The organism is Vibrio sp. ED002, from assembly GCF_023277445.1.
In the GTDB taxonomy this organism is placed as follows: Bacteria; Pseudomonadota; Gammaproteobacteria; order Enterobacterales; family Vibrionaceae; genus Vibrio; species Vibrio jasicida.
On sequence record NZ_CP080238.1, the window covers coordinates 1,960,829 to 2,018,499 of the forward strand.

Genomic DNA, 57,671 nt, shown 5'->3' on the forward strand with positions numbered 1-57,671 from the left:
GTACAGAAACCAACCGCCACAAAATACTCAGGTTTGATCGAGCGGTACTCGTTCTGAGCATAAACTGGTTGTTGTTCCATTTCTGATTGCGGGTCACGAAGCTGACCATCAATACTCTTAAGATTATCGACCACTTCTTGAGTTCGGCGTACTACCCATACAGGCTTACCCTGCCACTCAACACGGACCATTTGGCCTGGTTCAATTTTACTGATATCCACTTCCACCGGCGCGCCAGCAGCTTTCGCTTTGGCACTCGGGTTCCATGATTTGATAAAAGGAACGGCGACGGCAGCTGCCCCTAAGCCACCAACAACTGCCGTTGTAGCGGTTAGAAAACGCCTGCGACCGTTATTTAAAGGCGCGTTGCTCATCCAAACATTCTCCCATTTGCTCCCTTTGGATCGTTATTATTCCGCTTATAAGAGCATGGCTAACAAATTATGAATTTAGTTCTATTTATTGGGGGGAAATGATAAAGAAAACCCTACTTTTTGACAAGATAAAGCTACCTTTTTGTAACATTTGTGAGGCAAATCGCCCACGCCGTCACAAAAGCGGCAAAATTATAAAAAATAGATGTGATTTGTAACAAGAAAGCGAAACGAATAACGACTAAAAACAAGAGCTAACGCCTTTTATTTCGGTTGTTTTCAGCGGATTAAGCAGAAAGATATTTCAAGAATGTGAAGGTACTCTCCACTTTTATCATGTGCGATTTGTAGCACGAATAAATTACATAAAGCAGTACATAAGACAAACAAATGTTGCCAGGATATTAAGGAGAGATGCTGAAGCGACGGGAAACAAAAAACAGACGTTTAACTGAGGTTATAAAAACAGAAGGCTATAAAAACAAAAAGCTCGGCATATAGCCGAGCTTTGGTACACAGTATCCAGAGAAACTCTGGAAAAGCATAATTTCCAGTAAGAGGAAATTAACGCTTAGAGAACTGTGGACGACGACGTGCTTTACGTAGACCAACTTTCTTACGTTCAACGCAACGAGCGTCACGAGTAACGTAACCAGCTGCACGTAGAGCAGGACGGAAAGACTCATCGTATTCCATAAGAGCGCGAGTGATACCGTGACGGATAGCACCAGCTTGACCAGAAATACCGCCACCTTTAACAGTAACGTATAGGTCTAGCTTCTCAGTTAGTTCAACTAGCTCAAGAGGTTGTTTAACAACCATGCGAGAAGTTGGACGACCGAAGTACTCATCAAGGCTACGCTTGTTGATTACGATGTTGCCGCTGCCTGGTTTGATGAAAACACGCGCAGCTGAGCTTTTGCGACGGCCAGTGCCGTAGTATTGATTCTCTGCCATTTTCGAAATCCCCAATTAGATGTCTAGTACTTGTGGTTGTTGAGCAACATGGTTGTGCTCAGCGCCCGCGTAAACTTTAAGCTTACGGTACATAGCACGGCCTAGAGGACCACGTGGAAGCATGCCTTTAACTGCTAGCTCAAGAACCATCTCAGGTTTACGATCGATCAACTTTTCAAAAGTGATAGATTTTAGACCACCTGGGAATTCAGAGTGACGGTAGTACACTTTGCCTTTAGCTTTGTTGCCAGTTACAGCAACTTTCTCAGCGTTGATAACGATGATGTAATCACCAGTGTCAACGTGAGGAGTGTACTCAGCTTTATGTTTGCCACGTAGGCGAGATGCAATTTCACTTGCTAGACGGCCAAGAGTTTTACCCTCTGCGTCTACAACATACCAGTCGCGTTTTACAGTTTCTGGTTTAGCAACGAAAGTTTTCATGCTAATAATAACCCGTTAATTAAATTTTAAACTTTAAAGGAACACAGTATTGTGTTCCCACACTGTCTAAGAGCCCAGTCATCACCCCTTCGAGTCGTTGGTTCTCTCGACCTTCTATGCCGAAATAACTTCGATATTCAGGTCTGCAGTAACGGTGGGTCGCAGGATTATAGAGAAGAGCGAAGAAAAAATCACCTTTTTTTGCGCCAAATCACTAATTTTTTCTTCACTTTTTTAAGATGAGTTGCTGTTTTTTACGCCAGATGCTCTCTCGCTAGGTATTCGCGACTCTGCATCTCAGTTAATCGAGACAAACAACGCTTAAACTCAAATTCCAGTAGCCCATCGCTATAAAGCGCCTCCATCGCCACTTCGGCGGAAATGATTAATTTCACGTTTCTCTCGTAAAACTCATCGACTAACGCAATAAAGCGCCTTGCTGCATCATCGACTTTACGGTCCATCTGCATCACGTCCGCAAGCAATACGGTGTGGTAGATTCGAGACAGCTCAATGTAATCATTTTGGCTACGCGGAGTTTGGCACAACTGAGCAAAAGAAGCATGCAACACACCATCACTGGCCTCAATCACTGCAACCTCGCGATGATTCACTTCAATCGTATTCGTTGCGGCTTTTCTTTCCCCAATCAGCTGTTGGTAGTATTGATTAAGGTTAACGGACGCTTGCTCATCAAGTGGGTAATGGTAAATCTCAGCTTGCTCTAGGGTTCTTAAACGGTAGTCCACACCACTATCGACATTGAGCACATCACAACGCTCTACGATCATGGCAATTGCAGGCATGAAACGTGCTCGTTGCAAACCATTGCGATATAGATTTTGAGGTTCAATATTCGAGGTCGCGACCAAAATCATTTGACGTTTAAACATCTCTTGAAGCAACGTCGCTAAGATCATTGCATCGGTAATGTCTGAAACGAAAAACTCATCAAAACAAACAATATCTGATTCTTTCTTAAACAAGTCTGCCACTTTAGAAAGCGGATTTTCTACATCACCTAAACGCCTTAATTCATCATGTACTCGGTACATAAAGCGATGAAAATGCACCCTCATTTTCCTTTCTGTTGGTAAGGCGTCAAAAAAGGCATCCATAAGATAAGTTTTACCGCGCCCTACACCTCCCCAAAAGTACAGTCCTTTAGGAGGTTCTGGCATTTCGACTTTTTTACCTAGTAACTTTTGCCAAGTGCTAAGCTGAGGAATAGGTGTAGACTGAAAGTCGGCGATGGCATGGTAAAGTTCATCTAAAGCGACGACCGCGCTATATTGCGCTTCATCACGTTGGAATCCATGCTTGGCTATGTCTTGTTGGTATCGTTTTAATGGTGTCATGGCACTGGGTCGTATCAGAGGTACAGAGAAATTTTGTCACCTCGGGGTCAGTATTAGGAATAGAGAGATGTGGATATCAGTCCCCGAAGACATACCGCTATTTTTCTTTATCGGCTGTTCAAGCCATAGTAACATGGACAAGCACCGCGTGTAACTAAGTAGTAAAAGACTTGTTAAAACAACTATAAGGAGCAGTTATGCCTTGGATTTATGCCATTGTGGGTTTGCTGGTCGGTACAATCGTAGGCGTAGTCATTAGTAGACTAACCACCCCCGAATACAAAAAACAAAAGTCTGTGCAAAAAGAGCTAGAAGCAGCCAAATTTGAACTAGAGCAACAACGTCAAGAGCTGGTCGATCACTTTGCACAAACCGCAGAAATGTTGGATACGCTAGGTAAAGATTACACTAAGCTGTACCAACATATGGCAAAGACTTCATCAGAACTCTTGCCAAACTTGCCTGAGCAAGACAACCCATTCGACAAGAAAACGGCGATGTCTTCAGAGCAAATTGAAGAGCAACCATCTGAAGTCAATGAACAACCAAAAGACTATGCCAATGGCGCAACCGGCCTTTTGAAAGATAAAGAAAAAGAGATCATCGACGCACCTGAAGCCGTCACAGCAAAAGCCTCTTAATCTTCTCTCTTCTTCCTATTGGGTCAATACATATTCATTTCTTATCAATTTGTGTTGACCCTTTTTGAACTTTTCTTAAGCAACTCATCTCTAACTTGCAGTGACCTGCCACCCCGTTTCGATTATCCAGACCAATACTTAAACACATAATGGTTAGGATATTTCTTTTTGGCAGACTGGTTTCAAGAGGAGTTATTGGATGAAAAAACCGTTGCTTGCGTTAACCGTTCTATCTTTAAGCTTAAGTTCAATCATCACCCCAATCTCAGCTACGGCAGCACTTCCTTTAAGTGTTGATGGTGAGCAATTACCAAGCCTTGCACCTATGCTAGAAAAAGTGACCCCTGCGGTCGTCAGCATTGCGGTAGAGGGCAAACAGGTGCAAACCAGCCGTATTCCAGAACAGTTTCAGTTTTTCTTTGGCCCTGAATTTCCAACAGAACAAACTCGAGAACGTCCATTCCGAGGGTTGGGCTCAGGCGTGATCATTGACGCGAAGAAAGGTCAGATAGTAACAAACTACCACGTAATAAAAGGCGCAGATGATATTAGAGTTCGCCTTTACGATGGTAGAGAGTACGACGCAGAATTGGTTGGCGGTGACGAAATGTCGGACATTGCCTTGCTTAAATTAGAAAAGGCGAAAGACCTAACTCAAATTAAAGTGGCAGATTCAGACGCATTGCGTGTGGGTGATTTTACCGTGGCAATTGGTAACCCATTTGGTCTAGGACAAACGGTCACTTCTGGTATTGTTTCTGCACTTGGCCGAAGCGGCTTAAACGTGGAGAACTTTGAGAACTTCATTCAAACCGATGCGGCTATCAATAGCGGTAACTCTGGCGGCGCATTAGTGAACCTCAATGGCGAACTGATTGGTATTAATACCGCAATCCTAGGCCCAAATGGCGGTAATGTTGGTATCGGCTTTGCCATTCCATCCAACATGATGCAAAACCTAACGGATCAAATTCTAGAGTTTGGTGAAGTGAAACGCGGTATGTTGGGCGTTCAGGGTGGTGAAGTCACTTCAGAATTGGCAGAAGCACTAGGTTACGAGTCAAGCAAAGGCGCTTTTGTTAGTCAAGTGGTCCCAGACAGTGCCGCTGATAAAGCAGGCTTGAAAGCCGGAGACGTGATTGTTTCCGTCAATGGTAAATCGATTGATACCTTCTCTGAACTTCGCGCCAAAGTTGCAACACTAGGTGCTGGCAAAAAAATTGAACTTGGTGTGATTCGTGACGGTAAGAGCAAGAGTTTTGATGTCACTTTAGGCGAGTCTACCAATATCAAAGCGAAGGCTGAAACGTTGCATGAGGGCTTAAAAGGTGCCGAGTTAAGTAACACGACACCAAACGATAAGATTCAAGGGGTCAAGGTGACCAGCGTGGTCGAGAACTCACCTGCAGCACAGTACCAACTTGAGCAAGACGATATCATCATTGGTGTGAACCGCAAACGCGTGAAGAACTTAGCGGAGCTGCGCGCCATCGTTGAGAAGCACAAAGGCGTGTTAGCAATCAATGTTCAACGTGGAGACCGCACGGTTTACTTAGTTATTCGATAATCCATCAACAAGAGCGATGAGTGCTTCTCCGTTTTATTCGAGAACACTCCTATACTTTACCTTGTATGTCATGGTTTTTTAAAAGGGCAAGGCAATCACGTCTTGCCCTTTTGTTATTTTTCAATGTAGTGCTATCCTTCTCTTTTCTATCCCAATCGGGCGCCCAATCATGGAGAGGTTATGCTTAGCTTTTTGTTACGTTCTGTCTTTTTAGGCTTAGCAACTGCCGTCATAGTGTTACTCGCTGTCCCTTCTTTGCGTAGCAATGTCATTCCTGACGCCCTTGTTGATACACAACCGAGTAATATCGCCTCACTTGAAGTGTCTTTTAATCAAGCCGTGAGAAAAGCCGCACCTGCCGTAGTAAATATCTACAGCCGAAAATACGTTGAAAACGACCGCAGCAAGCTTTCTACACAAGGCTTGGGTTCCGGCGTGATCGTAAGTGAGAAAGGCTACATCATCACGAACTATCATGTAGTGGCGCAAGCAGACCAAATTGTTGTCGCACTTCAAGATGGTCGAGTGGCAGCCGCACAGTTGGTGGGGACTGACAAACGCACAGATATCGCGATTTTGCGTGTCGAAGGCTCTAACCTACCGGTTATCCCTCTGAACTCTGAATATAAGCCTCAGGTGGGCGATGTTGTACTGGCTATTGGTAACCCTTACAACTTGGGACAAACCACAACATTCGGCATTATCTCTGCGACAGGTCGTTCATCAATCAGTGATGGTCGACAAGCCTTTATTCAGACCGATGCAGCAATCAACGAGGGTAACTCCGGAGGTGCATTGGTGAACACTCAAGGTGAACTGGTCGGTATCAATACCGCGTCATTCCAACAAGCGACAGACCTTGAAACCTACGGTATCTCGTTTGCCATTCCGGCACCGCTCGCCAACAAGATCATGCAGAAGATCATCGCAGATGGCCGAGTAATCCGTGGCTATATCGGTATTGATGGACAAGATATTAACGCCGTGACCGCTCGTCTATTGGGCAATGAACACATTGGTGGCATTGTCGTACTTGGCATTGATCCAAATGGCCCTGCAAGTGCTGCTGGCTTTGAGAAACAAGACATCATCATCAGTATCAATGGCACCAAAGTTCAAGGGCGACAAAGCGTGATGGACATTGTCACTGACTTACGACCAGGAACGTCAGTCGACGTTGGGATTATCCGCAAGGGTAAAGAGATGAACGTAAAAGTCACCATCGCCGAAGACAAACAAGAAGCATAAAAAAATCCCAGCCATTGGCTGGGATTTTTGTTTGTGTGTTACTCGCTATCACTTGGCTCTTCTGAAGTGTCTGAGGCTCCCCCCATATCCACTTCAATACGCGTTACGCGCTGCAAGCCTCTCGGCAATAAGCTACCTCGGCGGCCACGTTCACCACGGAAGTTTTCTAAGTCCGCTGGTTTCAATCCCAACTTGCGCTTACCGGCATACAACGTCAGAGAAGCACCTTGTGGCAATGCCATCAAGTGAGACAGAACCTCTTCGCGCTCTTTAGCTTTCGCCGCTGGAATATTGATGATCTTGTTGCCTTTACCTTTCGCCAATTGCGGCAGGTCTTTAATCGGGAACAACAGCATACGACCTTGGTTGGTGATTGCTAAGATCTCATCCGAATCCAGATCCGCAATCGTCTTCGGCGTCATCACCTCAGAGTTAGCAGGAAGTGTCACGAGTGCCTTACCACTGCGGTTCTTAGACAGTAGCTCAGAGCCTTTACATACAAAGCCGTAACCCGCGTCAGAGCCCACCAGCCATAGCTGCTCATCTTCACCCATGATCACTTGGCGAATACTGCTACCAGCCGTGATGTTCAGGCGGCCAGTAATCGGCTCACCTTGGCTTCGCGCTGATGGTAGTGAGTGTGACTCTAATGAGTAGCTTCGGCCATCGCTACCGAAGAACACCGCTTGTTGGTTGCTCTTACCGCGAGCATGCGCAAGGTAGTTATCACCAGATTTATAGCTTAAGCCTTCTGCATCAACATCGTGGCCTTTCGCATGGCGAATCCAGCCTTTCTCTGAAAGCACCACTGTGATTGGCTCACTTGGTACTAGGTCACGCTCAGTCAACGCTTTTGCTTCTGCACGCTCAACCAATGGAGAGCGACGGTCATCACCGTATTTCTCTGCGTCCGCTTTAATCTCTTTCTTCAGTAGTGTGTTCAGACGACGCTCAGAACCAAGCAGCTGTTCTAGCTTCTCGCGTTCTTTTTCTAGCTCGTCTTGTTCACCACGGATCTTCATCTCTTCTAGTTTTGCTAGATGACGAAGTTTAGTATCTAGAATCGCATCCGCTTGGATATCAGTAATACCAAAGCGTTCCATCAAGACCGCTTTTGGGTCGTCTTCAGTACGAATGATCTCAATCACTTCATCTAGATTTAGGTAAGCAACCAACAAACCTTCCAAGATGTGTAAACGAGCCATCACTTTGTCTAGGCGATATTGTAGACGACGACGAACAGTAGTACGACGGAACTCAATCCACTCAGACAGAATTTGTACCAGACCTTTCACTTGAGGACGGTTATCGAGACCGATCATGTTCAAGTTAACACGGAAGCTGCGCTCAAGATCCGTTGAAGCGAATAAGTGATTCATCAACAAATCACAGTCAACGCGGTTTGACTTAGGCACCACTACAATACGTGTTGGGTTCTCGTGATCCGATTCGTCACGAAGGTCGTCTACCATTGGTAGTTTCTTCGCGCGCATTTGGTTCGCGATTTGTTCTAGTAACTTCGCACCCGATACTTGGTGTGGCAGAGAGGTAATGACGATGTCGGAACCTTCTTTGTGCCATACCGCACGCATCTTGATACTACCGCGACCGTTACGGTAAATCTTCTCGATATCCGCTTGTGGTGAAGTAATTTCTGCTTCCGTTGGGTAATCTGGACCTTTCACAAACTGCATCACATCCGGCAGTTCTGCTTTCGGGTTGTCGATTAAGTGGATGGTTGCATCTGCCACTTCACGAACATTGTGAGGCGGAATATCCGTCGCCATACCAACCGCGATACCAGTTACACCGTTTAGCAGGATATGAGGCAGACGCGCAGGCAACATTTGTGGCTCTTTCATCGTGCCATCAAAGTTTGGTTGCCATTCAACCGTGCCTTGACCTAACTCGCCTAGTAGAACTTCAGCAAACTTGGACAGTTTTGCTTCGGTATAACGCATTGCAGCGAATGATTTCGGGTCATCTGGCGCACCCCAGTTACCCTGACCATCTACCAATGGGTAACGGTAAGAGAATGGCTGAGCCATGAGTACCATCGCTTCGTAACACGCTGAGTCACCATGCGGATGGTATTTACCCAGTACGTCACCAACGGTACGTGCTGATTTTTTATATTTCGCTGATGCCGAAAGACCAAGCTCTGACATTGCGTAAATGATGCGTCGTTGAACCGGTTTTAGACCATCACCAATGTATGGCAATGCGCGATCCATGATTACGTACATCGAGTAGTTCAGATAAGCGTCTTCAGTGAACTTGCGCATTGGCAACTGTTCAACGCCATCATAAGTAATTTCTGTAGACATCCGTTAAACCTCTGCCATATCGCCATTGCTTTGTAGCCAAGTGCGACGGTCATCTGCTCGTTTTTTACCAAGCAACATGTCCATCATTTCCATGGTCGCCGCAGAATCATCGATGGTTAACTGAACCAGACGTCGCGTATTTGGATCCATGGTTGTTTCGCGCAACTGAAGTGGGTTCATCTCACCCAGACCTTTGAATCGTTGCACGTTGATTTTGGCTTTCTTCTTCGACAAGCGCTCTAATACGCCATCTTTTTCGTCATCATCGAGGGCATAGAATACTTCTTTACCACAGTCGATACGGTACAGAGGCGGCATCGCTACGTAGATATGACCAGCTTCAACCAGCGCACGGAAGTGACGTGTGAACAGTGCACACAATAGCGTTGCGATGTGCAGACCATCCGAGTCCGCATCGGCAAGGATACAGATCTTACCGTAGCGAAGGCTGTCTAGGTTGTCGCTGTCTGGGTCGATACCCAAAGCAACTGAGATATCGTGCACTTCTTGAGAAGCCAAAACTTGGTCTGCAGAGACTTCCCACGTGTTTAGGATCTTACCGCGCAGTGGCATCACCGCTTGGAACTCACGATCACGAGCTTGTTTGGCAGAACCGCCCGCCGAGTCACCCTCTACAAAGAAGATTTCTGTGCGGTTTAAGTCTTGTACTGAACAATCCGTTAGCTTACCAGGCAGTGCAGGACCAGATGCTACCTTCTTACGTACAACCTTTTTGCTCGCACGCATACGACGATGCGCGTTAGCGATACAAACTTCAGCAAGTTGCTCTGCAAGTTGTGGTTTTTCGTTCAACCAAAGGCTGAATGAGTCTTTCACTACACCAGATACAAACGCAGCGGTTTGACGAGAAGACAAACGCTCTTTAGTCTGACCGGCAAACTGTGGATCTTGAATCTTAACCGACAGGACGTATGAACAACGGTCGAAGACATCATCGCCAGTTAGTTTTACGCCACGAGGCAACAAGTTACGGAATTCACAGAACTCACGCATTGCATCAAGCAAACCTTGGCGAAGGCCGTTTACGTGTGTACCACCTTGCGCCGTCGGGATAAGGTTCACGTAACTCTCGGTGATCATCTCGCCGCCTTCTGGCTGCCAGATCACGGCCCAATTTGCTGCTTCTGTTTCGGCTGAGAATTCACCAGTAAATGGCTCTTCTGGCAGAACGGTATAACCTTTCACACCTTCCGCTAGATAGTCTTTCAAACCATCTTCATAGAACCACTTGTAGTCTTTGTTGTTTACTTTATCTGTGAAAGTAATTTCTAGGCCAGGACAAAGTACTGCTTTCGCACGCAGGTTATTCACCAGACGAGTTACTGAGAAGTTTGCAGAATCAAAGTACTTAGCATCTGGCCAAAAATGCACACTGGTACCACGGTTACGACGACCACATGTGCCGACTACCGTTAGGTCAGAAACTTTATCGCCGTGCTCAAAAGCAATCTCATACACTTGACCATCACGACGTACGGTCACTTCCACACGCTTGGACAGTGCGTTTACTACTGAGATACCTACACCGTGCAAACCACCAGAGAATTGATAGTTCTTGTTAGAGAATTTACCACCCGCGTGAAGCTTACATAGGATCAGTTCAACACCTGAAACCTTCTCTTCTGGGTGGATATCAACAGGCATGCCTCGACCATCATCGATCACTTCTAGTGATTGGTCAGCATGTAGGATGACTTGTACTTTTGAGGCATGTCCGGCTAGCGCTTCATCGACACTGTTATCGATAACTTCTTGGCCCAAGTGGTTTGGGCGCGCTGTATCCGTATACATCCCTGGTCGGCGACGTACTGGCTCTAAGCCATTCAGTACTTCAATGGCACCAGCATTATATTGTTCAGTCATAATACGGAATTGTTCTCAAAGTTTACTTGTAACCCGAGCCTCACCGATGGGTGAGCGATACTCGAGAAACGAAAAAGCTACCCCGTCAGCACCCTTCTCATTGAGCGGTCATGCATAACAAAGTAGTCAGGGCTTTACACCCCTCAGATCTTTTCGGCAAAACATAGTCGGAAAGCATACCCGCTATGTCAAGAAACGGTTGGATATATCAATAAAAACTATGAGCCTATTCCAATCGCTCTAGAAATCACAAATTTAAGAATTTAATGATTTGAGCAGGATAACGCTCAAAGCCAATAAAACTGTGATCACCGCCTTCTTCTACGGTTTTCTTAGCATCGGTAAATTTCTCTACCGCTTGACGATAATCCAGAACCTCATCTTCTATTTGCTGTAACAGCCAGAAGGATTGAGGCGACGCGATGCTTTTTACATCAAGAGCTTTCAGCTCGTCAATATGACAAGCTTCAAGTGTATAGGTTTCGTGCGTGTATGGGTTAGTTTGCTCCCCCAAATAGTCAACCAACAGCTCATAAGGCTTCACCGCGGGGTTAACCACGACCGCACGAAAACCAAATTGCGCGTTCAACCACGTAGACATGTAGCCCCCCAGAGAGCTGCCCACTAAACCAATGTTATAGTCACCTTTATATTGCTCAACAATGTCTAATAGACATTGAGCGGCAAGCTGTGGAAAGCATGGCAATTGAGGCACAACAACTTTAATGTCTGGGCGCTGCTGTTCACAGTACTCTTTCATCAAATTCGCCTTCATTGAAAGTGGCGAACTGTTAAAACCATGGATATACAGTAGTAGCGCCGGTTTGCTCATAAAAGCCTCACAGAAGAAAAAGTAAGCCCGAACATAAAGTTCGGGCGTGATATTTGGTTAGTAGCCGTTTGAGGTAAAGTCTGGCTGAAACTGCCCATCCGTCAGGCGATTAACCTCAGTAGAAATGTCACCACTCGGGTGAAGTTCTAATTCTCGCCACCCTGGGCACTCTGTGTCTAACGCAAAGTCATCGGAGTTCGGCTTAAACTGCACACAGGTTGAAGGCGTTGCCATCACTCGAATACCATTATAAAGAACATTCATGTCTTGGTGCACATGACCACATAAAATGCCCTTTACGTTCTCAAAACGGTCTACAACTTGCCAAAATGCCTCAGCATCCTTCAGTGTATGCTGGTCAAGCCAAGCACTACCGACTAACAACGGGTGATGGTGCAATAACACAAGTGTGTGTCGGTCTGGGTAGTCAGACAACTTTTCTTCTAATAGGGAAAGTTGCTGATCACTTAAACGCCCATGAGGCACGCCCACAACTTGTGAATCTAGCAAGATCAACTGCCAATGTTCACCTAGCAAAAGGTGCTCAACAGATTGAATTTGAGGTGATGGTAGAACCGTCCCCATGTTTGGTTTGAAGTCGTGATTGCCAGGCAACCAAAAACACACTTTCTCCAGCGGCGCAATACCCTCGGCAAAACGCTGGTAAGACTCGGCACTGTGATCTTGTGAAATATCACCCGTCGCCAAGATGTATTCAAACTGCACTTGACGATGAAGAACTTCTTTCACCACGGCTTCAAAGCTGTCGGCGGTTCTTACGCTCAGCAAACTGCCCTCATCTGCGGCAAACAGATGAGTATCCGTGATTTGTATAAGCTTTATGCTGTCACTAGATGATTGCAAAATGAAAACCTGATTCGTCCACTATTTAATTTTTTGTTATTTTCCCTTAGTGACGTGACAATCAATTGAAGGCAAGTGGCGATCGACTAATGCCACTTCGTAAACAGAACGTCAGCCATTCACCAAGGAACGTATTAAGTTGATGTTTTTCATCTTTCTGCATCAACTGGTCGTTGGGATAATCATATTTAGCTTTGATGCGAGAGAACTCTCCGCTTGAGCATACTTCAGCAACTCTTGCATCGTGATAAAGCCTGACAGACATCGTCGGTAAAGGAAACACCGGCATCTCATCACTCTGACATATCTCAACAACTGTGGTGTATTTTGTGATTTCATTCACGGTCAGTTGGTAAACCATGTTCGCTGCTTGATAACAACGAATATCACCAACTTCGGCAGAAGCAGGCAGCAAAGCATTGAGCTTAGCGTAGTTGGTCTCATAAGTTCTCATCAGACCCGCTAAGTCGACATGGTATCGCTGTTTTACCGCTACTTGTGCCATTACTTATTCTCCACCGATTGGGGAAACTCCCCATTGTGATTTCAATTCTTGATGGTTAAGTTGTAACCATTGCAATGCAATGATAGAAGCACCATTTTCGAATTTTCCATCCTTCACCCATTGATACGCCATTTCGCGGCTCAGTACATGAACACGAATATCTTCATTCTCATAGTCTAAACCATGAATGCCATGCGCTTTAGTTGCATCCACTTCTCCAATGAACACATCTAATTTTTCCGAGCAACCACCAGAAGAAGGGTAATAAGAAGTAACCGAGGTGACGCGTCCCACTTGGATCCCTGCTTCCTCTTCTGCTTCTCGACGAATCACTTCTTCAGCGGACTCATCACGGTCTATCATTCCTGCAACAATTTCGAATTGCCAAGGAGATGAATGTTCCAATGCCCCAACTCGGATCTGTTCAATGATCACAACTTGATCAGTCACAGGATCATACGGGAGCATGGCCGCAGCATGACCACGTTCGAACATTTCTCGTTCGACAATCCCACTCCAACCACCAGCAAATAACCTATGCTTAAAACGGTATTTCACCATTTTAAAGAAACCTTTAAACACGGTTTCCTTTGAGATTATTTCCACATCTTGGGGAGTAAAATCATTTTGTTGCTTGTCACACTGTTGCATTCAACACCTCTCTGAGTGAATCTTGTAGTTTACTCATTGTTATTCGCTTGCTCAAAGGACTTGGCTCAACTTTTTGTACAATAGTTATAAATTATTTTAAGCCTTTCTCAAAAATTTATTGCACAGGTGGATAATTACGTGTAAAAAAGTGCAAAGTTTAGAGTAAATATCGTCCAAATTGAGTTAAACTACTGAGAATTAACCAATCTATTGACCGCGGGAATGGAAAATGAAAAAACTGCTTCCACTATTTATCAGTGCAGCGCTAGGCAGTATGAGCACAGCAGCATGGGCAGACTCCCTTGCTGAAATTTATGACTTAGCAAAACAAAATGACCCACAATTGCTCAGCGTAGCAGCGCAGCGTGATCAAGCTTTTGAAGCAATCAACTCTAGCCGCAGTGCCCTACTACCACAAATCAACTTAACCGCGGGTTATGACATTACACGTGGCGACAGAGATCAAGACTTAGGTGGTAAAGTATCGACGGACCAAAACGTCTTATCTGCTGGCGTTGGCTTTACACAAGAGCTGTACAACCGCGCGTCTTGGATTACCCTAGACACTGCAGAGAAAACGGCACGTCAATCAGATGCAACTTATGCAGCAACGCAACAAGGTTTGATCCTTCGCGTTTCTCAAGCTTACTTTGAAGTACTGCGTGCACAAGACAACCTAGTGTTTGTCCGTGCAGAGAAAGCCGCGGTTGGTCGCCAACTAGAGCAAACTAAACAACGTTTTGAAGTTGGCCTATCGGCAATTACTGACGTACATGATGCACAAGCACAATTTGATGCAGTATTGGCTGATGAAGTTCTAGCAGAAAACGATCTGATCAACAGCTACGAGTCACTACGTGAAATTACAGGCCAAGAACACAAAAACCTAAATGTTCTTGATACTGCTCGTTTCTCTGCAAGTCGTCCAAGCACACCAGCTGAAACACTAGTAGAAGAAGCAAAAACAACCAACCTAAGCCTTTTATCAGCACGTATTTCACAAGACATTGCGCGTGACAATATTTCGCTAGCGAGTTCTGGTCACCTACCAACGCTATCTCTGGACGGTGGTTACAACTACGCTGATACTGCGGAAAGTATTAACGATAATACAGCCGATGGCTTCAATGTTGGTGTAAACCTAGCCGTGCCACTTTACACAGGTGGTCGTACAACATCTGAAGTGAAACAAGCGGAATACAGCTACGTTGCTGCTAGTGAAAACCTAGAAGCTGAATACCGTAGTGTTGTGAAAGAAGTGCGAGCACAAAACAACAACATTAACGCCTCTATCGGCGCACTAAAAGCGTACGAACAATCTGTGGTTTCTGCACAGTCTGCACTTGAAGCAACAGAAGCTGGTTTCGATGTTGGTACTCGTACTATCGTTGACGTGCTAGACGCAACTCGTCGTCTTTACGATGCAAACAAAAACCTTTCAGATGCACGTTACAACTACATTCTTGCAGGTCTTCAGCTACGCCAAGCAGTTGGTACGCTAAGTGAGCAAGACATCCTAGATGTAGACGCGGGCCTTAAGCCAGCAAAATAAACGTCTAAGTAACACGAAAAACGCCAGTTGATTTCAACTGGCGTTTTTTTTGGGCTAAGTAACCAAGCCAAGTGCGCTCTAGGCCCCTTCCCCTTCGAAGGGGAGGATTAGGAAGGGGTTGCTTCTCGATCTAATTGACGACACTGGTTTTCAATCAGACCGAGTATTCCCCCCCACCTCTAACTCCCCCTTGAAAAGAGGGAGGTCTGGAATACGTTTGTGGTTAGATGCACTCCTCCAAAAACAACAAAGGCCGCTCGAAAGCGACCTTTAACAATCAATTTGTAGTAATCAGTTTGGCGAGCAAGGTATTAACCCTTACCACCTTTGATAGCGTTGATGATCTCGCTGGTTGAACAACCATCTTCAAAGTTCAGTACACGAACTTCACCGCCTGCAGCGATCACTTCTTTACCACCCGCGATCTCTTCTGGTTTGTAATCACCACCTTTCACCAATAAGCTAGGCAGCACTTCTGAGATCAAACGCTGTGGTGTGTCTTCACTGAACGGTACAACCCAATCAACCGCGCCAAGCCCCGCCAAAACTGCCATACGACGATCTGTTGGGTTCACTGGACGACCTGGGCCTTTCAAGCGTTTCACAGAGTCATCAGTATTCACTGCAACGATTAGGCGGTCACCTAACTCAGCAGCATGATTTAGGTAAGAAACATGACCTGCGTGTAGAATATCGAAACAACCATTGGTCATCACGACCTTCTCGCCTTTTGCACGTGCTTTCTTCACGGCTTCAATCAGCGCTTGCTCTGAAATCACGCCGTAGTCTGTATCTTGACTGCCGTGAATAGCTTCAGCCAATTCAATCTCAGATAGTGTTGATGTACCTAATTTACCAACCACAACACCTGCGGCTGCGTTTGCTAGTGCACAAGCTTCTTCAAACGATTTACCAGCGGCTACCGATGCTGCTAATACAGAAATAACCGTATCACCCGCACCTGTTACGTCATACACTTCTTTCGCTTGTGTCGGTAGGTGGAATGGCTCTGCACCACGGCGAATCAATGTCATGCCGTTTTCGCTGCGTGTCACCAACAGAGCTTCAAATTCGAACTCTTCAACTAAAGCTAGCGCTTTTTCTACTAACTCTTGGTCAGATTTCACTTTGCCCACAACGTCTTCAAACTCTTTCATGTTTGGAGTCAGAAGGGTTGCGCCACGGTAGCGTTCGAAATCCGCCCCTTTAGGGTCAATAAATACGGGAATGTTTGCTGCGCGTGCTTTTTGGATGTACGCCTGTACATGCTCAAGCGAACCTTTTGCGTAGTCAGACATGATGACCGCTTTCACGCTTGGTAGCGCGGCTTCCATGCGAGACAATACAGGCTCTGGATCTGTGTTCTCGAACTTGTCTTCAAAATCCAAACGAATCAACTGTTGACCACGGCTCATGACTCGCAGTTTAGTAATCGTTGGGTATTCAGGAAGCGCCACAAAGTCGCATTTTACTTTTAGCGAGTTCAGGGTTTCAGTCAGCACTTTCGCTGGCTCATCCATACCCGTTAGACCAACAATGTGAGCGTGACCGCCAAGTGAAGCAATATTCATTGCGACGTTCGCAGCACCACCCGGACGCTCTTCATTGTTTTCTACTTTCACAACAGGTACTGGCGCTTCAGGAGAAATACGTCCAGTCGGGCCATACCAGTAACGATCTAGCATGACATCGCCGATGATAAGCACACCAGCGCTGTTGTAATCAGGTAGAATTGGTTTCATTATTGGTCTCCAAAAATTAAATCGTGGTGAGTTTAACACAGCCTTTTTCTAGGCTGAACCTTGCACATGACTTCTGCTTAGGCAAACCATTGATTCCATGCTTGCTTCACCCACTCGCGCTCCGCAACAAACTTATCTTCCGCCACATCAGCATCCAAATTAAGTAAGTTACGACGATGAATCTCATCACGCATCGATGTGTATGCGCGAGTTAACTGCATCGCTTGATTTTCTTCCATAACACCCTGAGCAATCAAGGTTTCAAAAATTCTTACGTTATCGCACCAACGTATTAGTTTAGGCTTACTGTGACTGTAGTTGAGCACAAGGTATTGAGCGAGAAATTCAACATCGGTAATACCGCCCTTATCCTGCTTAAGCATAAAGCGCTCAGACTTTTTCCCGCCAAGGTGATCACGCATTTTTTCCCGCATATCGACCACCTGCTTCTTCAGCGTATCTTGGTCACGCGACTTACACAGCACATCATGGCGCGTGTTATGGAAAGCTATCGCTAATGGTTCGTCACCATAAATCATGCGAGCACGTACTAACGCCTGATGTTCCCAAGTCCACGCATCTTGATGTTGATAATCGTCAAATGCATCGGTCGGGCTTACCAGTAATCCTGATGCGCCAGAAGGACGTAAGCGAGTATCCACTTCGTACAGAATGCCTGATGCAGTGCGGGTCGAGAAAATATGAATGATGCGCTGTGCCAAACGAAGGTAAAACTGACGACCGTCGATTTCTTTCTTACCATCGGTATACACATTTACCGGACAATCGTGCATAAACACGATGTCGAGATCTGAGTTGTAGCCCAATTCCCAACCACCGACTTTCCCATAACCAATCACAGCAAAACCTTTACCTTCACGATCTTTTACGTGTGTTGGTTCACCATACTTTTCCGACACTTGTAGCCAAGCTTGGTTCACTACGGCTTCTACGATGGCTTCAGCTAAGTAAGTTAAGTGGTCACTTACTTTCATCACTGGTAACACACCAGCAATGTCTGCTGCGGCAATGCGGAGGATGCAAATTTGCTTGAACTGACGCAACGCCTCCATTTGCTGTTCCATATCATCCTCTGGAATACGAGCAAGGAAGTCGCGCAGCTCCGTTCGGTAGCTGTCGAGTGGGATTGGGTTATAAAGGTGCTGAGGGTCGATCAGCTCATCAAGCAGTATTGGGTAACGCGATAGCTGCTCGGAAATCATCGGACTTGCAGTGCACAGACGCACCAATTGCACCAATGCGGCAGGGTGCTCATCCAGCAATTCTAAATACGTAGTGCGCGTGCATATGTTATGCAGCAAATGCAGAACTCGTGGCAGACCAAACTGTGCATCAGGATGGGCGAACACCGCATCGAAGACTTTCGGCATTAACTTAGTTAAGACTTCACGCCCACGTGGGCCAAGCGTTTTTTTCGCTAAGTCTGCCTTAAACTGCATGATGGTTTTAGCAAGCGCTTCCGAGTTCTCCGTTTTGATGTCTTCTTGCAACACATGTTCAAGCACATCTTGCTTGGTCGCCATGTCCCAAAGTTCATGGAAATGACGTGCGATGGTTTCCGTCTCGTCCTCTTCGTCATCACCAATTAAGTTCTCAAACACCTTATGTACGTTAGCCATATGCTGTTGAGTTTGAGCCATCAAATCATCCCAAGCATCAAATCGCATCGCAATGGCCAGTTTTAGGCGTTCATGATCGCAATCAGGCAAGGTTTGGGTTTGTTTATCGGCCATCGCTTGCAGCAAGTTTTCCAGCTTACGTAAGTATTTATAGGCCGTTTCTAAATTCTCGACTTCTGATGGGGTTAACTGGCCTAATTCACCAATGGCATTCAAGGTTTCTAGTAAACCACGACCTCGCAAAGAAGGCTCTCGACCACCACGAATTAACTGGAATACTTGAGCAATAAACTCGATTTCACGAATGCCACCAGCGCCTAATTTAATGTTGTTACTCAAACCACGGCGACGTACTTCACTGCTGATCATCGATTTCATTCGACGCAGAGATTGAATCGCACTGAAGTCGATATAACGGCGGAACACAAATGGGCGCAGCATCTGGCGCAATTCTTGGTATTGCGGATACATTTCGCTGCCCATGACGCGTGCTTTGATCATCGCGTAACGTTCCCAGTCGCGCCCTTGCTCTTGATAATAATCTTCGAGAGCTGCGTAGCTCATGACCAAGGGGCCACTTTCACCAAACGGACGTAGACGCATGTCAACGCGGTAACAGAAACCATCAAAGGTTTGTTGGTCGAGCGCTTTAATGATGCGTTGACCCAAACGGGTAAAGAACTGTGCATTGGCAATACTACGACGTGCACCTTGCGTCTCACCATTTTCTGGATAGGTGAAGATCAAGTCGATATCGGAAGAAAAGTTCAGCTCGCCACCGCCCAACTTACCCATACCGATGATCAGCATAGGTTGCGCTTCGCCTTCGGCATTGGTTGGGGTTCCCCACTCATTGCAACAAATCTTATATTGCCATTGGTAAGTCTCGAAGATCATCGCTTCTGCCAATTGTGATAAGTGACTAAGTGACTCTTCTAGCGTCCAAGTGTGAGTGAAGTCTTTCCACGCAATGTAGACCATTTCACGGTTGCGAAATTGACGTAGCACACGGTGTCCAGCCATTTCATCTTGGCATTCCGCCAAAAGATCTGCGAGACGCGCACGATAGGCTTGTTGTCGACTCCTTTCTGCCAACATGCTAGGTAAATCTTGTGCGAGTGTCTCATCACGATGAATCGCTTCGGTAATGAACTTACTGAGGCCTGAAACGAAACGGAACTGCTCGGTAATCTCGGTTGGCCATTGTTGAACGTATCCCGCTTGTTCCGCATTTTGTACCGCAGAATCCGCGACAGAAATCAGTGACGAAGGCAGCTGCATTTTTCTTCCTTGTTTGAAAAGCACTGTGATTAGGTGTTATCACTTATTTATACCAGAGTTAGCACAAATAAAAACGCCCACAAAAGGTTTGTGGGCGTTTTATCAAAGCTTGTTAGACTTAGACTTGGAAGGATTTAATCTTCTCATCTAACTCTTCGGCATTACTTTGCATCATTTCAGACGTTTCAAGCAGCTCCGTCACAACAACAACAGATGCTTCCACCAACTCACGAACGTTAGTGAGGTTTTGGCTCATTTCTTCTGCGACGCTACTTTGTTGGCCTGAAGCCGTCGCAATCTGGAAGTTCATGTCGTTAATTTGTGTCACTTGACCAACGATGCCATCCAGTTCAGAGCCTGCATTGGACACCAACTCAACCCCTTCAGCTGCTTCAACCACGCTCTTTTCCATCAATTCGACGGCAGATTCAGCACTCGATTGAAGCTGTGTGATCATTTCTTGAATTTCAACGGTCGCTTGTTGTGTACGCTGGGCAAGGTTACGAACCTCATCCGCAACCACGGCAAAACCTCGACCTGCTTCACCTGCACGCGCCGCTTCAATCGCTGCGTTCAACGCAAGTAGGTTAGTTTGCTCTGAGATACCTTGAATGGTCCCTACTACACTACCAATCGCTTCTACGCGTTCTTCTACTTGGTTAACGGCACTTGCCGAAGACGCGATATCAGAAGAGAGTTCACTCATTTTAGACACGGTTTTTTGCAAGAACTGCTGGCCAGTCACCGCTTGAGTTGAAGCTTGCTCGGTTAAAGTTGACGCTGTTTGCGCATGTTCAGCTACAGTTTGTACGGTTGAAGACATCTCGCTCATGGCCGTCGCAAGCTGGTCGATTTCATTAAACTCTTCTTGTGCTGACTCTTTCGTCTCGGACATGCTCAATGTCATCACCTCTGTGAGAGTAGAAAGCTCTTCCGAAGAGTTGATTTGCATTTGAATGACATCATGCAGTTGGCGACGAGTGGTCTCAAGTTCACGAGCCACATCGCCGTATTCGTCTTTACAATCCATTCCAAAAGGAACAGAAAGGTTCTTACTTGCCATTAATTTTATGGCTTCATTAAGGTATTGCGTCTGACGCAACATCACGCGCGCAGCGGCCAGCAGTAGTACCACAAACACCACAATTAAGATCGCTGTTTGCCAAGCAACTTGAGTGAGATACGCTTCATAATGCTGCTGGGCAACTTGTTCGTTCTGAGTTGCCGCTAGTAATGAATCGTAGAATGTGCTCGCATCCCACAGTTGCTTCGCCACAATTAGGATGGTGCTAAATACCATCAACATGACCATTTTCGGAACGAGCTTGATGTCGGATATCACCCTTTCCCACGGCTTAAATGCCAGCTTTTCCATTGTCAGTTCTCCACCGAGTCTTATATAGTCTTACTTATACTTATGCGCGCACTTAACGTTGCCTGCGCGATTTATTTCGAGCTTCGTATGAAAAACCATGATATCAAAGACAGCACCAAACCGATGGGGCTGCTATCACTAATATTGTCCTTTATGGCACTATTTGTGATCTCTGGCCTGTTGTTTTTCCCGCTTGATAACGAAACCCGTCAAGTTCTTATCGGTCTGGATTTTATAATCTGTAGTATTTTTCTATTACAGCTCACCATAGATTTGATCCGGGCCACAGATCGCAGGTCATTTCTTAAGCATCACTGGATCGATTTTGTGGCGAGTATCCCAATGGTTGAGCCTTTACGCTTCGCTCGACTGTTTCACATCTTGCGTGTCATTTTGGTCTTACGCTCTTCAAAGTTCATTCTTTTACAGCTCAAGCAAAACCGCCGAGAGACCACTCTAGCCTCTATCTTATTGCTAATGGTGGTTCTGATAACTCTTGGTTCCAGTGCCATGTTGTTTATTGAAGGACAAAGTCCTGAAGCAAACATCCAAACGGGAACAGATGCATTGTGGTGGGCATTTGTGACCATCTCAACAGTTGGTTATGGTGACCATTATCCGGTGACGACAGGCGGCAAACTACTGGCTGTACTGGTCATCATCTGTGGTGTCGGTATCTTCGGTATGATTTCTGGTTTGATTACATCGATTCTGACTGCGCCAACCAGACAGCAAGATCATCGCTCAAAAAATAAAGAAAAGCTGTTAGAACAGGTGCTAGACAGACAAGAACAGATTTTGAACCGGCTACAAGTGATTGAAGAAGAGCTTCAAGAACAAAAGCAGCAGACAAAAAAATAGGACCCTAAGGTCCTATTTTTTATTGTTTGATCTTACTCTTGCCAGTAGGGCTCAACTTCCACGCTGATGGCTCGCGTCTGATCCATCGCGTGCAAAATAGAACGCTCTTGACGATGTAACCAACGTTCCAGTTGCTCTTGCTCTTCCCCTTCTAACATACCAACCAATGGCAATAGATGGTTCAACATCAGCAAGTCATCAATACCATGCACTAAATCAGCCCATGGCAGTCGGAAACTATTACGTTCTTCCGAATCGTACAAACTCGCAAAGCCGATACCCGTATAGAGATTTCGTAATAGACGGTAACGTTGATCAACGTATTCTTGTCCTGACAGCTGACGCTCCGCTGGGAATGCTTCCATCAGCTCCGCCCAAGTGCGATCCAATTGCGTGACAGAAAACGGCTGGATATTCGCAGACATTTTTTCACTAGCTTTGTCGTCTAAGAAAGGTTGCCAACCACGAGTGAGAATCCAACGGCTCAAATCCAATAGCAGACCGGTGTAACGTGCCGAACTGAGGAGTTGAAGGGTCTCTTCACGACCAGGTAGCTCTTCTAGTTGCTGCGTCAACTCAGAAACTAAGAACTTACGAGCATCCAGTTTACGTAACACATTACCTTTATCATCTAAAAGCTCTTCTAAGTGCGCGTGCTCGTCTAGCCACTCTAGCTCTTCTTCCAACCATTTTAGTTCTTGGCGTAAAATCGCACTGGCGCGACGCGGCACCATTCCACCAAAGATAGTCAGAGTCTGACGAATAAAACGAATTGAATTACCAATTTCGCGCAGAGCCTCAACACTGTCTCTTTCAGTAAAAATTTGCTCATGGTAATGCCAATGAGAAAGCGCATGCTCTAACGAGTTAATAAAGCAGTACTCTACGGTATCTGTCTTACTACTATCGACTAAAGACAAAGGCTTCACTTCATCCCCTGCATAGCCACTCGCCAAGCGGTAACCTTTTGCGGCTTTGCTCAGGTTACCCAAGCGCATACCGCCAGCTTCACATAGACTACGAGCAAGAGTAAACAGTGCATCGGTTTGACCTGATTTCAGTTCCAGTTCAACTTCGCAAATAGGATCTTGTTTCTCTTCCCCTTCGGCATCAACAGCAATTACAGCACCTTGGTCAAAAGCCACTTCGATTTGACTGCCATCAGGCATACCAATCAGCCACTGTTCACGAGTGAAGTTGGTAGAGAATAGAGGGGTCAATTCTGATTGCAGCGTCGCAACGTCTTTACCTACTGGCCAAATGTCAGAAGGGTGAAGCGTGAGTTCTGGCTCATTACTGGTGTGCTCAGCATTGTATTCTGGTCTTTGATGAAGGCCCGCTACAACGCGTCCTGCTGTTTTTACAGTTTGGACAAAAACGTCATCAAAACGGCGAATTCTTAAACCAATGTCGTGCTGTCTTAACCATTTATCAGCGGTATCAAAATAGGTGTTACCCAAGTCACGACAACTGTGCTGAAGTACTTTTGTTTCAGAAATTTTTGCTCTTAAAGTTTCTGAAAATTCAGGAGAAACAAAAAACTTCAGTTCTATCTCGGTTTCCATAGCTATACCTTTCAAAGCAGATAGAAACAGGATATTGCCTAATTTCTCACACGGCAAGAAAGAAATATCACCGGAATGATGATCTAAAACAGTTTTAAAGAGTGATTTAATGCGTTACCATGCGCGCCTTTATAGCCATCGTTCAACATTTCGCCAAGAAATGGTGTATGTTTTTTTAAGGTTATAGCTATTAGGTTGAATGACCATGCCAGTAAATACAATTATGGGGTTATTTGCAAAGTCCCCAATTAAGCCTTTGCAACGCCACGTTGTCTGTGTCAACGAATGTTGTTCACACTTGGTTAAGTTCTTTGAAGTATCTTCAAAGGGTGACTGGGAAAAAGCAGCAGAAATTCGCGCTCAAATTTCTCACCTAGAGAAAGAAGCAGACGTTCTGAAACGTGAAATCCGTCTAAAACTGCCTCGCGGTTTGTTCATGCCAGTCGATCGTACTGACATGCTTGAGCTTCTGACTCAACAGGACAAACTTGCTAACCTGGCAAAAGACATTGCTGGCCGTGTATATGGCCGTCAACTTGTCATTCCAGAGGCTCTCCAATCAAATTTCCTCGCTTACGTTCAACGATGTCTTGATGCGGCTGACCAGGCGCAAAAAGTGATCAATGAACTTGATGAACTTCTTGAAACTGGCTTTAAAGGCCGTGAAGTAACGCTAGTTGCTGAAATGATTAATCAACTAGATGTTATCGAAGATGACACCGATGCCATGCAGATTGAATTACGCCAACAATTGATGGCGATTGAACCTGACATGAACCCTATCGACGTCATGTTCTTGTACAAGATTCTTGAATGGGTAGGTGGTATTGCCGACCAAGCGCAGCGCGTAGGTGCTCGTTTGGAAGTCATGCTATCTCGATCTTAAATCATAAGTTAACGACATAACGAAGAGCATTACGAATGCAAGTCAGATGGACGATGACGAGATTCACCGTCTTATGGGCTGATGCGCGCTAAATTTTGCTCCGCTTGTTATAAAACAACTAGGTATTACGATGGATATCCTCGCTAACTACGGCACTGTCCTGATTATTGTTGCAGCAGCTTTCGGTTTCTTGATGGCTATTGGTATTGGTGCGAATGACGTTGCGAACGCAATGGGCACCTCAGTCGGCTCGAAAGCACTAACCGTTAAACAAGCGATCATTATCGCAATGATCTTTGAATTTGCGGGTGCATACCTTGCAGGTGGTGAAGTTACCGATACGATCCGTAAAGGTGTTATCGAAACCTCTCTATTCGCACATCAACCTGATGTTCTTGTATTTGGCATGATGTCTGCGCTTCTAGCGGCTGGTACATGGCTACTACTTGCGTCATACATGGGTTGGCCTGTTTCTACGACCCACTCGATCATCGGTGCAATCATCGGTTTCGCATGTGTGTCTGTAGGTACTGAAGCGGTTGACTGGGCAAGTGTTCAAGGCATTGTTGGCAGCTGGATTATTACGCCGGTTATCTCAGGTTTCTTTGCTTACGTTATCTTTGTCAGTGCCCAACGCCTGATTTTTGATACTGAGAACCCACTATTCAACGCAAAACGTTTCGTTCCAGTTTACATGTTCATCACGACAATGGTGATTGCACTTGTAACCATCAAAAAAGGCCTCAAACACGTTGGCCTTCACCTAAGTAACGGTGAAGCATGGATGTGGGCAGCGGTAATCTCAGCAGCAGTAATGGCTGGCGGTTACTTCTACATTCAGAAGAAATTCGCTAACCGTGAAGAAGACCACGGCTTCGCAGGTGTTGAAGGTATCTTCTCTGTACTGATGGTTATCACTGCGTGTGCGATGGCATTTGCACACGGTTCTAACGACGTAGCGAACGCGATCGGTCCACTATCTGCGGTTGTTTCAACGGTTGAGCACATGGGTGAAATCACAGGTAAGAGCACCATCGCATGGTGGATTCTTCCTCTAGGTGGTTTTGGTATCGTCGTTGGTCTTGCGACACTTGGTCACAAAGTAATGGCAACCGTTGGTACAGGCATCACTGAACTAACACCAAGCCGTGGTTTTGCAGCGCAGCTTGCTACAGCATGTACGGTTGTTCTAGCGTCAGGTACTGGTCTACCTATTTCAACGACTCAGACACTGGTTGGTGCGGTTCTAGGTGTTGGTTTCGCTCGCGGTATCGCAGCACTAAACCTAGGCGTAGTACGTAACATCGTAGCTTCATGGATTGTTACCCTACCAGCAGGCGCACTATTGGCAGTCGTATTCTTCTACGGCATCCAAGCGATGTTCTCGTAAGACAGACCGTCAATAGATTGTAAGCGCTTTGTCATTATTGACTCAAACGCACAGAAAGGGAGGCTTTGCCTCCCTTCTTTGTTGCACCGAAGTTTGAAACTGCATAATATTCGTCTATTTCCGGCTCCAATCATTCGGTGCCAAAGCTGTATCCAAGAAAATCGTTAAGGGATTTATTGTGAAAAAACTATTCATCACGGTTTTGTTTACTTTGCTAGCAGCGCCAGCGGCACTAGCGGCAGACCGTTATATTTCTGATGACCTATTCACTTTTATGCACTCTGGTCCAAACAACACTTACCGCATTATGGGTAGTGTTAACGCAGGCTCTAAAGTACAACTGCTGCAAGCAAATAAAGACACAGGTTACACACAGATTCGAGACGACCGCGGCCGCACTGGTTGGGTGCAAAGCAAGTTCGTCACAAACCAAGAGAGCATGGCAATTCGTATGCCTCGCATTGAGAAAGAACTGAAAGAAGTGAAGTCTCAACTTGCGAACGCTCGTCAAAACTCAGACACAGAGAAAGCGGGCCTAGTGACGTCACTAGAAACGCGTAACCAGCAAATCTCTGACCTTGAGAAGAAATACTCAGAGATCAGTGACCAACTGACTTCTGTAGAAACAGAGAACCGTGAGCTTCGCGCTAAGCTAGACACCCAAAAAGACGACATGCTACTTAAGTACTTCACTTACGGTGGTGGTGTTGCAGGTCTTGGTTTGCTGTTTGGTTTGATTCTTCCGCATATCATGCCACGCAGAAAGAAATCACCAGCAGGCTGGGCATAATCGCTTTCAGCTAAACGGATAAAGAAAAGCCAGTCGTACTCGACTGGCTTTTTTGTTGGCTTCGTTTAACGAGATACCTTGTTACTCCCCCATTGAACTGGATGCTCGTCGTCTATCCGTTGCGCCGTAAATCTTGCCATCCTTAACTTCAATCGCATTCAACCCACTCACCACAGGTATTACGTGCACTGGGTAACCTAATTCCATGAACTCCGGAACGAGCATTTCTGCAAAGGTCTTCTTCTCCACCAACAAGCCAGTCGGATCGTAGGGCTTAGTTCGGTCAATCTTGGTGCCGTATTGAATATTCGGTAGATCAATCGCCTCCTGCGCAGACAAGTTCCAGTCGAGAACCCCTACAAGGGTCTTTAAAACATAACCTGGGATTTGCGAACTGCCAGGAGAGCCCACAACCAAACGTAAGTCATTGCTGCTGTCCATGACCATTAAAGGCGTGATGGCTGATCGCGGACGTTTACCTGCCTCAATGGCATTTTGCGTCGGTTTACCATTGACTGTTGGCATGGGAGAGAAGTTTGCCATTTGCGCATTCAAAATCACGCCATCGACCATCACACCCGCTCCCATTCCAGTCCCAACGGTACTGGTCATCGCAATGGCATTGCCCTCTTTATCAATGATGGAAATATGCCCGGTATCTTTGCTCTCAAAGCCTTGGTATTGCGCATACTGCATTGGCGTTACCTGTCCAGCTTTCGGACTATCTTTTGCCACACCATAATCTGGAATCAATTCTCGTCTTTCATCGAGATAATCGTTATCCAACAGTTGCTCAATCGGAGTCTCTATATAATCAGGGTCACCGGCGTAAGCGATGCGATCGGCTTTTGCAACACGCATTGCCTCCGTCATCAAACGCCAAGGTTCAACATCTGTTTTCGCCATTTGAGAGAGACCATAAGGTTCAAGCAACTTAAGGCTTTGTGCGACCATCACTCCACCAGAAGCCGGATAACCAAATGACACAACCTTATTGCCTCGATACTCGGTCTCAATGATGTCACGTTGCTTAACTTGGTAGTTTTTGAAGTCCGACAAAGACAGCTTCTCATGTTGGTCTCCAATACGGCTGTTGACTGTCTCAACGATGTGCTTACCAAACTCACCGCCATAGAGGTATTCATCACCTTGTCGAGCGATCTGTTTTAGCGTTTCGGCCATCTTAGGGTTCTTCATCAACGTGCCTGTCGGCTTAATCTCATTACCTTGCCAATACAGTGCTTTTATCTCTGGGTCTTGTTTCAACCGCGCTTGCTCGCGTACGACAATATCGTAGGTGTAGCTGTTCATAGCATAACCTTCGCTTGCCAATTCAATTGCAGGCTTCATCAATTCAGACCACGCAAGCTTGCCGTATTGCTCGTGTGTGGAATAGAGCAATCGTAAGGTTCCCGGAACGGCAATAGAACGAGGGCCAAGAATGTCATTGCGGCTGAGTACTTCTCCGTTTTCTACAAACATATTCGGGTTCGCACTAGAAGGCGCTTCATCTCGACCATCAAGCGCAAGAAACTGTTGCTTATCGTGCTGGTAAAACAAAGCAAATGTACCGCCACCGATACCTGTCATATCCGGTTCAACGACCGACATCACCATCTGCATCGCCACCATGGCATCAACCGCGTTACCGCCTTGCTTCAATATCGTGTAACCAGCACTGCTCACATAAGGATTGGTTGCGCTTACCATAAAATGCTCACCAGTATTATCTGGCGTAATCGGAAAAGGTTCAGGCTTTGTGGCATAGCTCACCGCGGCAACCAAGCTCAAAGAAAAAGTAAGAATACGCATACGTTCCGTATAGACTCCTGTAATTTTATAGAGGTCTAACGTTGACCAAATGCTTATTGCCAAGTTCGTCAATATGGTGTTTTTTTACACAACCCTGACCCGATAGGCATGATCAATCCATCAGCAATATCGAAGCCCTTTTAAGCACTGGTGTAAGGTATATTTTGTTTCTTTGACGGTTTGGAAATCATTAACCAAACCAATAGGGAGAAGCTTGTAGAAGAGACAAAAAAGCCAGCGAATAACTTCACTGGCTTCTATTAGATTCGGGTTAGATCGTTACCCTTTCCATTCATATAATGCAGGAATTCGGATCTGTTCCCCTTGGAACTCGACGATCACCGCTTGTGGTTGGATCTCTTTTAACGTGATTTGACCATCCACCACATCACCTTGGTGGTATTCAACGTTATTGATCTTCACCCAACGTCGCTTAGTATCGCTTGAATACATGTGCGTTTGTAAATTCAATGCCGGCAAGCGGCCATGCCATTGGCGTGCATCATACTCAAGATCGTTCATCTGAGCTTCTGAGCGCGTAGGCTGATCATTGTTCGCCATCGCATTTTCAACTTTCATCGCTAAATCAGGGGACAACGAAGACAAGTCGAGATCATCTAACGACAGTCCGAGATCATCCTGCCCAACTTTCGTTTGCGAAGTCTGCTTTGTTTTCTCTGGCACAGAAAGTAATGATTGCTCACCCGGCACTGATTCATTACTCACATAATCTTGCCCGACAAAGGTGCCCATACTTCTCGATAACTCTGCACTTGGCCACTCACGTTGCAACTGAGCAAGCTGAGTCACCTCAGGGTAGTCAAGCGTTTCAAAGTTTGGTCTTAACTTAACAGGCTCAGGAGCTGGCACTTGAACCGTCATCGGCTCTTGGGCAACTCTGGGGGCTTGCATTTCTGGCGTCAAAAGGTCCATATACCAAGCGACGCCAACAGCGGTTAGGCTTACAGGCAGTAGAAAAAGCCCAATGTGTTTCATCATCGGCATTATGCTTCCTCCTCATTGATTTGCGCTAAGGCTGGAGCATCAGGTTGTGCGCTTTGTTGTAAGCGCTCTAATGTACGTTGACCTGCAATGCCATCCACACCAATGCCTTGCCAGCGCTGGAAGAGTTCCACACGCTCTTTCATTGCACCATCATAAATGTCTGTACTTAGTGGTTGTTCATTTACCGCTTCTGCCAGCAACTTGTCCAACACTTCAATTGCAGGCCCTTCCATATCAAGACGCAGAGTATCTTTTAGAGGCGCTTGCCATAACTCGATGATATTGCCCTGCCACAGTGGTTTTAGCCACGATATAGGTAGGCGTAGGCGCTCCTTACCATTGAGCACTTCCACCTTACCGTCACCAATCGCATACAAAATGACGTAACCCACTTCCCCTTGATAATTCAGTTCTAATATCACTGGACGATTCTGCTGAACCAATAGCGGCCATGTTGCCATCTTTCGCTCACAACGCATTGTTGATTGTGGCTCAGATAAACAAAGATTGTCGCGAACTGAAGCGCGGTAGCCCCATAGTTTGTAAAGATCGTTAACGGCTAAATTTGATTGGGTTTGTGCTAACAGTTGTTCACGTTGTTCATTGGTCAATTGCTCATTGGTCAATTGCTCATTAACAATTGGGGCAACAACCGCTGGTTGTATTGGCGTTTGAGCAGCAACCGTAGGTGCAGTATTTGTTGGCACCTCCATAGGCATATTGTGCGTCACTGCCCAACCAACACCTAATGCCGCAAACACACCAATGGCAACCGAGCCCCACGCAGGCCATTCAAAGCTACGGCGAATTGGCTTATCCTGCTGATAAATCTCGGCTTGGAACTGCATCACCTCTTCACACGCTTGATGTACTGTCTGTCGATCAACGACTACATTGCCCTTGTAGTAACTCATGTTCAGTGACTTATCACACACAAGGTTGATAAGGCGTGGAATGCCGTGGCTATACTTGGCAATCAGCTTAGTCGAACTGCGATCGAACAACTGCTGGTCACCACCTGCGGTATGCAAACGAAACGCAATGTAGTCAGCGGTTTCCTTTTCATCCAACGGCAATAAGTGATAACGACCAGTAATACGCTGTGCAAGCTGACGTAGCTGCGTCGTTTGCAGCAAGCGTTGTAGCTCTGGCTGGCCAACCAAGAGCACTTTAAGCAGCTTTCTGGTGTCCGTTTCTAAGTTGGTAAGTAGACGCAACTGCTCAAGAACATCAGCGGCGAGGTGCTGCGCCTCATCAATCACTAATAACGTCGTCCAACCTAATTTATGGTTACGCAGCAAGTACTCATGAATCGCTTGGTTAAGCTGCTTGAGCGTCGCATCTTGCGGATAAGTTACTTTGAACTCATCACAAATAGCCTCAAGCAAGTCTCGGCTAGAAAAGGTTGGATTAAGAATCAAGCCTGCTTTGGTGTTCTCATCCAAATTCGCCAACATAGCTTTCGCGACGGTGGTTTTGCCTGTCCCTACTTCGCCTGTCAGCATGGCAAAACCACCACCATCGCCTAACCCCGCCTGAAGATGCGTGATCGCCTCTTTATGACGTTGGCTCAGATACAGATAACGCGAGTTTGGAACAATCGAAAATGGCAGTTCAACAAACCCGAAAAAGTCCTTATACATTAGGATCTCCAGCTAAAACCCTCCCGCAATCAAATCGGGATATTCCTTATTAGACTTAAACAAAGCGCTAAGTTCTTTTAGATGTGAAGAAAAGTACCATTGCTTGCTACAATGTCCAACGTCATATCCATAAATTAAGAGGTAATCCGTGCAAGTTTATTTAGTTGGTGGTGCAGTTCGAGATCATTTGCTCGGAATCGACAGTTATGACAAAGATTGGGTGGTTGTCGGCTCGACACCTGAAATGATGCAAAGCCAAGGCTACACGGCTGTCGGGAAAGACTTTCCTGTGTTTCTTCATCCCAAGACTAAAGAAGAGCACGCCCTTGCACGAACCGAAAGAAAATCTGGCGCGGGTTACACTGGCTTTGAATGTTTCTTTGATCAAAGCGTCACGCTAGAAGAAGACCTTATCCGACGAGATCTCACCATCAACGCCATGGCGATGGATAATGACGGCAATCTATATGATCCTTATGGTGGTCAACAAGATTTGCAGGCGAAAGTGCTACGTCATGTATCGGAAGCTTTTGTTGAAGACCCTCTACGTGTTCTGCGTGTGGCTCGTTTCGCGGCGAAGTTGGCGCATTTGGGCTTTAGCGTGGCAGAAGAAACCATCCAACTAATGCGCGAGATCGCAGAATCTGGCGAGTTGAGCACCCTTACCCCAGAACGTGTTTGGCAAGAATGGCATAAGTCGCTTTCTACTTCCCGCCCAGACGTATTCTTATCTGTTTTAAGAGAGTGCGGTGCGTTAGCCATCGTCCTGCCAGAAATTGATGTCCTGTTTGGCGTACCTCAGCCAGAAAAGTGGCATCCAGAAATCGATACAGGTATTCACACTCTTATGGTGGCCGAGCAAGCAGCAAAGCTGAGTGATTCATTGCCGGTTCGATTTGCCGCACAAGTACATGATTTAGGCAAAGGCGTCACGCCAGAAAGCGAATGGCCGAGTCACAAAATGCATTGTCACACGGGTTTAAAGTTGATTAAAAAGCTGTGTGCTCGCGTGCGCGTTCCTAATGAATTTCGTGACTTAGCATTAATGGTCTGTGAGCAACACTCTAACATCCACCGAGCCGTCGAGCTTAAACCACAAACCATCATCAAAATCCTCAACAAGTTTGATGTATGGCGTAAGTCAGAACGTTTGCAAGATATTTTAATCTGTTGCCAAGCCGATCATGCTGGTCGAAAAGGCTTAGAAGACCAACCTTACCCGCAAGCAGAGCTGTTTATGCAAGCTTACCAAGCTGCGGCCTCTGTCGATGTACAAGCGATCATTAAAGATGGCTTCAAAGGCCCAACTATTCGCGATGAACAAGAGAAGCGCCGCGTTGAAGCAGTAAGAGTTACGCTAGAAAAATAAGCCGATAAGTACATAACGAACAAACAAAAACGCCCGCTATAGAAAGCGGGCGTTTTCATTCGGATTGGGTTTAAGCCGTCAGCAAGAAAGCAAACAAGCCAAAACCTAGAATCAGACGGTAGATAACGAATGGTGTCATGCCCATGCGTGAAATCATCTTCAAGAAGAAGTGGATACAAATATACGCACTGATAAATGAAGTCACGATACCCGTAAGTAAGAAGCCAACATGCACAGGTTCGCCGCTGGTTACTAACTTCATCCCTAAGTAGCCACCAGCCAAAGTGATGATTGGTATCGACATTAAGAATGAGAAACGAGCCGCCGCTTCACGGGTAAAGCCTAAGTAAAGCGCCGCGGTGATGGTTGCACCAGAGCGTGAAGTACCAGGGATCATCGCAAGTGCTTGAGCAATACCAATAAACAGTGCTTTCTTCCAACCCGTTTGGTATTCATCCGCGATTTGCTCTGCGTTCTTATCCACCCACCACAGCAACAAACCAAAGATGATCGTCGTCGTCGCGATCACATAAGCACTGCGTAGGTAAATCTCAATGATGTCTTTCATCAATAGACCGAAGACACACGCCGGGATCGTAGCCAATACAATCATCCAAGCTAATTTGGCTTCTTTGCTGCGGTCGCCTTTAAAGATCGAGGCAAACAACGCTTGGAATAGCGTGATCACTTCTTGGCGGAAATAAATCACCACAGCCATCAACGTACCAACGTGAACGGCAACATCAAATGCTAAACCTTGGTCTTCCCAACCAAATATAGCGGAAGGTAAAATCAAATGAGCAGAGCTGGAAATTGGTAAAAACTCTGTCAGACCCTGAATCAGAGCCAAAATAAAGGCTTCAAAGTAACTCATGTAAACAACTCAAAATTAAAGTGAAAAAGAAACGGGTTTGAGTGAATCAACGGGCTGCATCGCCTGCCAAATATCAGCGACAGTACGCCCATCGCCGGGGATCACTAGATGAGGTTCGAGATCATACAGGGGCTTTGTTACAAAAGGATATTTGTAGATATCACTGCGAGGTAACTCAGGTTTTTGTTGCGAAATGCACTCACCGAACAAGACTATATCGAGATCTAAGGTTCGATCCTGATACTTTTGCGCATTTTCCTCACGACCCCACTTAAACTCAATCTCGCGTAGATGCTGACTCAACTCTTCGAGTGACAACTCCGTAAAAAAACTAATCACGAAGTTGTAGAAGTTCTGACTGCTAAAGCCAATTGGCTCGCATTCATATATCGGTGATACGTGGAGATCCGTTCCAAGTTGCTGCAACTCTTGAAAAGCCGCCAACGAATGCCGCTCCCTATCTATGTTGGTACCGACACCGATATAAGCTTTTATCATGCCTGGCCTCGCTCAATCACAACGCCTACCGCGCGTGCTTGAGGAACGGCACCAGGTTTTGCCAAACGAATTTTTACCCAAGGCACAGAGAAGCGCTGCATGATGATGTCAGCCACTTCTTCTGCCACTCGTTCAACCAGAAGGAAACGACCATTTTCGATGTGATTAAGCACCGCTTCACTTACCTGCGAGTAGTCCAATGCGTCTTGAACATCATCACTTTTACCCGCCGGTTTATTGTCGTGCGCCATTTCGATATCCAGAACCAGCTTTTGCTTAATTTGCTGTTCCCAATCGTAAACGCCGATGGTGGTGATTACTTCTAGTTGTTCAATAAAAACTTTATCCAGAGCCATCTTATGTCCTTCTTTTACAGAGGTCGGATACCCGATACGGGCAATTTGATCGTACTATTCTATACCCAAGCAACCTACTGCGGCCTTTAACCACGTCAATTGGTGGCAAAAGTCACTTGGGTATAAACTGCGAAGACTCTTTATATACAAGAAATCCCATAATGCAAGCTCTATCGCAGAGAGTATTTTTGCTCGTAGCCGAATCGCGGTATGATAGCAATTACTCAGGAACTGAGCATTAAATTCCAATCCATCAAGGACTTCTATGGACGCACTGGCACTGATAATGACAATGGCCGCCTATTTGCTGGGATCGATCTCCAGTGCGGTACTCATTTGTCGTTTGTTAAGGCTGCCAGACCCTCGTAAAGTTGGCTCTAATAACCCTGGTGCAACCAATGTGTTACGCATTGGCGGCAAAGGGGCTGCCGTAGCCGTTTTACTCTGTGACATGCTCAAAGGCACCATACCGGTTTGGGGAGGGTACTTCCTCGGTATCGATCCGATCATTCTTGGTGTCATCGCGATTGCAGCCTGTCTCGGCCATATGTACCCAATATTCTTCCACTTTAAAGGGGGGAAAGGCGTCGCAACAGCACTTGGTGCAATCGCCCCTATCGGTCTGGATTTAACCGGTCTTGTTATGCTGACATGGCTGGGGATCGCTGTCTTGTTCCGCTACTCTTCTTTAGCTGCCTTAGTCACCGTTTTAGTGACACCGTTTTACACTTGGATGTTCAAACCTCAATACACCTTACCTGTAGCAATGTTGTGCTGTTTAATCGTCTTTAAACACCATCAAAACATCCGCCGATTACTCTCTGGCGAAGAACCAAAGATTGGTGAGAAGAAACTGATAGAAAAAAACTCGGCCTAAAACCGAGTTTTCTATATCTAAATATGGCTTGAAAATCTAAGCGTGCACTTTATTTAAGAAGTCTAACAGCATCTGGTTAACGAACTCAGGTTGCTCCAATGAGCTAATGTGCCCTGCTTCTGGGATCTCAATCAATTGGCTACCCGTAATACAGTCGTTCATCAAGTAAGATTCAAACACCGGGCGAGGCTTATCTTCACGGCCGACGGCAATCAACGTTGGCAAAGCGAACATTTCTGAATCTTCAATCACATCACGGCGGCCAAACACCATACGCCCAACACGAGCGACTTCGACTGCACGCTCACCTTGTAGAGCTTCCAGACTTTGTTTGAATGAAGCGACTAGCTCAGGGTTTACTTGCTCGGCATTATTGGCAAAAAACAGCGGAGTGACAGCCTCAATAATTGGCGCTGGTACGGCTTGCACTTGGCTAATCGTATCTAACATCGCAAAGTACTTCTTGTGTGTCACTTCAGGTTCAAGCCCAATGAAGGTATCCATCAACACCAATGACTTCACACGCTGCGGAGCTTGAGCAGTCAGCTCTGCACCCCACATGCCGCCAACAGACAAACCAACAATAGAGAACTGTTCGATCTCCAAATGATCCATCAATGCCAGCATGTGCTGAGCGTAATCCACCAAAGAACGGGTTGAAGCTGGTGCAGCATCTGACTCACCGTGTGCCCAAAGATCTGACACAATACAACGGTATGACTGGCTTAGCACCTCAATCTGCGGAGCCCACATTTGGCAATCCCACAAATAACTGTGTCCAAATAGCAACACAGGGCCTTCACCCTTATCTAAGTAAGCAAGTTTCTGACCTTCAATTTCAAACTTATTCATTGTTATATCCATTTATAATTCTTGCACATCATCCTATCACTGAAACGATATAGAACTGCTCGCATCAGTCAGGCTTTAACATTAATTACGCAAAGCCTTTCAGTCCAATAGGTAAAAATAAAGGCCTCTTATAAGCAGAGACCTTTATCGTGGTGAATCTATTTCAAACCTTCAGTAGAAGCTTACTTACGCGATTGGCGTCAGTTGGTCGATTGGCCAACGTGGGCGCGCTTCCACAGCCATGTCCGACACTTCGCCATTCTTCAGGCGCTGCATACCAGCGTAGGCGATCATCGCACCGTTGTCGGTACAGAATTCCGTACGTGGGTAGTAAACTTCACCACCGACTTTCTTCGCCAGCTTCTCAAGTTCAGCACGCAGACGACGGTTAGCACTTACACCACCCGCAATCACAATACGCTTCATGCCAGTTTGTTCTAGAGCACGCTTACATTTGATTACCAGTGTCGCACACACAGCTTCTTCAAATGCTAAAGCGATATCTGCACGTGTTTGCTCATCATCACCGTTAGCCGCAATGGTATTAGCAGTAAAAGTCTTGAGACCAGAAAAGCTCATGTCCAAACCTGGCACGTTGGTCATTGGGCGTGGGAATTTAAAGCGACCCGGAGTGCCTTTCTCTGCCAGTTTAGACAGTAGTGGACCACCAGGGTAATCCAAGCCCATTAACTTCGCGGTTTTATCAAACGCTTCACCCGCTGCATCATCAATCGACTCGCCTAGGATTTTGTACTCGCCGATGCCTTTCACTTCCACCATCATTGAGTGACCGCCCGATACCAATACCGCAACAAACGGGAATGGTGGTGGATTGTCTTCTAGCATAGGTGCCAGTAGGTGGCCTTCCATATGGTGAACAGGCACCGCAGGAACACCCCAAGCGTAAGCAATACTACGACCAATCGTTGCACCAACGAGCAAGGCACCAACAAGACCTGGCCCAGCGGTGTACGCAACGCCATCAATGTCTTTAGGTGTCAGATTTGCTTCCTTTAGCGCCTCTTTAATAAGAGGAATAGTTTTCTTAACATGGTCACGTGAAGCCAACTCAGGCACCACGCCACCGTAATCCGCGTGAAGTTTTACTTGGCTGTAAAGCTGGTGTGATAGCAGACCTTTTTCATCGTCATAAATCGCGATGCCAGTCTCGTCACATGAGGTTTCAATACCGATAATGCGCATGGTTTTCTCAGTGGGCTTTCTGTATAGAGGAAATTTGGGCGTCATATTACCTTGCCTTGGTGCTTCAAACAAATTTTGTACAGACAATAAGCGATAAAAGGCTTTACAAAGCTTATGTGATCGGATTAAAATTCCGCACCATTTTTGATCAAGCTGGTAATAGACTAAATAATTGTGATTTGGTTTACTGAAATCCAGCGTTAACGAATAACCCCTGAGGTGAAAGGCATATGCCAGTAGTTAAAGTACGTGAAAACGAACCGTTCGACGTTGCTCTACGTCGTTTCAAGCGCTCTTGCGAAAAAGCAGGTATCCTTTCTGAAGTGCGTCGTCGTGAGCACTACGAAAAACCAACTACAGTTCGCAAACGCGCTAAAGCAGCAGCTCAAAAGCGTCACGCTAAGAAGCTAGCTCGCGAAAACGCTCGTCGCGTTCGCCTGTACTAATAACTGAGATCCGGAAAGGAATTTAGTTATGGCTCTGATTGAACAACTCAAAGAAGAGCAAAAATTAGCGATGAAAGCCAAGGACAAATTGCGCCTTGGTACTATTCGTTTAGCCTTAGCAGCAATCAAGCAACGTGAAGTTGACGAGCAGATCACTCTGAACGACGACGACATTCTTGCTGTGTTGACCAAAATGGTTAAACAACGTCGCGACTCTGTTACGCAGTTTGAAGCAGCAAATCGTCAAGATCTTGCTGATGCTGAACGAGCAGAAATTACGGTTCTTGAGGATTTTATGCCTCAACCACTGACAGATGAAGAAGTAGCAGCTCTTATCGAGAACGCGATTACTGAATCTGGTGCAGCTGGCATGCAAGACATGGGCAAAGTAATGGGCGTTCTGAAGCCGCAAATTCAAGGGCGTGCAGATATGGGTAAAGTGAGCGGTTTAGTTCGCGCTAAATTGGCTTAACACCCCACCCAATTGCAGCAAGCCGTGCTATCCTTTGGAACGCACGGCTTGTTTGTATCTGAATGAATGGAATAACGCACGGTCGTATGCATGCTTTTCTCCATAACTCATTCACACCAATCATGATTTTTCTTTTTTGTTAGGTTTTATGGCTGGACACATCCCACGCAGTTTTATTGATGACCTCCTAGCTCGACTTGATATTGTCGACATCATTGACGCGCGCGTGAAACTTAAGAAAAAAGGTAAAAATTACGGCGCTTGCTGCCCTTTCCACAACGAAAAGACCCCTTCATTCAGTGTCAGCCAAGAAAAGCAGTTCTATCACTGTTTTGGTTGTGGCGTGCATGGCAATGCCATCGACTTCATTATGGAGTTCGAGCGCTTAGAGTTTGTCGAAGCTATTGAAGAACTGGCGTCTTACCTCGGGTTAGATGTTCCTCGCGAACAACGCAGCGGTGGTGGCGGTCAGTTTCAATCAGGACCACAAGCCAGCAGCAGCGAAAAACGTAGCCTTTACGATTTAATGGGCAGTATTTCTCAGTTTTATCGTAATCAACTCAAGCTACCAGCAAGCAAAGTTGCCATTGAATACCTAAAAGATCGTGGATTATCTGGCGAAATCGTCCAGAAGTTTGGCATCGGCTATGTGGCCGATGAATGGGACTTAGTCCGTAAGAACTTCGGCCAGAACAAAGATAACCAAGACATGCTAGTTACAGGCGGCATGTTGATTGAAAACGAAAAAGGTAACCGTTACGACCGCTTCCGTGGCCGTATTATGTTCCCAATTCGAGATCGACGAGGCCGAGTGATTGGTTTTGGTGGTCGTGTATTGGGCGACGGCACCCCGAAATACCTCAACTCACCGGAAACGCCAATCTTCCATAAAGGTAAAGAGCTATACGGCCTTTATGAAGTCTTACAGGCATATCGTGAACCACCACGAATTTTGGTGGTTGAAGGGTATATGGATGTTGTCGCGTTAGCGCAATATGGCGTAGATTACTCTGTCGCTTCATTGGGCACGTCAACGACTGGCGACCACATTCAAATGCTGTTCCGTCAGACCAACACCGTTGTGTGTTGTTACGATGGCGACCGCGCAGGTAAAGAGGCCGCTTGGCGCGCGCTGGAAAACGCACTTCAATACCTGAAAACAGGTAACACATTGAAGTTCTTGTTCTTACCTGATGGCGAAGACCCGGACAGCTACGTTCGTAAATACGGCAAACAAGCCTTCGAACAACAAATCGAACAAGCGACACCGCTTTCGAGCTATCTGTTTGATAACCTGATTGAATTGCACCAAATCAACTTGGGCAATAATGAAGGTAAGTCGGCACTGCGTGCCTACGCAAGTGCACTTATCGACAAGATACCTGATCCCTACTTTCAGGAGTTACTCGAAAAGCTGCTTGATGAACGCACTGGTTTTGATAACCGCTTACGTCAACCACGTAAGAAGAGCAATGAAACTCGACCTCAGCCGCACAAAGAGATCAAACGAACTCCGATGCGCGAGGTTATCGCTCTACTTATTCAAAATCCGAGCTATGCTCAAATGGTACCGGATCTTTCCTCAGTGAGAGATTTATCCATACCAGGCCTAAGTTTATTTGTTGATGTACTTGATAAATGTCAGGCACATCCCCATATCAACACAGGCCAATTATTAGAGCATTGGCGAAATAGCCAAAATGAGACCCTTCTGTCTCGTCTGGCGAGCTGGGATATTCCGCTCGTAGAAGACAACCTTGAAGAAATATTTTTAGACTCACTGGACAAAATAATTGCCCAGTGCGTAGAAAAGCAAATTGAAAACCTGCAGGCCAAAGCAAGAAGTGTCGGTTTATCAGCCGAAGAGAAAAGGGAGCTGCTAGCTTTAATGCTAGATTTAAAAGCGTAACCCTGATTAATTAGTCAGCAACAATTAAATTTGCTATAGTAAGTGGTTTGCATTTCGCATACTGATTCCTTCACCAGATTACGAAGTTGGATACCGTCTATGGATCAAAATCCGCAGTCACAGCTAAAGTTACTTGTTATTAAAGGCAAGGAACAAGGCTATCTGACCTACGCCGAAGTAAATGACCACCTACCTGCTGAAATCGTAGATTCAGAACAGGTAGAAGACATCATTCAGATGATCAACGATATGGGTATCAAAGTAGTTGAAACTGCTCCTGATGCCGATGATCTAGCACTGAACGATGACACAAACATTACCGATGAAGATGCTGCCGAAGCCGCAGCCGCTGCACTTTCTAGCGTAGAAAGTGAAATTGGTCGTACAACAGACCCAGTGCGCATGTACATGCGTGAAATGGGTACTGTAGAGCTACTGACTCGCGAAGGCGAAATCGACATCGCAAAACGTATTGAAGAAGGTATTAACCAAGTTCAATCGTCTGTTGCTGAATACCCTGGCACTATCCCATACATTCTTGAGCAGTTTGACAAAGTTCAAGCAGAAGAACTTCGTCTAACTGACCTTATCTCTGGATTTGTTGACCCTGACGCAGATGACACTGCTGCTCCAACAGCAACGCACATCGGTTCTGAATTGTCTGAATCTCAACTAGAAGAAGAAGACGAAGAAGACGCAGAAGAAGATGAAGAAAGTGATGACGATTCAGATGATTCTGAAGAAGATGTAGGTATTGACCCAGAGCTAGCGCTTGAGAAATTCAACCAGCTACGCAGCACGTACCAAAACCTTCAGCTTGCGATCAACGAACACGGCTACGAAAGCCCGAAAGCAACCGTTGCAAACGAATTGATGCTAGACGTATTCAGAGAATTCCGTCTAACACCAAAACAGTTCGATCACCTCGTGAACGAGCTTCGTACTGCGATGGATCGCGTTCGTACTCAAGAACGTTTGATCATGAAGTCAGCGGTTGAATACGGCAAAATGCCGAAGAAATCGTTCATCGCGCTATTTACAGGCAATGAATCAAGCGAAGCTTGGCTAGATGAGATTCTTTCATCTGATAAGCCTTACGCTGAAAAAATCAAACGTAGCGAAGAAGAAATCCGTCGTTCAATCATGAAGCTAAAAATGATTGAAGAAGAGACTTCTCTAAACGTTCAAAACATTAAAGACATCAGCCGTCGTATGTCTATCGGTGAAGCAAAAGCTCGCCGTGCGAAGAAAGAGATGGTTGAAGCGAACTTACGTCTGGTAATTTCTATCGCGAAGAAATACACCAACCGTGGTCTACAGTTCTTGGATCTAATCCAAGAAGGTAACATCGGTCTGATGAAAGCGGTAGATAAGTTTGAATACCGTCGTGGTTACAAGTTCTCGACTTACGCAACGTGGTGGATCCGTCAGGCAATCACTCGTTCAATCGCGGACCAAGCACGTACGATTCGTATTCCGGTACACATGATCGAAACGATCAACAAGCTAAACCGTATCTCTCGCCAAATGCTGCAAGAGATGGGTCGTGAACCGCTACCGGAAGAACTGGCAGAGCGCATGCAAATGCCAGAAGACAAGATTCGTAAAGTACTGAAAATCGCTAAAGAGCCAATCTCTATGGAGACACCAATCGGTGACGACGAAGATTCGCATCTAGGTGATTTCATCGAAGATACAACGCTAGAACTGCCGTTAGATTCAGCAACTGCGACAAGCCTGAAAATGGCAACAAAAGACGTACTTGCAGGCCTAACGCCACGTGAAGCAAAAGTTCTTCGTATGCGCTTTGGTATCGACATGAACACTGACCACACTCTAGAAGAGGTTGGTAAGCAGTTCGACGTTACTCGTGAACGTATCCGTCAGATCGAAGCGAAAGCACTACGTAAACTGCGTCACCCAAGCCGCTCAGAAACTCTGCGCAGCTTCCTAGACGAGTAATCGAAGCGATTAAATGCAAAAAAGGTGACCGAGTGTCACCTTTTTTATTATCGGTGAAGCTAAGTGAATAAAAACTAAGCGCAATTGCCCTACCTAGTGGCTAGACACCTTGCAACGCTTCCCCTATAATCGTTGACCTATTAAGGCCCCTTAGCTCAGTGGTTAGAGCAGTCGACTCATAATCGATTGGTCCCCAGTTCAAGTCTGGGAGGGGCCACCAAATTTCGAAAAGCTCGTAGAGAAATCTACGAGCTTTTTTCGTTTTTGGAAACGCGTTTCATTTAAGCCACTAAGCTTATTAGTTTTACAAACGTTCTAGCTCGCACCTTGAGGCTTGATACTCTTGTGTTGCAGAGACTAAGTCTGGGCGATTGATCGCTCTCCACAGAAAATAAGGGGGGATCAAGAACGCGACAAAATAAAACGATTCATGGAAAAACAATTGAGCCGTATCTTCTTGATGTTCACAAAACGCCACCAAGGCACATAAATCCAACAACACACTCAATGCACCGAACACCACAGAAACCACAATTGCTAAACCAAGCAATTCTCTGAGGTAATGTTTGTAAGCCATTCTAGCAATTCCTTCTAGCGAATAAGTGCGGTCAAAATTACGCCTCTAAACCCCTATCTGAATTGACTTTTATCAACTTCACGGCCGAACAAATAAGAACTTAGTTTTATAAAAGATCACTTGCGCAAATAAGAAAAAGAGCGGCAACTAAAATGCAATTGATTGAGCATTAAAAAAGCCAATCAAATTGAACTGACCCCCAATAGTTGGACACTAATTATTGGGGGTCTTTTTATGTCCAAATATAGCCGCGAGCTAAAATGTGTCATTGCTAAACAATGCTTAAATGGTACGTCATCTAGTTATTTAGAAAAGCAATATTCAGTTTCTTCGAGACAGATTCGGTATTGAGCCCAAGTTTTTGCTATCCATGGTGCAGCTTCATTTTTACCAACTAAACATGCTGTTTCTGCTCAAACAAAGCTAAAAGCATTAAATTTAATGTGGACGAATGACTGGTCTCTCTCGCACACTAGCGCAGTATTTAACCTCTCGTCCCCTGGGATACTTTCTGTCTGGCTCAAAAGATTTAACGAGCTCGGTATCAAAGGGCTCAAAATTCGCCAGAAAGGAAGACCTTCAATGAAACAGCAGCCTCAACGTACCACTAAACCAGATAATGAAATGACACTTGAGGAGCTAAGAGAGGAGTTGGTCTACTTACGAACCGAGAATGCTGTTCTAAAAAAGTTGGAAGAGTTGGAGCAAGAAAAGAGCCGTCGAACAAAGAAAAAGCGGTCATAGCTCTAACTCTTAAAGGTAAGTACCCACTGAAGCACCTGCTGCAAACTCTGCAACTGGCGAAAAGTGTCTTTTATTATCAGGCTCAAGCGAGCAAGCGTACTGATAGTTACGAAAGTGAACTGCTCATGATAAAGTCAATTTATCATGAGCATAAGGGGCGATACGGCTACCGCCGTATTCACTTAGAACTAAAAAAGCGAGGCTTCATGTTGAATCACAAGACGGTTCAAAGGCTTATGGCTCAGCTAAACCTTAAATCAACGGTCAGGATTAAAAAGTACCGTTCATATCGAGGTGAGTCTGGAAGAGCGGCTCCCAACATACTTGAAAGAGATTTTAGTGCGTCCCAGCCAGATGAAAAGTGGGTAACTGACGTTACGGAGTTCAAAGTCAAAGAGCAGAAAGTGTACTTGTCTCCGGTTGTCGACTTGTTTACTCAAGAGGTGGTTGCTTATAGAGTAGCTAAAAATGCCTGTTTGCCGCTTGTCATTGATATGTTGACGGAAGCGATATCAAAGCTTAGACCGAACTCAAAGCCAATTATACATAGCGATCAAGGTTGGCAATATCGGCATCGACAATATCAGCAAAAAATCGAAGAGAGTGGGTTAATACAAAGTATGTCGAGAAGAGGTAACTGCTTGGATAATGCTGTTGCAGAAAACTTTTTGCTTTACTTAAAACAGAGATGTATCACAACCAGAGCTTTGAAGATGCAGATACTCTGATAGAGCAAATTAAAGAATACATCGAGTACTACAATACCAAACGTATAAAGGTGAAGCTAAAAGGCCTGACTCCGATAGAGTATCGAACTCAGGCCTTGAAAGCCGCTTAACAGAAATGTCCAACTTTACGGGGTCACTTCAAATGACTGGCTTTTACTTTTTTATTCAGTGGATAGAAAGACGTAGAGTTAATCCGACAAGTAATATTGAACGGTTGAAACAACGCGTACTTTTTTAATATAAGGTGTGTTGCTATCACGATCGTAAATGGAAAACTGACCTTGCGTCGCACGCTTGATTTTACCAAGCGAGCTTTGTGAATCTTTCGCGAACTTCTCTGCCACTTCACGAGCGTTCTTAGTCGCTTCTTCAATCATGTCTGGCTTGATGTCATTAAGCTTAGTAAAACTGTATTCAATGCGATTTGCATAAGGATCTTGGTTAAGCAACACACCCTGTTTGCCTAGCTCACCGATTTCATTGATAGCCGCTCTAACGACATCAATGTTCTGGCTGTAGACCGTCACCGTTCGATTGGCTAAGTAACGATACTCAATATCCTGTTCGTTGCTATATTGCTGTGCTTTGCGGTCTGTTACGGCTGGAGAGGATAACGAGAAGTTGGATTCATCCAGTCCCTTTGCTGCGAGAAAATCGAGTACTAGCTTCGTCTGTTGATCAATCTCATCAAACATCGTCGGCAAGTCATTACTCGCTACGGTAAACTGAATCGGCCAAATCACCGTATCCGCGGGGTACTCACGTTCAGATAGCCCTTTCACGGTAACCACTCGCTCGTAAGCTTTGTACTTAATCGCCGTCTGTTGGATAAAAAAGCCCAGGACACCAAGACCAATGATCAGGCTTAACCCCAGCCATACTGACGACTTATTGGTAATTCGCTCCATTCATACTCCTAATTTCGCTCAATCAATCAATTTGTTATGTCGATAAGATAGTCTAGTTATGGCAATAAAATAGCGACCGAAAGCTAAATTTGTGTCATATCGCTCGAAATGATGAGCTCGATAACATAAAATCGAACAGTGTTTTATTTTTGAGTTTATCAGTATGTTGAAAACAAAATTAATATTGCTCTGTGGACTGCTGATCTCCAGCTTTTGTGTCAGTGCCAACGAGTTTGCAGCTGAAGAATCATTAGCTGAAGAGCAAGTCACTAATGAAAACACCATTGAAGAAAATGCACAGGCTTGTTCAGAAGAATCGTGCACGGGCAAAGGTTTTGATGGACGCATACTGCTAGAAAACGAACCCACTAAGCAGGTGCTGAGCTCGCTAGAAAGCCTGGGTGAAACACTCAACTCTCTTAGTATCCTCATGTTTGCTGGTGATAAAGCTTAAATTTCTCAATACCACCTTCATTATGCTTCGCCTTTGGTCAACAAAGCGTCACCACTTTGTCACCAAAGGCTCATGTTTTTGCCTCTGAACTGTCATCTGTAATTTCTACTATCCAATCAGCAACTTATACGCTGAGGTAAATATGGATAGTTCAACCCCTTTTCGTCTCCCCCGTAAAACGCCTTTTGGTATTGGTGAAAACGTTGCTGAATGGGCAACCGGTTTAAACCAGCTGGATAAGTTCTACGCTCAACGGCCCGTTAATGCCGATACCAAAACTTTTCTTCGCTTCACGCTGGATATCTTAGGTATCGACTATCGCATTGCTCATGGTTCACTCGATTCAGTTCCTAAACAAGGAGCGACCGTCATTGTGGCGAACCACCCGCTTGGTTGTGTGGAAGGCGTGATCTTGGCTGAATTACTGTTGATGGTCAGAGACGATATCCAAATCCTAGCCAATCAATACCTTAAAACCGTGCCGGAGTTAGATCAGCTCTTTATTGGTGTTGATGTGTTTGAAGGCAAAGACGCCGTCAAATCGAATATGAAGGCCCTGAGGGCTGCCAATAAACACCTCGCGAATGGCGGCTTGTTGCTTGTCTTTCCTGCCGGTGAAGTGTCACAGTTAGTCGATGCCAAACGCTTGGAAGACAAAGAGTGGAGTCGAAGCGTAAGCAGCTTGATCCGTAAAAACAAAGCAACGACAGTTCCAGTATTCATCAGCGGTCAAAACTCGAAACGCTTCTATATGGCAGGAAACATCCACCCACTGTTGCGTACCCTAATGCTTGGGCGAGAGCTACTAAACAAACATGCGCAAACCATCGACTTATCCTTTGGCCAAGCGATCAAATTCAAAGAACTCAACACACTTAGCGATGATCAAGTCGTGAGTTATTTACGACTCAACACTTACTTACTCAATCGTGAAACCCTATCAGTAAAACCCTCTGCTTCATCAGAACAACTCTCTCCAATAGCGGCAGGGTTACCCGTAGGCGAATTGCTTGAAGAGCTGAACAGCTTACCAAAAGAGTCCAAGCTTCTAACAAGTGGTGAGTTCGATGTTTACTGCACGGAGTCGCAGAGTATCCCTTCCCTACTGCATGAAATTGGTCGCCTACGTGAGCTCAATTTTCGACAGGTTGGCGAAGGGACGGGACTAGCAATAGACATTGACCATTTCGATCATGATTACCTGCATCTGTTTGTGTGGGACAGAGAAAACCAATGCTTGGTGGGCGCGTATCGCTTAGGTCTGGTTGATCAACTGATTGAAAAGCGCGGCGTAGCAGGTCTGTATTCACGAACGTTGTTTAACTATGACCAACGCTTTATCGACCAAATGGGTAAATCCATTGAGATGGGGCGCTCAGTGATTGCGCAGCAATATCAAAAGAGTATGAGCGCGCTACTGCTACTGTGGAAAGGCATCGCAACCTTCGTGCATCAAAACCCTGATTACACTCACCTATTTGGTCCGGTAAGCATTAGCAACGACTATAGCGATACTGCACGCCAATTGCTGGCTCAATCAATGACACTGCACCACTACGACAACAACTGCGCAGAGTACGTCACGCCTTCTAACCCACTTCCTGAGCACCACCGTGACTGGAACACCAGCATGCTTACCGCTCTGGGGGACTTACAGCTATTATCACGCGTTATTGCCAGAATCGATGAAGGAAAAGGTGTCCCCGTGTTACTGCGTCAGTACTTAAGCCTCAATGGCAAACTGGTGTGCTTCAATGTCGACCCTGCATTCAATAACGCTCTAGATGGTTTGATTACGGTAGATTTGCGCGATGTTCAAGAAAAGACGTTGGCAAGGTATATGGGACGCGAGCAAACTCATGAGTACCTCACCTACCATGCTAATAGCAACCATAAGTAAGAGCAGTGAGTAAGAAGAGAGTTGTGAGTCAATAAAAAGCAGTGTAGCGACTCTCTTTTACTTTCTATCAATTAGATAAGAACACTTCGTGAAGTATGCCGAAAAGACTCTTATAAATACATTCTATCGAAGAGTCGCAATGACATTGATCACTCCAATCCCGTCGCAAACTTTCACAAAATACCAAAAGCGACTCAGATCACATTTCAGACCCAAACCAAATCAACACAAAATGTGATATTGATCGTTACTGGTATTTAATTTGAATTTCAAAAGAAATCAAAAGTGATCAAAGTCACAAAGTATTTTGATTTTAAATTTGTCAGAAGATCGAATTGATCACTAAGATTTTTATTGACAGATTTGAAAGTGGCTTTTTGTTATTAAGTTACAAGTTAATAAGTTGAACTTGGTCACTTAAAAACCGTTTCTCAGCCTAAGAAATGCGGGCGTAGATCACGAAAAACCCGTTGTCAGTTCCAATTGGAAAATGTGTGGTAAATTGATTGGGTACTAAGCAATCAAACAAACGGTTTTGGCGAACCGTTTACTACAACAAGATTCATCAGAACATCGAACGGGGAATTGTTATGATATCACCAGATGCCAAGATCAAGATACAAAATTTTGGTCGTTTTCTGTCAAACATGGTAATGCCAAACATCGGCGCGTTTATCGCGTGGGGCTTTATCACTGCTCTATTTATCCCAACTGGATGGCTACCAAACGAAACGTTAGCCTCTATGGTTGGCCCAATGATTACCTACTTGCTGCCACTGCTTATCGGTTACACCGGTGGTAAATTAGTTGGTGGCGATCGTGGTGCGGTAGTCGGTGCAATCACAACAATGGGTGTGATTGTCGGCACAGACATCCCAATGTTTATGGGTGCAATGATGGTCGGCCCAATGGGCGGCTGGGCTATCAAGAAATTCGATAACTACATCGATGGTAAAGTAAAAAGTGGCTTCGAGATGTTGGTTAACAACTTCTCTGCGGGCATCATCGGCATGCTATGTGCGATCCTTGCTTTCATCTTTATCGGTCCATTCGTAAAAATTCTTTCTGGTGGCTTGGCGGCAGGCGTTAACTTCCTAGTTTCTGCTCATCTACTACCACTGACTTCAATCTTCGTTGAACCTGCGAAGATCCTGTTCCTAAACAACGCGATCAACCACGGTATCTTCTCTCCACTAGGTATCCAACAAGCGTCTGAGACAGGTCAATCGATCTTCTTCCTCATCGAAGCAAACCCAGGTCCTGGTCTAGGTATCCTGCTAGCTTACATGGTGTTTGGTAAAGGTACAGCTCGTCAAACTGCAGGTGGTGCATCAATCATCCACTTCTTCGGCGGTATCCACGAGATTTACTTCCCATACATCCTAATGAACCCTCGCCTAATCCTTGCGGCTATCGCAGGCGGTATGACTGGCGTATTCGTTCTAACTATCTTTAACGCAGGTATTGTTTCTCCAGCATCACCAGGTTCAATCTTTGCAATCTTGTTGATGACTCAGAAAGGCTCAATCGTTGGTGTTCTAGCGTCCATCGCAGCAGCAACAGGCGTGTCATTCGCCGTAGCAGCACTGCTAATGAAAACTCAAACGTCAACAGAAGAAGACGGTGATGAAGCAGCACTAGAGAAAGCAACATCACAAATGAAAGACATGAAATCTGCATCTAAAAACGATGCGGTGGTAAACAGCCAAAGCAAAGGTGACGTAGACCTAGCGACAGTACAAAGCATCATTGTCGCTTGTGATGCGGGCATGGGCTCAAGCGCCATGGGTGCGAGCATGCTACGCAAAAAAGTTCAAGACGCGGGTCTGAACGTCCACGTAACCAACCTTGCTATCAATAGCTTACCAGAGAGTGCAGATATCGTGATTACTCATAAAGACTTAACGGATCGTGCACGTAAGCATGCTCCAAACGCACACCACATTTCATTGACGAACTTCCTAGACAGCGAAATGTACAACCAGCTAGTAACTAAATTGCTAGCCGCTCAAAAACAATCCGCAGCCAATGACGACCAGATGGTAAAAGTATCGGTCATGGCTGCGAACGATGACAGCTTTGAACAACAGCAACCATCGGTATTCCAAATTCAGCGCGAAAACATTCACCTAGGTTTGAAAGCAACCAACAAAGAAGAAGCGATTCGCTTTGCAGGTAACAAGCTGGTTGAACTAGGCTACGCAGAACCAGAGTACGTAGACGCAATGTTTGAACGTGAAGCACTGGTTTCAACCTACTTAGGCGAATCTATCGCAGTACCTCACGGCACCGTTGAAGCGAAAGACCGCGTGAAGAAAACCGGCATTGTAATCTGCCAATACCCATCGGGTATCCAATTTACTGAAGATGACGACGATGTAGCGAAACTGGTTATCGGTATTGCCGCTAAGAACGATGAACACATCCAAGTAATCACCACCATTACGAACGCGCTCGATGAGCCGGAAGCAATTGAGAAGCTAACTAGCACCAACGATGTGGAAGAGATTCTGAACATCCTTGGCGGCCAGCAAGCGGCTTAATCACTCCCTTTAATTTGCTCCTGAGCAAACCGAGGTCAGCTGTCACCCCCTATGCGGTTGGCCTCACCCTAGATTCGTTTTAGTCAACATTTTAGACATTGGTAGGTAAGAATTATGAAAAACGCAGTTCATTTTGGCGCAGGTAACATTGGTCGTGGCTTCATCGGTAAACTATTAGCAGACGCAGAAGTCGAGGTGACGTTCGCAGACGTTGACGCTCCACTCGTCGACCAACTGAGTCACAAGCAAGAATACAAAGTAAAAGTGGTCGGTACTGAGTGCCAAATCGACACAGTAACTCACGTCACCGCGGTTAACTCAGCCAGTGAAGATGTCATCGACCGCATTGTAAAAACCGACTTGGTAACAACAGCAGTGGGCCCTAACGTACTGGACATCATTGCAAAAACCATCGCTACCGGCATTGCTAAGCGCTTTGCAGCAGGTAACGATAAACCATTGAACATCATCGCGTGTGAAAACATGGTTCGTGGCACCACACACCTAAAAGGTGAAGTGTACAAACACTTGGATGAATCATTGCACGCAAAAGCGGACGAGTTGGTTGGCTTTGTCGATTCAGCGGTAGACCGCATCGTACCACCAGCAGAAGCGGCGAACGATGACCCACTAGAAGTGACGGTAGAAAGCTTTAGCGAATGGATTGTGGATGAGCAGCAATTCAAGGGCGAAATCCCTGACATCGCAGGCATGGAAAGAACCAACAACCTAATGGCATTTGTAGAACGCAAGCTGTTCACTCTCAATACAGGTCACTGTATTACCGCTTACTTAGGTTGCTTGAAAGGCCATCGCACTATTCGTGAAGCGATTGAAGACCCAAGCATTCATGCTGAAGTAAAACAGGCGATGCAAGAGAGTGGTGAAGTGCTGATCAAACGTTACGGCTTCGACCGTGACATGCACAACGCCTACATCGAGAAGATTCTAGGACGCTTTGCCAACCCTTACTTAGTGGATGAGGTTGATCGCGTAGGTCGCCAACCAATTCGCAAATTAGGTGCAAACGATAGATTAGTGAAGCCTTTACTCGGTACAATTGAGTATGGCACTGAAAATAAAACACTTTTGAAAGGCATTGCCGCTGCGTTGAAGTACACTAACGACACTGACCCACAAGCCGTAGAGCTACAAAACTCATTAAAAGAAGTGGGCGTGAAGAAGACGCTAGCGACATACACAGGTCTTGCAGAAAACAGTGCTGAAGTGACTCAAATCGAGACACTTTATAACCAACTTTGATTTACCTAGGGGAGCTTAGCTCCCCTTCTATATCCATCTCCATTGAAGAGTTGGAATAGCTAATAATTAGAAATGTATTCAGTATATGGCAGATAACATCAACGAAACCGAGATCATTGAGCGATTAAACAGCGCACCATCGGTACGAGGCTTTTTCATTGCAGCAGTCGACGTTTTTAACGATTCGATCGACGGGTTAGTGCAAAGAATTTTTCGTAAAGATAACTTCGCTGTTCAATCGGTTGTCGGTCCGCTGTTACAAGACTCGGGACCGCTGGGCGATCTGTCTGTTCGTTTGAAGTTATTGTTTGGCTTGGGTGTGCTTCCCGATGATATTTACCACGACATCGAAGACATCATTAAGCTCAAAAACCATCTCAATAGCGACGCTTCTGACTATGAGTTCACTGACCCTAATATTCTAGATCCAATCAAAAAGCTGCATTTGGTGAAGAAGATGGGCATGGTGCAACTGGAAGTCAACGAACCAGATGACGACATCGACCTTGAGTTTTATCAGCTACAACTGCAACGTCAGCAACAAATCATTAAGTCAGGGCTCTCACTAGCCATTGTCGAGATCTGCAATGAACTCGGCAAAGAGAGCCCATTCTAACGCCACATTTTATACCCAAGCTACCTTCAAAAGGATTCGAGGTTGCTTAGGTATAACAAGATAACAACGTCAGCCGCTCTACACCCAAAAACGTAGGAGCCCTACCCAATGTTAAAAGCTGTACTTTTTGATATGGATGGACTGATTTTCGATACCGAATCCATCTATAAACAAAGTTGGCAATACGCCGCTACCGAACAAGGCTTAACCATCACCGATGATTTCTACCAACAGTTCATCGGTGTCCAAGACCCTGAATGTGAAAGAATACTCGCCGAGAATTTTCAAGACGCCATCGATATGCCGCGCTATAAAGCCGTGCGAGATGAACACTTCCATAATCTAAGAAATCAAGGCATTGCGCTCAAACCCGGATTCGACGCACTGTTTTATACCATCAAACAGCATGACTTATTAACCGCGATTGTCACCTCTTCTCACCTTCCAGAGGTAAAACACAATTTCGCGGGCAGCGAGTACCTTGCGCAGTTCGATTTGGTGATTACCGCCGAAGATGTGGAGCGCGGTAAACCAAACCCTGATTGCTATCAAATGGCTTATCGCCACTTGGGGGTGGACGCCAAGCAGTGCTTAGTATTGGAAGATTCGAACAACGGCATCAAAGCCGCACTCGCTGCAGAATGCCAAGCTGTAATGATTCCGGATTTACTTCCACCTCTGCCAGAGCTCAAAGACAAAGTCATTATTAAAGCGTCTCTTGAAGAAGTGATTCCCCTTCTGAGTCAGTTTTAGCCGCTGGAAGTATCAAGCAAAACTGGGTTTGGCCATCTTCTGAAATGACGCTGATGCTTCCATCGTAGGCGTGAACAATCGATTGAGTGATAGACAAACCCAGCCCGGCTCCCACGCTACCTGAATGTTGACGAGACTTGTCGACCCGATAAAAACGGTCAAACAGATACGGTAGGTTTTGCTTGGGAATTGCCTCACCAACGTTGCTGACGGTTATCTTCACAAGTTCATCAACCTGCTCAATATCAACCGAAATCGTCGTCTCGTCATACGCATGACGAATCGCGTTGGATAATAAGTTACTGATAGCGCGTTCAAACATGTTTCGGTCCATATACAACATCGCCTCTCCTGAAGCGGTAATGGCCAACGCTGAATCTTCCGCTAGTATTTCGAAATACTCGATCAAATGAGCCACTTGTTCATGAGCCGCGAAGTGCTCGTTGTGTCGATGGATCAGTTTGTTTTCTGCTTTGGCGATATACAGTAAGTCATTGATGGTTTTGGTTATCCGTTCAAGCTCTTCCAAAGTAGAAGCAATCGCTTCTTGATATTCCTCAGAACTGCGTGCAGCGCCAAGGATTACTTGGTTTTGAGTAGTGATGTTAGTTAGCGGCGTTTTAAGCTCATGAGCAATATCAGAGGAGAACTCACTCAAACGATGAAAGCCGGTTTGTAATCGATCCAACATCGCATTGTGCTTTATCGCTAACTCTCTTAGCTCGATAGGTAACGTCTCAGGGTCAATACGAATATCTAACTGTTCAGGAGTAATATGTTGGATGTGTTTGTTTAAGGTAAGAATCGGCCTCAAACCTCGATTTACAATGGTTCGGCTATACAGAGCAGAAGCTAAAAACGCGAAGCCCAACGACCAGAATAGAATCCACCCCAGTTTATTGAGGAACAGTATATGATGGTTAATACTGGTGCCTATCACCACAGTGACATCTTTGGCTTTAAAGGCGAAGGCTCGAATATCCAAAGAGTCTTCATGCCACTCAATTGCGTTGTTTTGATTCAAAATCTGTGGCGAACTCAGCGTGAGAGACAGTTTGTTAGGAATAGAAAGGGTCGAGTTTTTGTAGGTCTGCTCTCCCTCCTCAAACGCCCACATGTAAGCGGAGCTGTTGTCGATAAGCAGATAAGCCGACTCAGGAGAAACCATCATGGTCTTCTCTATCGCATTATATTTGCTGACCATTTCGTTATAGTCTTGAGTAAAGAAATGGCGCTCGATGATGTAATAGAGAATAAAGGCTAAAGCGAGGTACACCACCAGCGTCGTGCCGACAAACATCAGCACGAGTTTGTTTTGCATAGACAGGTTGGCAGGGCGCTTAAACATCTGGCGCTTCCAGCTTATATCCCATCCCTCTAATGGTATGAATTAGAGGCGTTTCAAATGGCTTGTCGACTTTATTGCGCAGTCGTTTGATAGCAACATCAATAACGTTTGTATCACTATCAAAGTTCATGTCCCAAACCAATGACGCAATGGTGGTTCGCGATAACACCTGACCTTCTTTACGCATCAGCAGTTCAAGCAGCGCGTACTCCTTTGCCGTTAGCGTAATACTTTGCCCGCCTCGCGTTGCTACTCGCTTCATCATATCGAGCTCTAAATCGGCAATTTGCAGTGTCTGAGAGGAGGTCTGTACACGAGAGGAAGTGTGATGACGAAAGACATTCTGAATACGTGCCAGCAGCTCAGCAAACGCATAAGGTTTTACTACGTAGTCGTTGGCTCCTAACTCAAAGCCACGCACGCGATCTTCTATCTGCTCTTTGGCAGTAAGCATGATAACCGGGGTATGAATGTCGCTACTGCGCAGCGTGTTGAGCACTTGCCAACCATCGAGCTTGGGCAGCATGATGTCGAGAAGAATAAGATCATAAGGTTCACTGGTTGCGTGATACAAACCATCGACACCGTCGCGAACCCAATCAACAACGTAGCCTGATTCCACCAGCCCTTTTTGTAAGTATTCCCCTGCTTTTACTTCATCTTCGACAATCAGTAGTTTCAATTTCAGCCCTCTATCTCAACGGGGTGCGCTCGGCATTCGCGATCACAAAAAGAGTACGACACAAATTGCATCATACTCTTTTCATTCCATATTTTTATCGATTACTGTCGCGCTGCGCGTAGTTCACTTTTACGTTCACAGTACCTTGATATTCCAATTGTCCCTGCTCATTCATGCGCTCTTGTACCGTAACAAAACCACCGTCTTGAAGGTGCGTGCTGTTTCTTGCGACATCGAAAGTCACGATGTTCAACTCTTTATTGAGCTCATGAGACGACATGTCTTTTAAAGAGTTTAGTTCAGCTAAGGCTTGTTGATAGGCCGCATCTGAGGTTGCTGTTGGCTCAACAGAAATGGTCTTCATTTCTTCACGGCTAATGTATTTTCCACCAGTGAAAGTCGGTTGAGCGAATGCTGATGCGCTAGTGATTGCCATTGTTGTTACAAGGAGAGCGGTTTTCAGTGCTTTCATGTTGATGACCTTTGAGTGTGTTTGTTTTCAATGGCTTCATTATTCAACAACGCACCTGACATCAATCTATCGTGAAGATGACATTTTTGTCATAAACCAAAATAGCGATTGATTACTGATAATCAGCTTACTCAGATCTCGTAAGTCAGACCGAAATGGAACTTATAGTCGTCTTTCTCTGGTACGGCACCTTCTGCATCGGCTTTGGTATCGGAGATATGGTCCCAAACGGCTTTAATGCTGAGTTCAAGATCATCAACCAGATCGATATCAAAACCAAGCTCGTTGGTATGACGAGCACCACCCGCATCATTGCTCGCCCAATTGAGGTTGTAGGTATGACTGAAATCGATGTCGTCTGTCAGTTCATACTCAAAATTGGATTCGAAGGTTAAAGTGTTACTGGTCGCATCGCCTAACTCCCCTTCTTCTACCGTTTTAAAGTCGGTGTACTGGTAACCCGGACCGATAGAAACATCCCATTCTGTCTGCGAATTGGCAATGATGAAATAACCCATCTGCATCGAGGCGTTGACTTGGTAATCAATATTTTGGAACTCATCACTAAGCAGCGAGAGCTTAAGTGGCCTAAAAAATAGACGGTTGCTTAGGTAAATGTCGTAGGAGCCATCAAACGAACTGTTGTTCGCTGTGGTCTCATCATTGGTCTTGGAGTTTTCGTGTTTGGCTTTTAGCTTGGTGCGCGATCCCACCGTGTTCCGTTCTGCATCGACTTCACCTAACAGTGAAAACTCATCCGTGTTGCCTTTGCTTATGTCCAACCCTAAAAAGATCTCGGTAGTCCAATGATCAGAATCTTTCTCAGCTCCTCGATAGATCGAAACCACGTCGGAAACAGGGAACGACAATTCTTCTCCATCATTAATCAAATATAATTCGTCTTCACGAATCGACAAATAGCCATCGTAGATGTCACCACTAGAAGTCCGGATGGTAAAGAAACTTGCCGTTTCTAACACCGCAATGTCTTCCAGTTCGATCTCTTGATCGCCAAGATCATCACTATCGAATTCAACCTCTTGATCGAACGAATTGGTTTCTTCCTTGATCGTACCGGTCAATTCTCCCTTGATTACTTCGCCAGATTTGAGTTGCAACCAGTCATCGCTTTCATCGATGAATACGGTTTGGCTTTTGCGCTGTTCTGCTTGTGTTTCTTCCTCTGCCATCACTGATGGATGGTAAAGCGAGGACGCGATACATAAAGCCAAGAGTTTGATTTTCATAATGACCTTTTCAGTTCAATTGAAACCGCATCAGTGGGATTACGATAGTGATGCAGACCGCTCAACGTGTCAGAAAGTAAACAAGTGAATGTCAACGTATTGCGCATCATAACCGTGTCTACAGACATAAAAAAAGCGAAGTCATGTGACTTCGCTTTAGGTTCTGGCTACTTACATAGCACAACATAAACAAGTGTAATCTTAATCACACCTTGTATTAGTTACTCTACCGTTACCGCCTTCGCTAAGTTACGAGGTTGGTCTACGTCCGTACCTTTGATCAGTGCAACGTAGTAAGAAAGCAACTGCATTGGAATCGTGTAGTAGATTGCTGCTGTGATTTCGCTTACGTGTGGCATCTTGATGATTTTCATCGTCTCATCGCCTTCAAAGCCAGCGTCTTCATCTGCAAATACGTAAAGCAAACCACCGCGAGCACGCACTTCTTCAACGTTTGATTTCAGTTTCTCTAGAAGATCGTTACTTGGTGCAACAACCACAACTGGCATGTCAGCATCAATTAGCGCTAGAGGGCCGTGTTTCAGCTCACCTGCTGCGTACGCTTCTGCGTGAATGTAAGAGATCTCTTTCAGTTTTAGAGACGCTTCCATCGCGATTGGGTAGAACTCACCACGACCTAGGAATAGAGTGTGGTGCTTATCTGCAAAGTCTGGTGCTAGTGCTTCGATTTCTTTTTCGAAAGACAGCGCTGCGTTGATTTGCTTCGGTAGAGCGTGAAGTGCTTCAACGATCTCTTTTTCTTTCTCTTTGCTGATGCGGTTTTGTTGCTTACCAAGAGCAGTTACCAGCATCAGTAGCGCTGAAAGCTGAGTCGTAAACGCTTTAGTTGATGCCACACCGATTTCCACACCTGCACGTGTCATAAACGCAAAGTCAGACTCACGAACCAAAGAAGAGCCCGCTACGTTACAAATGGTCATTGCCGCCATGTAGCCTTTCTCTTTCGCTAGGCGAAGTGCTGCCAATGTATCGGCAGTTTCACCAGATTGAGAAAGCGTGATCAATAGGCTGTTTGGACGCGTTACAAACTTGCGGTAACGGAATTCAGAAGCGATTTCTACGTCACAGCTTACACCTGCAATGTCTTCGAACCAGTAACGCGCGGTCATACCTGCGTTGTAAGACGTACCACATGCCACGATTTGTACGTGTTCCACTTTGCTTAGGATTTCTGCCGCGTTTACACCAATTGCCTCAGTAACAACAGAATCAGCGGTGATACGACCTTCCATTGTGTTGATCAACGCAGTTGGTTGCTCGTAAATTTCTTTCTGCATGAAGTGACGGTATTGGCCTTTGTCACCCGCATCGTGTTCAGCGTTTGATTCTGTAATTTCGCGTTCTACGCGCTCACCTGTTGCATCAAATACAGTCACGTCACGACGAGTGATTTCTGCTACGTC

Annotated in this window: 50 protein-coding genes, 1 tRNA gene and 1 pseudogene (2 of these 52 running past the window's edge); 23 read left to right on the forward strand and 29 right to left on the reverse strand. The window is 45.6% G+C overall.

Going from position 1 to position 57,671, the window contains the following annotated elements:
- From petA to zapE, 4 genes are all read right to left on the reverse strand, one after another.
- Window positions 1-374, reverse strand: partial view of a ubiquinol-cytochrome c reductase iron-sulfur subunit gene (gene petA / locus ITG12_RS09010; protein WP_038866234.1) — the 5' portion only. The gene continues 217 nt to the left of window position 1, outside the view; the window shows 374 of its 591 coding nt (coding positions 1-374); its start codon is at window positions 372-374; its stop codon lies off the left edge, out of view.
- 564 nt (window positions 375-938) lie between these two features.
- The gene (gene rpsI / locus ITG12_RS09015; protein ID WP_038866232.1) at window positions 939-1,331 is read right to left on the reverse strand and encodes a 30S ribosomal protein S9; all 393 of its coding nucleotides are present in this window, start codon (window positions 1,329-1,331) and stop codon (window positions 939-941) included.
- A 15-nt stretch (window positions 1,332-1,346) separates the two neighbouring features.
- Window positions 1,347-1,775: a 50S ribosomal protein L13 gene (gene rplM / locus ITG12_RS09020; RefSeq protein WP_005436093.1), complete on the reverse strand. Its 429-nt coding sequence runs from the start codon at window positions 1,773-1,775 to the stop codon at window positions 1,347-1,349.
- A gap of 254 nt (window positions 1,776-2,029) precedes the next feature.
- A complete protein-coding gene (gene zapE / locus ITG12_RS09025; protein ID WP_248872974.1) occupies window positions 2,030-3,133 on the reverse strand; it encodes a cell division protein ZapE in 1,104 nt (367 codons plus the stop codon).
- Between the two features lie 197 nt (window positions 3,134-3,330).
- Here zapE and zapG point away from each other — a divergent pair, with 197 nt between their 5' ends.
- The 3 genes from zapG to degS all read left to right on the forward strand — a co-directional run bounded on the left by zapG (window position 3,331) and on the right by degS (window position 6,589).
- Window positions 3,331-3,774 (forward strand): Z-ring associated protein ZapG, encoded by a 444-nt coding sequence (gene zapG / locus ITG12_RS09030; RefSeq protein ID WP_038866227.1) that lies wholly within the window; start codon window positions 3,331-3,333, stop codon window positions 3,772-3,774.
- 199 nt (window positions 3,775-3,973) lie between these two features.
- Window positions 3,974-5,341 (forward strand): Do family serine endopeptidase, encoded by a 1,368-nt coding sequence (locus tag ITG12_RS09035; RefSeq protein ID WP_038866225.1) that lies wholly within the window; start codon window positions 3,974-3,976, stop codon window positions 5,339-5,341.
- Between the two features lie 180 nt (window positions 5,342-5,521).
- Window positions 5,522-6,589: an outer membrane-stress sensor serine endopeptidase DegS gene (gene degS, locus ITG12_RS09040; protein WP_038866223.1), complete on the forward strand. Its 1,068-nt coding sequence runs from the start codon at window positions 5,522-5,524 to the stop codon at window positions 6,587-6,589.
- A gap of 38 nt (window positions 6,590-6,627) precedes the next feature.
- Here the strand turns inward: degS and parC are convergent, their stop codons facing one another.
- From parC to nudF, 6 genes are all read right to left on the reverse strand, one after another.
- A complete protein-coding gene (gene parC, locus ITG12_RS09045; RefSeq protein ID WP_038866220.1) occupies window positions 6,628-8,916 on the reverse strand; it encodes a DNA topoisomerase IV subunit A in 2,289 nt (762 codons plus the stop codon).
- A 3-nt stretch (window positions 8,917-8,919) separates the two neighbouring features.
- Window positions 8,920-10,800, reverse strand: coding sequence for a DNA topoisomerase IV subunit B (gene parE, locus ITG12_RS09050; RefSeq protein WP_038866219.1), 1,881 nt, complete (start codon window positions 10,798-10,800; stop codon window positions 8,920-8,922).
- A gap of 247 nt (window positions 10,801-11,047) precedes the next feature.
- Window positions 11,048-11,632, reverse strand: a complete 585-nt coding sequence (gene yqiA / locus ITG12_RS09055; RefSeq protein WP_248872975.1) for an esterase YqiA — start codon at window positions 11,630-11,632, stop codon at window positions 11,048-11,050.
- Window positions 11,633-11,689: 57 nt separating this feature from the next.
- Window positions 11,690-12,496 (reverse strand): 3',5'-cyclic-AMP phosphodiesterase, encoded by an 807-nt coding sequence (cpdA, locus tag ITG12_RS09060; RefSeq protein WP_248872976.1) that lies wholly within the window; start codon window positions 12,494-12,496, stop codon window positions 11,690-11,692.
- A 61-nt stretch (window positions 12,497-12,557) separates the two neighbouring features.
- Window positions 12,558-13,001, reverse strand: a complete 444-nt coding sequence (locus tag ITG12_RS09065) for a DUF1249 family protein (RefSeq protein ID WP_038878249.1) — start codon at window positions 12,999-13,001, stop codon at window positions 12,558-12,560.
- 3 nt (window positions 13,002-13,004) lie between these two features.
- The gene (gene nudF, locus ITG12_RS09070; RefSeq protein WP_248872977.1) at window positions 13,005-13,652 is read right to left on the reverse strand and encodes an ADP-ribose diphosphatase; all 648 of its coding nucleotides are present in this window, start codon (window positions 13,650-13,652) and stop codon (window positions 13,005-13,007) included.
- Window positions 13,653-13,881: 229 nt separating this feature from the next.
- Between nudF and tolC the strand changes: the two genes are divergently transcribed.
- Window positions 13,882-15,204, forward strand: coding sequence for an outer membrane channel protein TolC (tolC, locus tag ITG12_RS09075; RefSeq protein WP_039974723.1), 1,323 nt, complete (start codon window positions 13,882-13,884; stop codon window positions 15,202-15,204).
- Between the two features lie 311 nt (window positions 15,205-15,515).
- Here tolC and hldE read toward each other — a convergent pair whose 3' ends face one another.
- The 3 genes from hldE to ITG12_RS09090 form a co-directional block, all read right to left on the reverse strand.
- Entirely contained in the window at window positions 15,516-16,946 is a 1,431-nt protein-coding gene (hldE, locus tag ITG12_RS09080) for a bifunctional D-glycero-beta-D-manno-heptose-7-phosphate kinase/D-glycero-beta-D-manno-heptose 1-phosphate adenylyltransferase HldE (protein ID WP_248872978.1), read from the reverse strand.
- Window positions 16,947-17,023: 77 nt separating this feature from the next.
- Complete coding sequence (gene glnE / locus ITG12_RS09085) at window positions 17,024-19,867, reverse strand: bifunctional [glutamate--ammonia ligase]-adenylyl-L-tyrosine phosphorylase/[glutamate--ammonia-ligase] adenylyltransferase (RefSeq protein WP_248872979.1); 2,844 nt, start codon at window positions 19,865-19,867, stop codon at window positions 17,024-17,026.
- A gap of 118 nt (window positions 19,868-19,985) precedes the next feature.
- A complete protein-coding gene (locus ITG12_RS09090) occupies window positions 19,986-21,242 on the reverse strand; it encodes a methyl-accepting chemotaxis protein (RefSeq protein WP_038866204.1) in 1,257 nt (418 codons plus the stop codon).
- Window positions 21,243-21,284: 42 nt separating this feature from the next.
- Between ITG12_RS09090 and ITG12_RS09095 the strand changes: the two genes are divergently transcribed.
- Complete coding sequence (locus tag ITG12_RS09095) at window positions 21,285-22,103, forward strand: potassium channel family protein (RefSeq protein WP_038866202.1); 819 nt, start codon at window positions 21,285-21,287, stop codon at window positions 22,101-22,103.
- 32 nt (window positions 22,104-22,135) lie between these two features.
- Here the strand turns inward: ITG12_RS09095 and ITG12_RS09100 are convergent, their stop codons facing one another.
- Window positions 22,136-23,668: an inorganic triphosphatase gene (locus ITG12_RS09100; protein WP_038878255.1), complete on the reverse strand. Its 1,533-nt coding sequence runs from the start codon at window positions 23,666-23,668 to the stop codon at window positions 22,136-22,138.
- A gap of 205 nt (window positions 23,669-23,873) precedes the next feature.
- Between ITG12_RS09100 and ITG12_RS09105 the strand changes: the two genes are divergently transcribed.
- The 3 genes from ITG12_RS09105 to ITG12_RS09115 all read left to right on the forward strand — a co-directional run bounded on the left by ITG12_RS09105 (window position 23,874) and on the right by ITG12_RS09115 (window position 26,734).
- On the forward strand, window positions 23,874-24,554 hold the full coding sequence (locus ITG12_RS09105) for a TIGR00153 family protein (protein ID WP_038866436.1): 681 nt from the start codon (window positions 23,874-23,876) through the stop codon (window positions 24,552-24,554).
- Between the two features lie 130 nt (window positions 24,555-24,684).
- A complete protein-coding gene (locus ITG12_RS09110; protein WP_038866198.1) occupies window positions 24,685-25,944 on the forward strand; it encodes an inorganic phosphate transporter in 1,260 nt (419 codons plus the stop codon).
- A 178-nt stretch (window positions 25,945-26,122) separates the two neighbouring features.
- Window positions 26,123-26,734 (forward strand): TIGR04211 family SH3 domain-containing protein, encoded by a 612-nt coding sequence (locus ITG12_RS09115; RefSeq protein WP_038866196.1) that lies wholly within the window; start codon window positions 26,123-26,125, stop codon window positions 26,732-26,734.
- A gap of 81 nt (window positions 26,735-26,815) precedes the next feature.
- On the opposite strand, the gene ggt is transcribed toward ITG12_RS09115, so the two are convergent.
- The 3 genes from ggt to ITG12_RS09130 all read right to left on the reverse strand — a co-directional run bounded on the left by ggt (window position 26,816) and on the right by ITG12_RS09130 (window position 31,194).
- Window positions 26,816-28,546, reverse strand: a complete 1,731-nt coding sequence (gene ggt / locus ITG12_RS09120; RefSeq protein WP_038878257.1) for a gamma-glutamyltransferase — start codon at window positions 28,544-28,546, stop codon at window positions 26,816-26,818.
- Window positions 28,547-28,825: 279 nt separating this feature from the next.
- On the reverse strand, window positions 28,826-29,551 hold the full coding sequence (locus ITG12_RS09125) for a general secretion pathway protein GspB (protein ID WP_038878259.1): 726 nt from the start codon (window positions 29,549-29,551) through the stop codon (window positions 28,826-28,828).
- The gene (locus ITG12_RS09130; RefSeq protein ID WP_038878261.1) at window positions 29,551-31,194 is read right to left on the reverse strand and encodes an ExeA family protein; all 1,644 of its coding nucleotides are present in this window, start codon (window positions 31,192-31,194) and stop codon (window positions 29,551-29,553) included. Before ITG12_RS09130 ends, ITG12_RS09125 begins: the two co-directional genes overlap by 1 nt.
- A gap of 148 nt (window positions 31,195-31,342) precedes the next feature.
- On the opposite strand from ITG12_RS09130, the gene ITG12_RS09135 reads away from it, so the two are divergent.
- Window positions 31,343-32,563, forward strand: coding sequence for a multifunctional CCA addition/repair protein (locus ITG12_RS09135; protein ID WP_038878264.1), 1,221 nt, complete (start codon window positions 31,343-31,345; stop codon window positions 32,561-32,563).
- Between the two features lie 70 nt (window positions 32,564-32,633).
- Here ITG12_RS09135 and ITG12_RS09140 read toward each other — a convergent pair whose 3' ends face one another.
- Genes ITG12_RS09140 through folB form a run of 3 tightly spaced genes read right to left on the reverse strand, consistent with a single transcriptional unit; the run spans window position 32,634 to window position 34,291 of the window.
- Window positions 32,634-33,437 (reverse strand): undecaprenyl-diphosphate phosphatase, encoded by an 804-nt coding sequence (locus ITG12_RS09140; protein WP_038866187.1) that lies wholly within the window; start codon window positions 33,435-33,437, stop codon window positions 32,634-32,636.
- A gap of 15 nt (window positions 33,438-33,452) precedes the next feature.
- Entirely contained in the window at window positions 33,453-33,935 is a 483-nt protein-coding gene (folK, locus tag ITG12_RS09145; RefSeq protein ID WP_038866185.1) for a 2-amino-4-hydroxy-6-hydroxymethyldihydropteridine diphosphokinase, read from the reverse strand.
- Window positions 33,932-34,291, reverse strand: coding sequence for a bifunctional dihydroneopterin aldolase/7,8-dihydroneopterin epimerase (gene folB, locus ITG12_RS09150; protein WP_038866183.1), 360 nt, complete (start codon window positions 34,289-34,291; stop codon window positions 33,932-33,934). The genes folK and folB overlap by 4 nt, the downstream gene beginning before the upstream one ends.
- 265 nt (window positions 34,292-34,556) lie before the next feature.
- On the opposite strand from folB, the gene plsY reads away from it, so the two are divergent.
- Window positions 34,557-35,168, forward strand: a complete 612-nt coding sequence (gene plsY / locus ITG12_RS09155) for a glycerol-3-phosphate 1-O-acyltransferase PlsY (RefSeq protein ID WP_038866181.1) — start codon at window positions 34,557-34,559, stop codon at window positions 35,166-35,168.
- Between the two features lie 36 nt (window positions 35,169-35,204).
- Here plsY and ITG12_RS09160 read toward each other — a convergent pair whose 3' ends face one another.
- Together ITG12_RS09160 and tsaD are read right to left on the reverse strand one after the other, a co-directional pair.
- Window positions 35,205-36,020 (reverse strand): alpha/beta fold hydrolase, encoded by an 816-nt coding sequence (locus tag ITG12_RS09160; RefSeq protein ID WP_038878266.1) that lies wholly within the window; start codon window positions 36,018-36,020, stop codon window positions 35,205-35,207.
- 186 nt (window positions 36,021-36,206) lie between these two features.
- Window positions 36,207-37,223, reverse strand: a complete 1,017-nt coding sequence (gene tsaD / locus ITG12_RS09165; protein ID WP_038866177.1) for a tRNA (adenosine(37)-N6)-threonylcarbamoyltransferase complex transferase subunit TsaD — start codon at window positions 37,221-37,223, stop codon at window positions 36,207-36,209.
- Between the two features lie 230 nt (window positions 37,224-37,453).
- On the opposite strand from tsaD, the gene rpsU reads away from it, so the two are divergent.
- The 5 genes from rpsU (at window position 37,454) to ITG12_RS09190 (ending at window position 42,232) form a co-directional block, all read left to right on the forward strand.
- Complete coding sequence (gene rpsU, locus ITG12_RS09170) at window positions 37,454-37,669, forward strand: 30S ribosomal protein S21 (protein WP_001145625.1); 216 nt, start codon at window positions 37,454-37,456, stop codon at window positions 37,667-37,669.
- A 28-nt stretch (window positions 37,670-37,697) separates the two neighbouring features.
- Window positions 37,698-38,141 carry a GatB/YqeY domain-containing protein gene (locus ITG12_RS09175; RefSeq protein WP_038866176.1) on the forward strand — a complete coding sequence of 148 codons (444 nt, stop codon included), beginning with the start codon at window positions 37,698-37,700 and terminating at the stop codon, window positions 38,139-38,141.
- 148 nt (window positions 38,142-38,289) lie between these two features.
- On the forward strand, window positions 38,290-40,050 hold the full coding sequence (dnaG, locus tag ITG12_RS09180) for a DNA primase (protein ID WP_038878269.1): 1,761 nt from the start codon (window positions 38,290-38,292) through the stop codon (window positions 40,048-40,050).
- A gap of 99 nt (window positions 40,051-40,149) precedes the next feature.
- On the forward strand, window positions 40,150-42,012 hold the full coding sequence (rpoD, locus tag ITG12_RS09185) for an RNA polymerase sigma factor RpoD (protein ID WP_038866174.1): 1,863 nt from the start codon (window positions 40,150-40,152) through the stop codon (window positions 42,010-42,012).
- Between the two features lie 144 nt (window positions 42,013-42,156).
- A tRNA-Ile gene (locus ITG12_RS09190) sits at window positions 42,157-42,232 on the forward strand.
- Window positions 42,233-42,316: 84 nt separating this feature from the next.
- Here the strand turns inward: ITG12_RS09190 and ITG12_RS09195 are convergent.
- Window positions 42,317-42,589, reverse strand: a complete 273-nt coding sequence (locus ITG12_RS09195) for a D-fructose-6-phosphate amidotransferase (protein ID WP_248872980.1) — start codon at window positions 42,587-42,589, stop codon at window positions 42,317-42,319.
- 441 nt (window positions 42,590-43,030) lie between these two features.
- On the opposite strand from ITG12_RS09195, the gene ITG12_RS09200 reads away from it, so the two are divergent.
- Together ITG12_RS09200 and ITG12_RS09205 are read left to right on the forward strand one after the other, a co-directional pair.
- A complete protein-coding gene (locus tag ITG12_RS09200; protein WP_248872981.1) occupies window positions 43,031-43,333 on the forward strand; it encodes a helix-turn-helix domain-containing protein in 303 nt (100 codons plus the stop codon).
- Window positions 43,309-44,061, forward strand: a pseudogene (locus tag ITG12_RS09205) (IS3 family transposase); the annotation flags it as partial. The gene ITG12_RS09200 and the pseudogene ITG12_RS09205, both read left to right, overlap by 25 nt.
- A gap of 188 nt (window positions 44,062-44,249) precedes the next feature.
- On the opposite strand, the gene ITG12_RS09210 reads toward ITG12_RS09205, so the two are convergent.
- A complete protein-coding gene (locus tag ITG12_RS09210; protein ID WP_038878272.1) occupies window positions 44,250-44,969 on the reverse strand; it encodes an SIMPL domain-containing protein in 720 nt (239 codons plus the stop codon).
- Between the two features lie 163 nt (window positions 44,970-45,132).
- Between ITG12_RS09210 and ITG12_RS09215 the strand changes: the two genes are divergently transcribed.
- From ITG12_RS09215 to ITG12_RS09240, 6 genes are all read left to right on the forward strand, one after another.
- Entirely contained in the window at window positions 45,133-45,423 is a 291-nt protein-coding gene (locus ITG12_RS09215) for a hypothetical protein (RefSeq protein WP_038866171.1), read from the forward strand.
- A gap of 142 nt (window positions 45,424-45,565) precedes the next feature.
- Window positions 45,566-47,323: a GNAT family N-acyltransferase gene (locus ITG12_RS09220; RefSeq protein ID WP_248872982.1), complete on the forward strand. Its 1,758-nt coding sequence runs from the start codon at window positions 45,566-45,568 to the stop codon at window positions 47,321-47,323.
- 590 nt (window positions 47,324-47,913) lie between these two features.
- Window positions 47,914-49,866, forward strand: a complete 1,953-nt coding sequence (locus ITG12_RS09225; protein WP_063344050.1) for a PTS mannitol transporter subunit IICBA — start codon at window positions 47,914-47,916, stop codon at window positions 49,864-49,866.
- A gap of 114 nt (window positions 49,867-49,980) precedes the next feature.
- A complete protein-coding gene (locus ITG12_RS09230; protein WP_042599767.1) occupies window positions 49,981-51,129 on the forward strand; it encodes a mannitol-1-phosphate 5-dehydrogenase in 1,149 nt (382 codons plus the stop codon).
- An 85-nt stretch (window positions 51,130-51,214) separates the two neighbouring features.
- Window positions 51,215-51,745 carry an MltR family transcriptional regulator gene (locus tag ITG12_RS09235; protein WP_005437418.1) on the forward strand — a complete coding sequence of 177 codons (531 nt, stop codon included), beginning with the start codon at window positions 51,215-51,217 and terminating at the stop codon, window positions 51,743-51,745.
- A 108-nt stretch (window positions 51,746-51,853) separates the two neighbouring features.
- Window positions 51,854-52,498 (forward strand): HAD family phosphatase, encoded by a 645-nt coding sequence (locus ITG12_RS09240; RefSeq protein WP_248872983.1) that lies wholly within the window; start codon window positions 51,854-51,856, stop codon window positions 52,496-52,498.
- Here ITG12_RS09240 and ITG12_RS09245 read toward each other — a convergent pair.
- The 5 genes from ITG12_RS09245 to glmS all read right to left on the reverse strand — a co-directional run.
- Window positions 52,452-53,846, reverse strand: a complete 1,395-nt coding sequence (locus ITG12_RS09245; RefSeq protein WP_248872984.1) for a heavy metal sensor histidine kinase — start codon at window positions 53,844-53,846, stop codon at window positions 52,452-52,454. The genes ITG12_RS09240 and ITG12_RS09245 overlap by 47 nt on opposite strands.
- Window positions 53,839-54,528, reverse strand: coding sequence for a heavy metal response regulator transcription factor (locus ITG12_RS09250; RefSeq protein ID WP_005437415.1), 690 nt, complete (start codon window positions 54,526-54,528; stop codon window positions 53,839-53,841). Before ITG12_RS09250 ends, ITG12_RS09245 begins: the two co-directional genes overlap by 8 nt.
- Window positions 54,529-54,622: 94 nt before the next feature.
- Entirely contained in the window at window positions 54,623-55,000 is a 378-nt protein-coding gene (locus ITG12_RS09255; protein WP_042599770.1) for a DUF3316 domain-containing protein, read from the reverse strand.
- Window positions 55,001-55,131: 131 nt separating this feature from the next.
- Complete coding sequence (locus tag ITG12_RS09260; protein ID WP_248872985.1) at window positions 55,132-56,247, reverse strand: DUF481 domain-containing protein; 1,116 nt, start codon at window positions 56,245-56,247, stop codon at window positions 55,132-55,134.
- Between the two features lie 221 nt (window positions 56,248-56,468).
- Window positions 56,469-57,671 carry the 3' portion of a glutamine--fructose-6-phosphate transaminase (isomerizing) gene (gene glmS / locus ITG12_RS09265; RefSeq protein ID WP_038866157.1) on the reverse strand. It continues 630 nt past the right edge of the window, so 1,203 of the gene's 1,833 nt are visible here — the last part of the coding sequence; its start codon lies off the right edge, out of view — the gene reads right to left on this strand; its stop codon occupies window positions 56,469-56,471.

Coding starts and splice junctions, on each gene's coding strand:
- ITG12_RS09195 (WP_248872980.1), bottom strand. CDS start 42,589: ATGGCTTACAAACATTACCTCAGAGAATTGCTTGGTTTAGCAATTGTG.
- dnaG (WP_038878269.1), top strand. CDS start 38,290: ATGGCTGGACACATCCCACGCAGTTTTATTGATGACCTCCTAGCTCGA.
- ITG12_RS09105 (WP_038866436.1), top strand. CDS start 23,874: ATGCCAGTAAATACAATTATGGGGTTATTTGCAAAGTCCCCAATTAAG.
- ggt (WP_038878257.1), bottom strand. CDS start 28,546: ATGCGTATTCTTACTTTTTCTTTGAGCTTGGTTGCCGCGGTGAGCTAT.
- ITG12_RS09090 (WP_038866204.1), bottom strand. CDS start 21,242: ATGGAAAAGCTGGCATTTAAGCCGTGGGAAAGGGTGATATCCGACATC.
- rpsU (WP_001145625.1), top strand. CDS start 37,454: ATGCCAGTAGTTAAAGTACGTGAAAACGAACCGTTCGACGTTGCTCTA.
- folK (WP_038866185.1), bottom strand. CDS start 33,935: ATGATAAAAGCTTATATCGGTGTCGGTACCAACATAGATAGGGAGCGG.
- glnE (WP_248872979.1), bottom strand. CDS start 19,867: ATGCAGCTGCCTTCGTCACTGATTTCTGTCGCGGATTCTGCGGTACAA.
- yqiA (WP_248872975.1), bottom strand. CDS start 11,632: ATGAGCAAACCGGCGCTACTACTGTATATCCATGGTTTTAACAGTTCG.
- zapG (WP_038866227.1), top strand. CDS start 3,331: ATGCCTTGGATTTATGCCATTGTGGGTTTGCTGGTCGGTACAATCGTA.
- ITG12_RS09035 (WP_038866225.1), top strand. CDS start 3,974: ATGAAAAAACCGTTGCTTGCGTTAACCGTTCTATCTTTAAGCTTAAGT.
- ITG12_RS09160 (WP_038878266.1), bottom strand. CDS start 36,020: ATGAATAAGTTTGAAATTGAAGGTCAGAAACTTGCTTACTTAGATAAG.
- ITG12_RS09235 (WP_005437418.1), top strand. CDS start 51,215: ATGGCAGATAACATCAACGAAACCGAGATCATTGAGCGATTAAACAGC.
- rpsI (WP_038866232.1), bottom strand. CDS start 1,331: ATGGCAGAGAATCAATACTACGGCACTGGCCGTCGCAAAAGCTCAGCT.
- ITG12_RS09240 (WP_248872983.1), top strand. CDS start 51,854: ATGTTAAAAGCTGTACTTTTTGATATGGATGGACTGATTTTCGATACC.
- tolC (WP_039974723.1), top strand. CDS start 13,882: ATGAAAAAACTGCTTCCACTATTTATCAGTGCAGCGCTAGGCAGTATG.
- rplM (WP_005436093.1), bottom strand. CDS start 1,775: ATGAAAACTTTCGTTGCTAAACCAGAAACTGTAAAACGCGACTGGTAT.
- ITG12_RS09100 (WP_038878255.1), bottom strand. CDS start 23,668: ATGGAAACCGAGATAGAACTGAAGTTTTTTGTTTCTCCTGAATTTTCA.
- ITG12_RS09125 (WP_038878259.1), bottom strand. CDS start 29,551: ATGCCGATGATGAAACACATTGGGCTTTTTCTACTGCCTGTAAGCCTA.
- degS (WP_038866223.1), top strand. CDS start 5,522: ATGCTTAGCTTTTTGTTACGTTCTGTCTTTTTAGGCTTAGCAACTGCC.
- tsaD (WP_038866177.1), bottom strand. CDS start 37,223: ATGCGCATTATCGGTATTGAAACCTCATGTGACGAGACTGGCATCGCG.
- plsY (WP_038866181.1), top strand. CDS start 34,557: ATGGACGCACTGGCACTGATAATGACAATGGCCGCCTATTTGCTGGGA.
- ITG12_RS09110 (WP_038866198.1), top strand. CDS start 24,685: ATGGATATCCTCGCTAACTACGGCACTGTCCTGATTATTGTTGCAGCA.
- rpoD (WP_038866174.1), top strand. CDS start 40,150: ATGGATCAAAATCCGCAGTCACAGCTAAAGTTACTTGTTATTAAAGGC.
- ITG12_RS09200 (WP_248872981.1), top strand. CDS start 43,031: ATGTGGACGAATGACTGGTCTCTCTCGCACACTAGCGCAGTATTTAAC.
- parE (WP_038866219.1), bottom strand. CDS start 10,800: ATGACTGAACAATATAATGCTGGTGCCATTGAAGTACTGAATGGCTTA.
- ITG12_RS09175 (WP_038866176.1), top strand. CDS start 37,698: ATGGCTCTGATTGAACAACTCAAAGAAGAGCAAAAATTAGCGATGAAA.
- ITG12_RS09130 (WP_038878261.1), bottom strand. CDS start 31,194: ATGTATAAGGACTTTTTCGGGTTTGTTGAACTGCCATTTTCGATTGTT.
- hldE (WP_248872978.1), bottom strand. CDS start 16,946: ATGAAACCAATTCTACCTGATTACAACAGCGCTGGTGTGCTTATCATC.
- ITG12_RS09225 (WP_063344050.1), top strand. CDS start 47,914: ATGATATCACCAGATGCCAAGATCAAGATACAAAATTTTGGTCGTTTT.
- ITG12_RS09230 (WP_042599767.1), top strand. CDS start 49,981: ATGAAAAACGCAGTTCATTTTGGCGCAGGTAACATTGGTCGTGGCTTC.
- ITG12_RS09140 (WP_038866187.1), bottom strand. CDS start 33,437: ATGAGTTACTTTGAAGCCTTTATTTTGGCTCTGATTCAGGGTCTGACA.
- folB (WP_038866183.1), bottom strand. CDS start 34,291: ATGGCTCTGGATAAAGTTTTTATTGAACAACTAGAAGTAATCACCACC.
- ITG12_RS09095 (WP_038866202.1), top strand. CDS start 21,285: ATGCGCGCACTTAACGTTGCCTGCGCGATTTATTTCGAGCTTCGTATG.
- ITG12_RS09245 (WP_248872984.1), bottom strand. CDS start 53,846: ATGTTTAAGCGCCCTGCCAACCTGTCTATGCAAAACAAACTCGTGCTG.
- ITG12_RS09215 (WP_038866171.1), top strand. CDS start 45,133: ATGTTGAAAACAAAATTAATATTGCTCTGTGGACTGCTGATCTCCAGC.
- zapE (WP_248872974.1), bottom strand. CDS start 3,133: ATGACACCATTAAAACGATACCAACAAGACATAGCCAAGCATGGATTC.
- parC (WP_038866220.1), bottom strand. CDS start 8,916: ATGTCTACAGAAATTACTTATGATGGCGTTGAACAGTTGCCAATGCGC.
- ITG12_RS09210 (WP_038878272.1), bottom strand. CDS start 44,969: ATGGAGCGAATTACCAATAAGTCGTCAGTATGGCTGGGGTTAAGCCTG.
- nudF (WP_248872977.1), bottom strand. CDS start 13,652: ATGCAACAGTGTGACAAGCAACAAAATGATTTTACTCCCCAAGATGTG.
- ITG12_RS09255 (WP_042599770.1), bottom strand. CDS start 55,000: ATGAAAGCACTGAAAACCGCTCTCCTTGTAACAACAATGGCAATCACT.
- ITG12_RS09065 (WP_038878249.1), bottom strand. CDS start 13,001: ATGGCACAAGTAGCGGTAAAACAGCGATACCATGTCGACTTAGCGGGT.
- ITG12_RS09260 (WP_248872985.1), bottom strand. CDS start 56,247: ATGAAAATCAAACTCTTGGCTTTATGTATCGCGTCCTCGCTTTACCAT.
- ITG12_RS09220 (WP_248872982.1), top strand. CDS start 45,566: ATGGATAGTTCAACCCCTTTTCGTCTCCCCCGTAAAACGCCTTTTGGT.